This window comes from Corynebacterium felinum (genome assembly GCF_030408755.1).
Taxonomy (GTDB): Bacteria; Actinomycetota; Actinomycetes; order Mycobacteriales; family Mycobacteriaceae; genus Corynebacterium; species Corynebacterium felinum.
The window spans coordinates 1,960,289-2,017,959 of record NZ_CP047209.1 but is presented as its reverse complement, the minus strand read 5'-3'; the positions used below and the strand labels follow the sequence as shown (position 1 = coordinate 2,017,959).

Annotated in this window: 44 protein-coding genes (2 of these 44 running past the window's edge); 29 read left to right on the top strand and 15 right to left on the bottom strand. The window is 54.1% G+C overall.

The genetic code is table 11. The features are described from left to right. The 6 genes from lgt to CFELI_RS08550 form a co-directional block, all read left to right on the top strand. Positions 1-300, top strand: partial view of a prolipoprotein diacylglyceryl transferase gene (gene lgt / locus CFELI_RS08575; RefSeq protein ID WP_277103229.1) — the 3' portion only. It extends 654 nt beyond the left edge of the window; 300 of the gene's 954 nt are visible here — the last part of the coding sequence; its start codon lies beyond the left edge, outside the window; the stop codon is at positions 298-300. 200 nt (positions 301-500) lie between these two features. After that, positions 501-1,931 (top strand): pyruvate kinase, encoded by a 1,431-nt coding sequence (pyk, locus tag CFELI_RS08570; RefSeq protein ID WP_277103225.1) that lies wholly within the window; start codon positions 501-503, stop codon positions 1,929-1,931. A 604-nt stretch (positions 1,932-2,535) separates the two neighbouring features. Further along, positions 2,536-3,858: a group II intron reverse transcriptase/maturase gene (ltrA, locus tag CFELI_RS08565; RefSeq protein WP_290258968.1), complete on the top strand. Its 1,323-nt coding sequence runs from the start codon at positions 2,536-2,538 to the stop codon at positions 3,856-3,858. Between the two features lie 199 nt (positions 3,859-4,057). Continuing rightward, the gene (locus CFELI_RS08560) at positions 4,058-4,981 is read left to right on the top strand and encodes a hypothetical protein (RefSeq protein WP_277104488.1); all 924 of its coding nucleotides are present in this window, start codon (positions 4,058-4,060) and stop codon (positions 4,979-4,981) included. Between the two features lie 47 nt (positions 4,982-5,028). Further along, positions 5,029-5,427 (top strand): hypothetical protein, encoded by a 399-nt coding sequence (locus CFELI_RS08555; protein WP_277104489.1) that lies wholly within the window; start codon positions 5,029-5,031, stop codon positions 5,425-5,427. A 429-nt stretch (positions 5,428-5,856) separates the two neighbouring features. After that, the gene (locus CFELI_RS08550) at positions 5,857-7,734 is read left to right on the top strand and encodes a VWA domain-containing protein (RefSeq protein ID WP_277104490.1); all 1,878 of its coding nucleotides are present in this window, start codon (positions 5,857-5,859) and stop codon (positions 7,732-7,734) included. Positions 7,735-7,914: 180 nt separating this feature from the next. Here the strand turns inward: CFELI_RS08550 and CFELI_RS08545 are convergent, their stop codons facing one another. Further along, complete coding sequence (locus CFELI_RS08545) at positions 7,915-8,406, bottom strand: type II toxin-antitoxin system VapC family toxin (RefSeq protein WP_277104491.1); 492 nt, start codon at positions 8,404-8,406, stop codon at positions 7,915-7,917. Next, the gene (locus tag CFELI_RS08540; RefSeq protein WP_277104492.1) at positions 8,396-9,190 is read right to left on the bottom strand and encodes a hypothetical protein; all 795 of its coding nucleotides are present in this window, start codon (positions 9,188-9,190) and stop codon (positions 8,396-8,398) included. Before CFELI_RS08540 ends, CFELI_RS08545 begins: the two co-directional genes overlap by 11 nt. 166 nt (positions 9,191-9,356) lie before the next feature. Between CFELI_RS08540 and CFELI_RS08535 the strand changes: the two genes are divergently transcribed. Beyond that, positions 9,357-10,910, top strand: a complete 1,554-nt coding sequence (locus tag CFELI_RS08535; protein WP_290258967.1) for an IS1380 family transposase — start codon at positions 9,357-9,359, stop codon at positions 10,908-10,910. Positions 10,911-11,247: 337 nt separating this feature from the next. Beyond that, entirely contained in the window at positions 11,248-11,481 is a 234-nt protein-coding gene (locus tag CFELI_RS08530; RefSeq protein WP_277103483.1) for a hypothetical protein, read from the top strand. A gap of 78 nt (positions 11,482-11,559) precedes the next feature. Here the strand turns inward: CFELI_RS08530 and CFELI_RS08525 are convergent, their stop codons facing one another. Next, positions 11,560-13,947 (bottom strand): glycogen/starch/alpha-glucan phosphorylase, encoded by a 2,388-nt coding sequence (locus tag CFELI_RS08525; protein WP_277103484.1) that lies wholly within the window; start codon positions 13,945-13,947, stop codon positions 11,560-11,562. Between the two features lie 233 nt (positions 13,948-14,180). On the opposite strand from CFELI_RS08525, the gene CFELI_RS08520 reads away from it, so the two are divergent. After that, positions 14,181-14,546 carry a DCC1-like thiol-disulfide oxidoreductase family protein gene (locus tag CFELI_RS08520; RefSeq protein ID WP_277103485.1) on the top strand — a complete coding sequence of 122 codons (366 nt, stop codon included), beginning with the start codon at positions 14,181-14,183 and terminating at the stop codon, positions 14,544-14,546. Here the strand turns inward: CFELI_RS08520 and CFELI_RS08515 are convergent. The 3 genes from CFELI_RS08515 to CFELI_RS08505 all read right to left on the bottom strand — a co-directional run bounded on the left by CFELI_RS08515 (position 14,536) and on the right by CFELI_RS08505 (position 17,450). Continuing rightward, on the bottom strand, positions 14,536-15,759 hold the full coding sequence (locus tag CFELI_RS08515) for an amidohydrolase (protein WP_277103486.1): 1,224 nt from the start codon (positions 15,757-15,759) through the stop codon (positions 14,536-14,538). The two genes, CFELI_RS08520 and CFELI_RS08515, sit on opposite strands and share 11 nt — an antisense overlap. A 69-nt stretch (positions 15,760-15,828) precedes the next feature. Next, entirely contained in the window at positions 15,829-17,106 is a 1,278-nt protein-coding gene (locus CFELI_RS08510) for an amidohydrolase (protein WP_277103487.1), read from the bottom strand. A gap of 188 nt (positions 17,107-17,294) precedes the next feature. Further along, complete coding sequence (locus tag CFELI_RS08505) at positions 17,295-17,450, bottom strand: hypothetical protein (RefSeq protein ID WP_277103488.1); 156 nt, start codon at positions 17,448-17,450, stop codon at positions 17,295-17,297. 341 nt (positions 17,451-17,791) lie between these two features. On the opposite strand from CFELI_RS08505, the gene CFELI_RS08500 reads away from it, so the two are divergent. Then, positions 17,792-18,745 carry a hypothetical protein gene (locus CFELI_RS08500; RefSeq protein WP_277103489.1) on the top strand — a complete coding sequence of 318 codons (954 nt, stop codon included), beginning with the start codon at positions 17,792-17,794 and terminating at the stop codon, positions 18,743-18,745. Positions 18,746-19,390: 645 nt separating this feature from the next. Here CFELI_RS08500 and CFELI_RS08495 read toward each other — a convergent pair. Beyond that, positions 19,391-20,725 (bottom strand): DUF4921 family protein, encoded by a 1,335-nt coding sequence (locus CFELI_RS08495; RefSeq protein ID WP_277103490.1) that lies wholly within the window; start codon positions 20,723-20,725, stop codon positions 19,391-19,393. A gap of 181 nt (positions 20,726-20,906) precedes the next feature. Here CFELI_RS08495 and CFELI_RS08490 point away from each other — a divergent pair, with 181 nt between their 5' ends. Beyond that, positions 20,907-21,356, top strand: coding sequence for a hypothetical protein (locus tag CFELI_RS08490; protein ID WP_277103491.1), 450 nt, complete (start codon positions 20,907-20,909; stop codon positions 21,354-21,356). A gap of 35 nt (positions 21,357-21,391) precedes the next feature. On the opposite strand, the gene CFELI_RS08485 is transcribed toward CFELI_RS08490, so the two are convergent. Continuing rightward, positions 21,392-22,480 carry a glycerate kinase gene (locus tag CFELI_RS08485; protein ID WP_277103492.1) on the bottom strand — a complete coding sequence of 363 codons (1,089 nt, stop codon included), beginning with the start codon at positions 22,478-22,480 and terminating at the stop codon, positions 21,392-21,394. A gap of 581 nt (positions 22,481-23,061) precedes the next feature. Between CFELI_RS08485 and gdhA the strand changes: the two genes are divergently transcribed. The 9 genes from gdhA (at position 23,062) to CFELI_RS08440 (ending at position 37,673) form a co-directional block, all read left to right on the top strand. Continuing rightward, positions 23,062-24,408, top strand: a complete 1,347-nt coding sequence (gene gdhA / locus CFELI_RS08480) for an NADP-specific glutamate dehydrogenase (RefSeq protein WP_277103493.1) — start codon at positions 23,062-23,064, stop codon at positions 24,406-24,408. 491 nt (positions 24,409-24,899) lie between these two features. After that, a complete protein-coding gene (locus CFELI_RS08475) occupies positions 24,900-25,628 on the top strand; it encodes a DivIVA domain-containing protein (RefSeq protein WP_277103494.1) in 729 nt (242 codons plus the stop codon). Between the two features lie 193 nt (positions 25,629-25,821). Next, complete coding sequence (locus tag CFELI_RS08470; protein ID WP_277103615.1) at positions 25,822-26,343, top strand: YceD family protein; 522 nt, start codon at positions 25,822-25,824, stop codon at positions 26,341-26,343. Beyond that, entirely contained in the window at positions 26,340-27,119 is a 780-nt protein-coding gene (rnc, locus tag CFELI_RS08465; RefSeq protein ID WP_277103495.1) for a ribonuclease III, read from the top strand. Before CFELI_RS08470 ends, rnc begins: the two co-directional genes overlap by 4 nt. Further along, positions 27,098-27,994, top strand: a complete 897-nt coding sequence (gene mutM, locus CFELI_RS08460; RefSeq protein WP_277103496.1) for a bifunctional DNA-formamidopyrimidine glycosylase/DNA-(apurinic or apyrimidinic site) lyase — start codon at positions 27,098-27,100, stop codon at positions 27,992-27,994. Before rnc ends, mutM begins: the two co-directional genes overlap by 22 nt. A gap of 210 nt (positions 27,995-28,204) precedes the next feature. Further along, positions 28,205-29,665: an alanine/glycine:cation symporter family protein gene (locus CFELI_RS08455; protein WP_277103497.1), complete on the top strand. Its 1,461-nt coding sequence runs from the start codon at positions 28,205-28,207 to the stop codon at positions 29,663-29,665. A gap of 486 nt (positions 29,666-30,151) precedes the next feature. After that, positions 30,152-30,451 (top strand): acylphosphatase, encoded by a 300-nt coding sequence (locus tag CFELI_RS08450; RefSeq protein ID WP_277103498.1) that lies wholly within the window; start codon positions 30,152-30,154, stop codon positions 30,449-30,451. A gap of 25 nt (positions 30,452-30,476) precedes the next feature. After that, on the top strand, positions 30,477-33,992 hold the full coding sequence (gene smc, locus CFELI_RS08445) for a chromosome segregation protein SMC (RefSeq protein ID WP_277103499.1): 3,516 nt from the start codon (positions 30,477-30,479) through the stop codon (positions 33,990-33,992). Positions 33,993-34,217: 225 nt separating this feature from the next. Next, positions 34,218-37,673 (top strand): hypothetical protein, encoded by a 3,456-nt coding sequence (locus CFELI_RS08440; RefSeq protein WP_277103500.1) that lies wholly within the window; start codon positions 34,218-34,220, stop codon positions 37,671-37,673. Between the two features lie 154 nt (positions 37,674-37,827). Here the strand turns inward: CFELI_RS08440 and CFELI_RS08435 are convergent, their stop codons facing one another. Further along, positions 37,828-37,980, bottom strand: a complete 153-nt coding sequence (locus tag CFELI_RS08435; RefSeq protein WP_277103501.1) for a hypothetical protein — start codon at positions 37,978-37,980, stop codon at positions 37,828-37,830. Positions 37,981-38,497: 517 nt separating this feature from the next. Between CFELI_RS08435 and ftsY the strand changes: the two genes are divergently transcribed. The 4 genes from ftsY (at position 38,498) to ffh (ending at position 45,271) form a co-directional block, all read left to right on the top strand. Continuing rightward, positions 38,498-40,141 (top strand): signal recognition particle-docking protein FtsY, encoded by a 1,644-nt coding sequence (ftsY, locus tag CFELI_RS08430; RefSeq protein WP_277103502.1) that lies wholly within the window; start codon positions 38,498-38,500, stop codon positions 40,139-40,141. A gap of 942 nt (positions 40,142-41,083) precedes the next feature. Further along, positions 41,084-41,422, top strand: coding sequence for a P-II family nitrogen regulator (locus tag CFELI_RS08425; protein WP_277103503.1), 339 nt, complete (start codon positions 41,084-41,086; stop codon positions 41,420-41,422). 11 nt (positions 41,423-41,433) lie between these two features. Further along, the gene (locus CFELI_RS08420) at positions 41,434-43,536 is read left to right on the top strand and encodes a [protein-PII] uridylyltransferase (RefSeq protein WP_277103504.1); all 2,103 of its coding nucleotides are present in this window, start codon (positions 41,434-41,436) and stop codon (positions 43,534-43,536) included. Between the two features lie 145 nt (positions 43,537-43,681). Beyond that, a complete protein-coding gene (gene ffh / locus CFELI_RS08415; protein WP_277103505.1) occupies positions 43,682-45,271 on the top strand; it encodes a signal recognition particle protein in 1,590 nt (529 codons plus the stop codon). 56 nt (positions 45,272-45,327) lie between these two features. On the opposite strand, the gene CFELI_RS08410 is transcribed toward ffh, so the two are convergent. Together CFELI_RS08410 and CFELI_RS08405 are read right to left on the bottom strand one after the other, a co-directional pair. Then, positions 45,328-45,726, bottom strand: a complete 399-nt coding sequence (locus CFELI_RS08410; protein WP_277103506.1) for a VOC family protein — start codon at positions 45,724-45,726, stop codon at positions 45,328-45,330. Between the two features lie 297 nt (positions 45,727-46,023). Further along, positions 46,024-46,926, bottom strand: a complete 903-nt coding sequence (locus CFELI_RS08405) for an alpha/beta hydrolase (RefSeq protein ID WP_277103507.1) — start codon at positions 46,924-46,926, stop codon at positions 46,024-46,026. 244 nt (positions 46,927-47,170) lie between these two features. Between CFELI_RS08405 and rpsP the strand changes: the two genes are divergently transcribed. Continuing rightward, a complete protein-coding gene (rpsP, locus tag CFELI_RS08400; RefSeq protein WP_277103508.1) occupies positions 47,171-47,641 on the top strand; it encodes a 30S ribosomal protein S16 in 471 nt (156 codons plus the stop codon). 153 nt (positions 47,642-47,794) lie between these two features. Here rpsP and CFELI_RS08395 read toward each other — a convergent pair whose 3' ends face one another. Beyond that, on the bottom strand, positions 47,795-51,085 hold the full coding sequence (locus CFELI_RS08395) for a hypothetical protein (RefSeq protein ID WP_277103509.1): 3,291 nt from the start codon (positions 51,083-51,085) through the stop codon (positions 47,795-47,797). Between the two features lie 472 nt (positions 51,086-51,557). Here CFELI_RS08395 and CFELI_RS08390 point away from each other — a divergent pair, with 472 nt between their 5' ends. Beyond that, positions 51,558-53,237: a hypothetical protein gene (locus CFELI_RS08390; RefSeq protein WP_277103510.1), complete on the top strand. Its 1,680-nt coding sequence runs from the start codon at positions 51,558-51,560 to the stop codon at positions 53,235-53,237. Here the strand turns inward: CFELI_RS08390 and CFELI_RS08385 are convergent. After that, positions 53,234-53,608, bottom strand: a complete 375-nt coding sequence (locus CFELI_RS08385; RefSeq protein ID WP_277103511.1) for a cupin domain-containing protein — start codon at positions 53,606-53,608, stop codon at positions 53,234-53,236. The two genes, CFELI_RS08390 and CFELI_RS08385, sit on opposite strands and share 4 nt — an antisense overlap. An 83-nt stretch (positions 53,609-53,691) precedes the next feature. On the opposite strand from CFELI_RS08385, the gene rimM reads away from it, so the two are divergent. Genes rimM through CFELI_RS08370 form a run of 3 tightly spaced genes read left to right on the top strand, consistent with a single transcriptional unit; the run spans position 53,692 to position 55,435 of the window. Then, entirely contained in the window at positions 53,692-54,195 is a 504-nt protein-coding gene (gene rimM / locus CFELI_RS08380; protein ID WP_277103512.1) for a ribosome maturation factor RimM, read from the top strand. After that, complete coding sequence (gene trmD, locus CFELI_RS08375; protein WP_277103513.1) at positions 54,195-55,052, top strand: tRNA (guanosine(37)-N1)-methyltransferase TrmD; 858 nt, start codon at positions 54,195-54,197, stop codon at positions 55,050-55,052. Before rimM ends, trmD begins: the two co-directional genes overlap by 1 nt. Next, entirely contained in the window at positions 55,052-55,435 is a 384-nt protein-coding gene (locus tag CFELI_RS08370; protein WP_277103514.1) for a hypothetical protein, read from the top strand. The genes trmD and CFELI_RS08370 overlap by 1 nt, the downstream gene beginning before the upstream one ends. Here the strand turns inward: CFELI_RS08370 and CFELI_RS08365 are convergent. Next, entirely contained in the window at positions 55,427-56,557 is a 1,131-nt protein-coding gene (locus CFELI_RS08365; protein ID WP_277103515.1) for a Wadjet anti-phage system protein JetD domain-containing protein, read from the bottom strand. The two genes, CFELI_RS08370 and CFELI_RS08365, sit on opposite strands and share 9 nt — an antisense overlap. After that, a protein-coding gene (locus tag CFELI_RS08360) for an ATP-binding protein (protein ID WP_277103516.1) crosses the window boundary here: on the bottom strand, positions 56,545-57,671 show its 3' end. The gene runs 2,269 nt beyond the window's last position; 1,127 of the gene's 3,396 nt are visible here — the last part of the coding sequence; the start codon falls outside the window, past its right edge; it ends in the stop codon at positions 56,545-56,547. The genes CFELI_RS08365 and CFELI_RS08360 overlap by 13 nt, the downstream gene beginning before the upstream one ends.

The window sequence follows — 57,671 nt, the reverse complement described above, 5'->3', positions numbered from 1 at the left end:
GGCCATGGTCGAGTATTTGCACTTTATGTACTCAGCTACACGCTTGGGCGCTTCTTCATTGAGAATTTGCGCACTGATGAGGCGACCATGATCGGTGGCTTGAGGGTGAATGCGATTGTGGCGGTGGTGACGCTTATCGTGGCGGCAATTGTGTTCTTCAGTTTAAAGAAGGGGCGTGAAACTCCTGCGCAGGTTGCTGGTGGGAAGCTGGGGTCGGCAGTTGATGATGCTGCATCAGAGGTGATGGAAGGCGCGGCGCGGGCTGATGCGAAGGTGAAGGCAAGTGAAGAAGATTCTTAAAGGTCAACGGCTGTGAGGGCGTGTGGGGCTGGCGATAGAAAGTGATTTACCTCGCCTTTTGTGTCAGCCCATCCACTGCCGATTATGTGGAGTTAAGCCCGCTCATGTTTGCTTTGTTGTGATTTTGTGGGGTGAGTGAATGAGGGGTGCGCGAAGGGGTGCGTTAGCGCGAAACGCTTTCCGGGATTAGTGTTTAGGGCATGGAACGACGCACAAAGATTGTTTGTACTTTGGGTCCTGCTGTTGCAAGCAAGGACGCTATTTTACGCCTAGTTCAAGACGGCATGGATGTTGCCCGCATGAATTTCTCCCACGGGGAGCATGCCGATCATGAGCAAAACTACCGTTGGGTACGGGAAGCAACCGATGAAACCGGACGCGCTGTGGGCATTCTTGCCGATCTTCAGGGTCCAAAGATTCGCCTCGGTCGCTTTATCGACGGCGCAACGATGTGGGCTGATGGGGAAGAAGTCCGGATTACTGTTGAGGATGTGCAAGGCACCCACGATCGCGTGTCTACCACCTACAAGAATCTTGCGAAAGACGCCAAGCCTGGCGATCGCTTGCTTGTCGACGACGGCAAGGTCGCCCTAGTGTGCAAAGAGGTTGACGGTAACGATGTTGTGTGCGAAGTCGTTGAAGGCGGCCCAGTCTCCAACAACAAGGGTGTCTCCCTTCCGGGCATGGACATTTCTGTGCCAGCGCTGAGCGACAAAGACATCGAGGATCTCCGCTTCGCACTGAAGCTGGGTGTTGACTTCATCGCACTGTCCTTCGTTCGTTCCCCACAGGACGTTGAACTTGTTCACGCCATCATGGATGAAGAAGGCCGTCGCGTACCAGTAATTGCCAAGCTGGAAAAGCCCGAAGCTGTTGAGGCTTTGGAATCTATCGTGCTGGCATTCGACGGCATTATGGTTGCCCGTGGCGATCTTGGTGTGGAGTGCCCACTGGAGCAGGTTCCACTGGTTCAAAAGCGCGCTATCCAGATCGCTCGCGAGAATGCGAAGCCAGTGATCGTGGCTACCCAAATGCTCGATTCCATGATTGAGAATTCCCGCCCAACCCGCGCGGAAGCGTCCGACGTTGCGAACGCCGTGTTAGACGGTGCCGATGCAGTGATGCTGTCCGGTGAAACCTCCGTGGGCAAGGATCCACACAACGTGGTGCGTACCATGAGCCGTATTGTGGCAACGGCTGAGCACGATGGCCCTGTGCCTCCTTTGGCTCATATTCCACGCACCAAGCGTGGCGTGATTTCTTATTCTGCACGTGATATCGCTGAGCGCCTCAATGCGAAGGCACTGGTTGCCTTCACTTCTTCTGGTGACACTGCTAAGCGCGTTGCCCGCCTACGCAGCCAATTGCCACTGTTGGTATTCACCCCGTACCAGGCTGTTCGCAGCCAGCTGGCGCTGACGTGGGGTGCGCGCACCTTCTTGACTCCTCCGATGCACAACACTGACGAGATGCTGGAGCAGATCGATCAGCAGCTGTTGGCAATGGATGAGTACAACCGTGACGATATGATGGTGATGGTCGCTGGTACCCCTCCAGGAGTATCTGGTAACACCAATATGATTCACGTGCACCTGTTGGGCGAAGATACGTCGCTGCCACCTACGGTGTAATTTCCGATAATCTTTTGTGAGCTCCTGTGCACCCCCTTTGTTCAAAGGGGGTGCACAGGAGCTTTTTCGGTTCGCCCGACATGGGCATGTTCTTAAGGGTGTGAGTCCCTGATAGTGAAGGTGGTTTAACTATGTAGCTGATGGCAACTGCAGCATCGTGAGGTGTTGTGGGGAGGAAGCTTCAAGCGAAATCCTGCACCGAGGTATACGAATCACATATAAGGCGCGCTGATCTGGGTAAGGCTGCCGAAGAAGTCGAAGCCCGTTCCATCGAAGTGGTTAGTGTGTAGATGTGGCGGTTGTAGGAGGAAAGAGCATGTTCTTAATCGGGGAGGCCTGTCACAGACTGTGCCAAGTAGGTGTGGTAAGCCCTGTTGTGGGTTGGTGTGGTAGGAGTCAGCCGAGGTCATAGTACTCGTGGGAGACACCGCGGTCCGCGGTAGCCCTTATGGTGGGTGAGCGAGGAAGGACTGAACTTTACATTGTTGAGTATGGAACCTGGATTGTAGTTATGCATAACGGTGAAAGCTGCCAACCACGTGTGTGTGGGCATTATGGGGAGGATAGGGTGAATCCCGACGATAGCCATGGTGTGCCTAGTTGTGTGTCTGCCGATGTAGGGGAAGTGTCAACTGGTGCGGGTGCTGATCTGTGGAATCAAGTCTTTTCAGGTGGCAATCTCCGCACTGCATTAGAGCGGGTTAAGACGAATAAGGGTGCTGCTGGTGTGGACGGGGTAGGTGTTGAGGATATTGACGTTTATCTGCGCGAACACTGGAGTGGCATTCGTGAGCGTCTTGACGCGGGAACGTATAAGCCGTTGCCGGTTCGTGAGGTGATGATCCCAAAGCCTTCGGGTGGTTGGCGTATGCTTGGTGTTCCGACTGTTGTTGATCGTGTGATTTGTCAGGCGATCGCGCAGGTACTTACGCCTATCTTTGATGTGGGGTTTGTGCCTGTGTCTTTTGGTTTCAGGCCTCAACGTAGCGCACATATGGCGTTAAAGACCGCACGTGGGTTTCTTAACGAGGGGTATGTGTGGGTTGTTGAGGTTGATTTGTCGAAGTATTTCGACACGGTTAATCACGACATGTTGATGTCGAGGGTGGCTCGTAAGGTTGACGATAAGCGCGTGTTGAAGCTTATTCGGGCGTATTTAAACGCTGGGATTATGGCTGATGGTGTTGTTCGGTGTAGTGATGCAGGGACTCCGCAGGGGTCACCGTTATCGCCGTTGTTGAGCAATATCATGTTGGATGATTTTGATCATTATCTTGCATCTAAGGGCACGAAGTTTGTTCGTTATGCTGATGATATTCGGGTCTTTGTTCGTTCCAAGCGTGCTGCGCAGCGTGCGCTTGCCCAGTCTGGGAAGTTTCTGGAGGGGAAGTTAAAGCTGCGGGTTAATCAGGAGAAGTCCACTATTTGTCATGCGATTAAGGCGGAGCTTTTAGGCTATGGGTTCTATCTGGTTCGTGGTGATCAGTATCGGTTTCGACTTACTAAGGCCACGAAGGTGAGGGTTTTAGCCCGAGTGAAAGAGCTTACGGCAAGATCGTGGTCGGTGTCGATGGAGTATCGCATTGACCGGTTAAACAAATATTTGCGTGGATGGCTTGGTTATTTCGCGTTGGCGGATGCGAAGGTGTTTCTTAACCGGCTGGATGAGCATCTTCGTCGTCGACTGCGGATGTGCGTATGGAAGCAGTGGAAACGTATCCGAACGCGGATACGGAACCTCTGCCGCTTGGGTGTGGATAAACAAAAGGCCTATGAGTGGGCTAATACCAGTAAGTCCTACTGGCGTATCGCTGGCTCGTGGGTGCTTACAACCACGCTTACTAATGCGTATTGGAATGACCAGAACCTCGTATCAGCCGTGGCGTATTGGAACTATAAGCACAGTCAATACTCTGTATTGGTGTAAGGAACCGCCGTATGCGATGAACCGCACGTACGGTGGTGTGAGAGGGCTGCCGGGAAACCCGGCACCCTACTCGATTCGTCAGTATCCGTGAGTGAATTCGCCTGTGTTCACTCATGTGGCTTGTGTAACGCTTCGCGCATAAAAACCTATGGTTTTAATAGATAAGGTTTTTTCTACGTGTTTTCAGGAGGATAACATCATGAAATCCAAGATCTTTTCTGCTGTACTAGCCGGCGCGTTGGTATTGGGTGTGGCGCCAGCCGCGCAAGCTTTGGAAGAAGACTATTACAAGGTGCAGGTCACGAAGGCTGCCGATGGCACGTGTACGTTTGCCAAAGGAACTGTGGATGCTAGGCGCGACGCCGAATTAGCTGCGAAGGTGAAAGCTCAGGCTAGCCGCGCATTGGAGATTTTCGCGATCAATACGGGCTTGACCATTGAGGAACTGCGCTTGTTAGCTGCAGCTGATGATTTCGGAAATGCGCTGCGCGATAAGCTCATGGCGTTGGGATTCATGCGTACACAGGCAGTTAACGCCGCTTCGCGGGTGCGCCAAACCATCCGAGTGATTGATACCGATCCAACGAGTGACCAGTTCTTCCACCTGCCTCGCGTTGTTGCTATCGATCCCATTGATTTTTCAGGCTATGACGCCAAGGTTGCAGGGCTGAAGCGACACTTGTCGTTGATTGCGGCACTGGATCAGCGGGATACCCGCAGTACTCACCGCACGGCACGGCAACTCGAAGTTGTTGAGTATAACCGGTGGGCATTGAGTGCGAATCAGATGTTTGTCGCGATGACTGAGTGCGATGGGAAATCGCGCGAACGGTTGCCGTATCTGAATGTGGACAATGTTGGGGGCACGCTCCCTCAAGGGTTGCCAGCATACGAGGAAGAATATAAGGGTTCTTGGCTCTCGGCATTCTTGTGGAGTCTAGGATTCCCCGGTGCGGTGATGGACGAATCAGGAAATGTTGTGCTTGAAGACCCTATTCCTGGCGATGCATATTCTGAGTTCCATCACCGTGTAGCAGTGATGATTGTCAACGGTGTGAAGGGATTGTTCAAGATTTTGTCGGCCCTGTCGAGCCCACTTTCTTCGCTAGGGGCTAAAGCCTAATCTCCTCTCTTTTTCACTAGGCTGGGGGTTGGAAGGAGTGATGTATTATGCGAAGACTTCGATGGATTGATCCCCTCATTGCTGCGGTTGTGACGATTGTAGTTTTTGGAATAATGCTGGCAATTGTTTTTCTTGACCGCAGCCCTGGTGGAATCGGTGAGGCCACAATGTGGCTTACGGGATTTTTTATCGCCGCAATGATTCCTGTGTTTGTGCTTTCGTTGGTGCGCTCGGCGCTTAATGCTCGCCCACTGATGGTGTATCTCGTGGGTGGGGTAGTGCTTGCACTGGGCTTAGCAGCTTATTCTTTGAGTTTGGATGGTCAGCAGTTACATCCTGAGCCTGTTCAATTCATGGCAATCGCGGTGATTGTGGTTTCCATTTTGGTGGGAATTGCCGTTGAAATTGTTACTCGCCCACCGAAAAAGGAGGTAACGGGTAATTAAAACCACCCCTAGTTCATGAGGGATATTCGTGAATGACACACAAGGTGGCAAGGCAGATCTCACCATTGTGCGCATGGCACTGGCCGTACCTTTGAGTATGGCCAGTGCCTTTATGTAGTGAGGTGTACTCGCCAGAATATTTTGTGGTTAAGCCGTAAAACGGCTAACGCAGCTTTCGCGATGGTTGTCATGGCCTGAGGGCATTGTGTGACACTTCGAAAAAGCTTTGAAGTATTTTGAGCATGGTGTTTGCTCCTTCTACGGGTGCCCGCAGTGCTGCTACGGCTCTAGCCCGCGCTCTTGAAAACCTCATCGTACTATCTCTGTGTAATCGGGGGATAGGGCTTTATTTCCCCTTAAATAGAAGTAGTGTTCATGCTACCGTGAGGGGTATCGGTCGTGGTGGTGCGTGAAGGAGCCCGAGCTGTGGTGCGTAAAGTAATGCTTCTTATTGGCATGATGGCGTTCAGTGTTGCGGGCTGTGCAATACCTGACGGGCTGCAAAGCCCGCGAGAATCAGAAGATAAGGGTGTGAATATTCGCACTGTCGATGATCCTCAGCCCCCGACTAAATTGTTGGTCGATATCTCTTCCAGCATGAATGAATATGAAGGTGAGCGCACCCGTTTTGACATTGCGGCGCAGTCGGCCGAGGAGTTTTTAAGCAGTTTCCAAAATCCGAGCATGGTAGATATTGATGCGTTCGGTGGGGACTGCGCGTTATATGAGCTTGCTGGATTCGAGCATGAGCACGACATTGTCGAGTGGCTTAAAGCTGACTTCACACCACGTGGCCAGACCCCACTAGTGTCGGCGATTATGGAGGCAGCACGTAGTTTCCAACCCGAAGAGGAGGGCGTGATCGTTGTGCTTTCCGACGGCATGGATACGTGCGGCGGAGATCTTGGCGAGTTGGCGGATTTTCTGAAAAACACGTATCCGAAGGTGCGCCTTGATGCTGTGGTGTTCAAGGAAGATGCGAGTGAATTGGCATTTGTTGCCCAGTCCACTGGTGGCATTGCTGTGAGCGCGCATACTGATGCGCAGCTGACTCGCCGACTCCTGGCGCTTCGCGATGAGACTGCGAAACTGAATCTGTCCGAACAAGGCGTCGAGGGTATTGCGCTAGGCGATTCTCTCGACCAGTTGAAGTTGATTGCTGCGGAATTTGCTGAATGCTCTGGCGATTGCACAGTGGTATATCGCGACTGTGCTTTCGTGGTGGAGAACGGAAGTGTTGTCAAAATTATTTTAGGCCCGGGGAGTGAAACAATTGATGGCTTGCGGGTTGGTGCCTCGCTTGACGAGGTGGAAAAGCTTTTAGGTCAGCCAATTCGAGTCCAGAATTTGCCACGGGGTCAACGCGAGCACGATTTCGCTATTACTGAAACTGACCTCTGGCGGGTGACAACTGTGGAAAACACAGTGGAAGATATCACCTTGTGTCGTTGTAATACGATCAATGCGGACCGGCAATTCCATAACGAGCAATCTATGGGATCAGTTCGGGTAGGGGATCGACTGGGGCAGCATCGGGAGAAGCTTTTTATACTGAACAATCTTGCAGGTGCTGATGGCTTTTACCGTGTGGGTAACTACATTGTTATGCACCATCTGGAGAAATTTGTGGTGTATGCCGAAGTGGGGGATGACGATCCCTTTAATGCACGCATCAAGTATTTACTTCCGTATAACAGGTTCGATGGCCTCCGCTTTGCCAGCCAAGCAGAAGCTGACCTGTATTTCAAAGGTGCTCCTAGTCGGAATGGTGTGTCGAGCAATAGTAGCTTTGCGTACTATCCGATTCTAGGAACGAGGGATTTCTTCCTGGTTCAGTGGCTCGTTGGTTTTGACGCGGGCTATAACAATGAGCTCACTCCCGTGCACGGCGTTGAGGATTTTGCTGATGGGCAGGCGTTGACCGCGATGGGGCGGATGGCTTTCGGTTTTGGTTTGGCTGGACCGTTTGGAATGAAATCGAAACCAACCAGCCCGAATTCTTATGAAAAAGCTGGGTGTCAATTCCACGATTTTGGTGATTTCGCTGCTGTGTATCACGGAAAAGATTTGGTGGGTTTTTCCTCTGTGGAAGGTACACCGAACCCAGCCATTACAGCGCGTGCGCTGTCGGTTGGTGACAAAACAGGTGCTATTGATTCCGTTTATTCCGATGTGGATCGCGTCGGCGATGTGCTTCAGTTGGGTGAGCACTACTTAGGTTTGAGTAGCGAGAATGGGCGAATTAGTGGAATCCGCACGGGTACTTATGAGTTTGTGGCAAACCGGATTTGTGTGTTGGATGAGTGATACATCAAGGTTTGTCACGAAAATTATTGAAGTATTCAGCCGAAATGGTTTGCTGGAAACCCCGCCCACTCCACGCCTTTTGACCAGTACGGATCACCGTTTGAAGTATTCTCAGGCAACAAAGCTCTCGTAGTGGCAATCACCCAACGATTGGAGCAGATTAATAAGGTAGCAGGCTGATTAGTGTGGTATTGGGAACAGAGATCCTTGACCCTCAACTACAGGTTTTGTCACCTTAATTTCTTGTAGGCTCTGTGCGCTAGTGATGAGCTTGTCGTCTTTGGTAAAAAGATATTTGCAGCCAGCTTCGATGGCACAGGCAACAACACACGCATCGGCAGGCCTAATCATAAATTCTGTTGCCAGCTTCTGTGCCCGTTTCATCGCGCGGACATCAAGCTCAATCCAGAAAGCGCCACAGCCATCAAGAAACTTTTTGGCCAACCCAATTTTCTCATTAGAAATCGGAGGGGTTTGGGCACCAAGGCGCATACTGGGAGTGCCTATGGTTTCCACACCAACAAGAGTCGGAATATAGACCTGAAACCGGCTATCTTCAAAAAGTTGTTCTGTGCTTTCAGAAAGTTCCGGGTCTTCATCAAAAAACAAACCAATAATCAAACAAGTATCAATTGCTACAGAAATTGGTTGAGAAGATGATTTAGCATTCACGAGCGCGGGGAACCTCCGATGCACCATTATGATTACTGGAATCGCGCATCCTACGCACCAGTTCAACTGCACTAATTCCATCAGGGGCACAATCGCGCCAAATGCCCCGACCACTGAGGTAATTAGGTGTATCGGGGGCTTGTTCGATACGACGAACCCGAACATAGGAAATCTGATTGGATTCAGGGTGCCTTTGAATTAAGCCGTACACATCAACATTCTTGCGCAATAGTGATCTCACTTGTGGGTCGAGGTCTTCATCAAATTCGATTCGAACTACTCCATGTCGGGCTTCTGAACGCAACTTAGCCACAAATGTAGGGCTCGAAGCAGAATAGCTATAGAGTTCGCCACGTACCGAACCTAACGAATATGGAAGCTCTTTCAGTGCTTTTTCAACAGCATTGATTAAAGAATTATCGAGGACATTTAAAACACGGTTCTCGTGATCTACTAGAGCAACAGATTCCACACCCGAACGCTGCGAAAGCTTCGCAAGATCATGCACATTCTTGACTTGTTTCAAAGACCAGTCGGAAGGGATTTCTCGATCTTCGAGGATTTGATAAATGCCCTTAGTTAAGCGCTGCTCAATCTCTTCATCGACATGAACCCCGAGAATGGCACTTCCTTCTTCAAGCTTTGCCATCGTGACCTTTGTAGATGAAGGCAAGAAATCCTGCACTAACTTCGTTAACAGTTCAAGCGCGGTAATAACGGTCTTCGCCTCAATTTCGTCAAGTTCACCGTTCAACTTAATTGAAACTGCACGGTCTGGTTGCATTATTCTTCTCACCTCCATGTTCCTCGTGTCGAAAGTTTAGTCTAACCCGGATTTTTCATGGGTGTGGGGTGAAAAGGTGAGCAAAAAGTAAAGAAAGTGCTTCTTGACCTGCTAGAATAGAGATGTTTTGAAGTCAATAATCTAGGCAGAAAGAAACACTTTCAAGGTGAAGACTACCACATACATTCCACGGGTTGCTAGCTGTTCTCATCTTGTATCCGGTGCGGGGGTGTTACCGTTTGCTCACGTAGCCGAATTGGTGGGAATAAGTGACTGCCTTGATTCCGCTTTGCCGCGTTCTGGGCTCACGCACACGTTAGGGGATGTGTGGGTGAATCTGGCTTTATCGTTGATTGCTGGTGGGGATGATGTCCACGACATCACCTTGCTTTCTTCTGTTTCAACCGCGTTAGCATCAAAATCGTTACCGTCAGTGACAACCGCATGGCGGCGGATCACAGAATATGCAGATACCAGCGAGCATGTGCGAGAAGGGTTTATCCACGCAGCGAAACAAGCTCGCACTAGGGTGTGGGATTTGTTAGGTGATCACGCTCCGCATCGGGTGGCAACAGTTGAACAACCACTGGTTATCGATATTGATGCCACGTTGATTACCGCACATTCCGATAAGGAAAACGCGACGCCTACCTATAAGAAAGGCTTTGGTTTCCACCCGTTATGTGCCTTTATTGATTACACCAGCATCGGTCTGCCTGGTGGGGAGTTTCTTAACTGCCTGCTTCGACCAGGAAATGCCGGGGCAAACACAATTCGTGATCACTGCCAGCTTGTTGACGAGATTCTTGCCACCCTGCCTGATCACAGTGATGGTCAACCCTGGGGCAAACGATTAGTCATCCGTGCTGACAGTGCTGGTGGGACAAAGAAATTCATCAGTTTCCTCAACGATCACAACCTTGGGTATGTTCTGGGTTATTCCGCCCCGCCGACAGCGCGCATCACCCTTGACCATCACCTTCAATCCCAACAAACAACCAACGCTGATACACAACACTTGGGAACCAGTGCTCACACAGGCAAAGACTGTGATCGGTGGGATACTCGGGTGCCGATTGTGCGTGCTTCAGGGGATCTGGTTTGTGATGAGAACCATTTCCTTGAAGACATCACCGGACTACTGCGCACCGCAAATATAGATGAGCACCAACCTTTGGTGAATCTTCTAGCTGACTACCCCGAGGATATGCGTGTTATCGCACGAATCGAACCACCCCACCCAGGGTGCCAACACAGTCTTTTCAACCAACATGGTGTTCGCGCCCAACTGTGCGTAACGAACCTTATTGGGAATATTCAACACATTGACTACTGCTACCGTAATCGGTCTTTATGTGAACAACACATCAAAGACACCAAAGACCAAGGCCTTAGTAAACTGCCGTTTAAACAATTCGGGGCGAACCAAATCTGGTGTTTGATCGTTGCACTATCCCACCAACTTCTTACCTGGACGAAACTCATCGACGCCTGCCACCACAAGGATCATTCACACCAAGAAACAAGCAAGCCTTGGTGGACATGGGTGCCGAAGACTATCCGTGTAAGGTTTGTTGCGGTTGCATCAAAAATCACCACAAGCAGCAGACGCATCATCCTCCAGCTTGACCAGCACAACCCCCACACCCACACACTGGTCACGCTTATTGGCTACACCCAGAGCCTTCTACAGCCACGCTGGAAGAAACGAAAACCCTAACACCCCTAGGCCCACACACGCGATCTGGCAGCCACACTGCAGGCACACCCCAACCCCCAAACCCCACACAACTTTATGGACGCACACCTTGCCCTAAAAACCACGAATCAAAGGGCGAAGGTGAACCAACCAACCCCACAAACACACCACCCCAACCCACCACCACCAAACCCACCCCATGAAAAATCTGGGCTAACGCTAAACACAGGGGCAGTACAGGGGAACAGGCAAAGTTTCCGAAGACGTGTCTAGATACACGTGTAAGCGTGCTTCCAGTGTCATGGTCGTCGAGCTCCACAACAGACCTTACTGAAAATCCTTTGCTACTATGGCGGGCATGGATAAAAACGATGAAACAAAGAATTGCTCGCTCATGAGTATTCCGGATTCTGACGCGGTGCCAAGCCAAACTCAAGCTAAAAAGAAGGGCATCAGCTACTTCTTAGCGTTAACATTGGGTTCTTCATTCGGCCTAATTCTCGGCACCATCATCGATGACATTCCCCTGGGAATCATCATTGGCACCAGCACAGGAATTTTCCTCGGACTCATCTTCGGCTTCAAGGATTAACGCCCTGATATTCACAACAAATGCTCCCCACCATCGCAGAGTTGATGGTGGGGAGCAGTGTTGTACAAGGGGAGTGGGCTAAATCTTGGTAGGCTCCAGCTTCCACACCTCACGGGCATAATCGCCAATGGTGCGGTCGGAAGAGAAGCGACCAGATTCGCAAATGTTTACCCAGCACATGCGAGCCCAGTGCAGGCGATCAGCGTAGAAGTCCTTAGCCATCTTGTCGCGGGTCTCACGATATGCGGCGAAATCGCCCAGCACATAGTACACATCCGGGGTTTCCCAGCCCCCGCCGTCGAGAAGCGACGAACGCAGGTCATGGAACATACCCGAATAGTTATCGTGCAAGCGCCCATCCACCAGCGCATCCAGCACACGCTTGAGACCAGGAACAGTCTCATACTGGTGGTGTGGATTGTAATGCGCACGCAGGGCAGGAAGTTCCTCCACCTTCGCACCGAAAATGTAGGCATTTTCCTCGCCCACAGAGTCGAGGATCTCCACATTCGCACCGTCGAGCGTGCCCAAAGTGAGCGCGCCATTCATCATGAACTTCATGTTCGACGTGCCCGATGCTTCCTTACCTGCAGTAGAAATCTGCTCCGACACATCAGCGGCCGGAATAATGTTCTCAGCAGGGGAAACATTGTAGTTTTCCACGAACACTACGGTGAGAATCTTCGACACAACCGGATCATTGTTGACCAAGTTTGCGATCTCGTTGATCAGCTTAATGATCGCCTTGGCGCGCACGTAGCCAGGGGCAGCCTTCGCGCCGAAAATGAAGGTGCGCTTCGGAATGTTGTGCTCACCATCTTCCTTAATGCGGAAGTATAGATCGAGCACATACAGTGCGTTCATCAGCTGACGCTTGTACTCGTGCAGACGCTTAATCTGCACATCGTAGATGGAGGTCGGGTCGATCTCAAGGCCTTGGCGGTCCTTAATCCACGCTGCGAAATCAGCTTTGTTGGCATCCTTGATATCCAAAAGCTCCTGCATTACAGTCTCATCTTCGGCGAAGTGGCGCAGCTTCTTCAGCTCATCAAGGTCGGTCACCCACGCATCAGAGCCGGACAGGCGGGTCAAAAGATCGGACAAACGAGGGTTGCACATCTTCAGCCAGCGGCGAGGGGTGACACCATTGGTCTTGTTGTTGAACTTCTCAGGCCAGATGCCATGCCACTGCTTCAAGGTTTCAGCCTTGATGATCTCGGTGTGCAAGGCAGCTACACCGTTGATGGAATACGCAGCGTAGCAGGCAATCCAGGCCATGTGAACCATGCCGTCGTGAACAGGGGACATGTACTCAATCTGTCCCTCATCCACACCACGCTCACGCATTTCCTCACGGAAACGGCGATCGATCTCCACCACAATTTCAAAGATACGGTGGAATAGCTGCTGGAAGATCGAGCAAGACCACTGCTCCAACGCTTCTGCTAGGACAGTGTGGTTGGTGTAAGCGAAAGTTTCATTGACGATCTTCCAAGCTTCTTCCCAGCCAAGCTTGTGCTCATCCATGAGCAGGCGCATCAGCTCTGGGATGGCGAGCACTGGGTGGGTGTCGTTGAGCTGGATGGAATTGTACTTACCAAAATCGCTGAGATCCTTACCATGGTGCGCAATATAATTGTCGATCATGGCCTGCAGGGAAGCGGAGCAGAAGAAGTACTGTTGGCGAACGCGCAGAACCTTGCCGGCGTAGGTGGTGTCGTTCGGGTACAGCACGCGGCACAGGTCCATGACCTGCTCGCGCTCGACGATGGCGTCGGTAAAGCGCTGGGAGTTAAATGCGTCGTAGTCGAACTCTTCCATGGGCTCGGCCTTCCACAACCGCAGGGTGCCCACGTTGTCGGTGCCGTAGCCGGTAATCGGCATGTCATATGGGGTAGCGCGGACTGTCATATCGTCGAAGGTGACAATGCGCTGCTGGTTTTCGCGGCGTACCACGAAGGGGTAGCCGTCTTCCTTCCACGCATCGGGCTCTTCGGTTTGGAAGCCTTCGCTGAAGATCTGCTTGAACAATCCGTAGCGGTACAAAATACCGTAGCCGGTGACAGGATAATCCTGGGTGACAGCGGAGTCGAGGAAGCACGCTGCCAAGCGGCCCAAGCCGCCGTTGCCCAAAGCAGCATCGTTTTCAGCTTCAAGAACATCCGAGAGTTCGTGGCCGAGCGCCTTGGTTGCGCTTTGTGCTTGTTCTAGGAGGTTGAGGTTGGTGAGGTTGTTCAGCAGCGCGCGGCCCATGAGGAATTCCGCGGAGAAGTAGTGCTGCTGGCGGGTGGCGTTGTACGCCTGGGTGGTTTTCTCCCAACGATCGGCGAGCTGTTCCATGACAGACGCGGAGAGGCCGAACCAGAATTTGCGGGCGGTTGCATGCTTCGGGGAGGTGCCGGAGGCGGCACGAACGTGGCCTGCAACGGTGTGATCCAGCGCTGGAAGCTGCTCAGATGCGTTCATAGTGGGAAGTTTTCTCCTTCAAAGTATTAAAAAAGGGTTCTTTCCTCTCGAAGTGCCAGTGTGTGCTTGTGAGGGCACGTGGTTGTGTATTTCAGTTGCGCACCACGGTGTGCGCAGTGAAACGGTGGCCTTCGTCGTTGCTTAGTGTAGTCCGGGTGGAAATAAAAACTACTATCGACAGTGTTGAGCGCACCCTTCTGCGCCCCGCTGGGGCGATAGATAGAATGGGGCGCATGTGTGAGTTTTACTACGATGCTGATTGTGGTTTTTGTGACGCAAGTGCCCGAGTGCTGCAGCGACTGTGCCCTAGCATTGTTGTGATCCCTGCGTGGAGTGAGGGAGATTTCTCACAGTGCGTAAGAGAGCACATTTCCACTGAGGCTGTGGCGATCGTCGATCATGAACCATATTTCGGGCATGAGGCAATTGGGGCGACGCTGCGTGCAGCGGGGCGGTTATCCTTCATCCGGCTAGCAGGCAACGTGCTGTGTGCGGGGGTACTGCGGCCGCTGTGGCGCCGGGTATATCGCAGCATTGCTTTGCGACGTCATCAGCTCGGCCCCCTTATTGGTGCGGATGCTTGCCGGATCAGTCCTTAGTTCCCAAGTAGCCCTCCAGTGCAGCAAGCGTGGCGTGTACGCAGCCGTCAAGGGTGTTGCGGAAATCTGGCAGGAATGTGCTCATGTGGTTGACCGGCACAAGCTCGTGGACGCGGTCTTCTGAAACTGCCTTATCCCACAGTTCGTGTGGGGTGGAACCAACGAACCAGAACATGTAGGGGATATTCTTTGCCCTGGGGATATAGGAGAAGTCTTCGGAGGCAGTCCACGGGGTAGCGTCTAAAGAGTGGGAGCAGAAGTGGGCGTCGAAAAGCGGACGCACTATGTTAAACACTTCGTGCGAATTATCGGTGACAGGGCCTTGCCCAAAATAACGAAACGTCGGCGGAGTAGTGAAATTGGAGGCGGCGCACTCGGCGCGAACGACACGCTCAATCGCTTCGTACAGGTGCGCGCGAACCTTTTCATCATAAGTGCGCAGGTTAAGCACAATGCGGGCCTGGCCAGGGATAGTGTTGTGGGAATTCCCAGCCTCAAAAGTACCCACACTGATGACAGCAAAATCACTCGGGGCAACCTCGCGACCCACAATACCTTGAAGCCGAAGCACAATTGCCGCCGCAGCATACGTCGGGTCGAGGGAATTGTGGGGCATGGAGCCGTGCGCTGCCTTACCAGTAATGATGATCTCAATCGCATCACAGGCTGCCATGATGGGCCCAGGCATGCTCATAATCGACCCAGCGCGACCAGGAAGGATATGCTGCCCGAAGCAGACATCCGGTGTAGGAATGTGGGCAAAAAGGTTGTCATTAACCATCGCGAGTGCGCCTTGGCCGTTTTCTTCGCTGGGCTGGAATAACGCAATGAACGTGCCGCGCCACAGGTGTCGATTGTTATCAAGGTGATGAATAACAGCGATCAGCGAAGTAGTGTGCATATCGTGGCCACAGGCATGCATTTTCCCAGGAACAGTAGATGCGAAGGACACCCCTGTTTTTTCCTCAACAGGCAGCGCATCGAAATCAGCACGCATAAGGGCAGTTTTCCCCTCACCATTGTTCAACACAACCACGATGCCGTACCCACCAATAGAGCTATGAATGGTGGCATCAATGCTGCGCAGCTCAGCGAGGATTTTCTCAGCAGTCGTATGCTCTTGCCCAGAAAGCTCGGGGTGGGCGTGGAGATCCTCGTAGATTCTCCTCAGCTGCGGGTAGTTGAGTTGGTGTGCAGTATCCAGAAGGCTCATAGGACTGTAGTGTAGGTTTCGCCACGTGTACGGCGATAACCGCATGGGGGTGAAGTGGGTGTGAGAAGTTTAAACGCTGGCGGAAAGGTAGTGGCCAACGGCCAGCGCGCTGGCTCGCAGCCCAGAGTAAAGCGTAGGGAAAAAATCAGGCAAGAACGTCGACATGTGATTGACGGGAATCGTGCTGGCGACTGTGCCGGTGGATTGTGCATGATCCCACAGGTGGGCAGGGGTCGCGCCGATAAACCAATAAAAATAGGGGGAGTTGAAAGCAGTGGGGATCAGGGAGAAATCTTCGGACGCTGTTTCGCCGGAGCTAGTACGAGAGCGCGGACCGAAATGGGCGTCGAAAAGCGGGCGGATAGTGTTAAAGACTTCATGCGCATTCTCCGTGACCGGAGCATGGTTGAAATAACGAATCGACGGCGGGGAAGTAAGCCCAGAAGCAGCAGCTTCAGCATTAACAACACGCTCGATAGCGCTGCGCAGAAGCTCACGATTTTTCTCACTGTACACGCGCAGATTCGCAACAATGCGAGCCTGGCCAGGGATAGTGTTGTGGGAATGACCTGCTTCAACCATACCCACGCTGATCACCCCGAAATCGCCGGGCGCAAGCTCACGCCCAACGATGCCTTGAAAGCGCTGGATGATAGCCGCAGCAGCAAACGTAGGATCCTGGGCAGTGTGGGGCATAGAGCCGTGGGCGGACTTGCCGTACACGATAATCTCCACGGAGTCCGTGCCGGTGAGAGTCGCCCCAGCCGTGCTGATAACATCACCGGCGCGACCGGCAACAATATGCTGAGCAAAGCACACATCGGGCGTAGGGATCAGCTTCGCCAAACCATCCTCAACCATGGAGCGCGCCCCCTGAAGAGTTTCTTCAGCGGGCTGGAACAACGCGATAAACGTGCCACGCCACAAATGCCGGTTGCGATCAAAGATTCTGCACAACCCCACAAGCATGGTGGTGTGCATATCATGCCCGCACGCATGCATCTTCCCCGGAACAGTGGACGTGAAGGCCACGCCTGTTTCTTCTTCAACGGGAAGTGCATCGAAATCAGCACGCATAAGTGCGGTAGTTCCTTCCCCATTGCGGAAGACCGCAACAATGCCATGTCCACCAATACCTGTATGGATGGTGGCATCAAGGGTGCGCAATTCAGCGAGGATTTTCTCAGCGGTCATCTGTTCTTCCCCAGAAAGCTCAGGGTGGGTGTGAAGATCCTGGTAGAACGCCTCAAGCTTGGGATAATCGGCGCACGAAAGCACCTGCTCGTCGAGGAATGAGGTAGCTTTAAAGTCCGCTGGGGAGGGTTTGTTGGAAGAAGTGAGGTTCATCTACACAACTGTAGCAGCGCTGATACTTAAACCATGATGGGGGCTAGAGAATTTTATTAGGAGAGTTCAACAGGGGGATAGCTTAGGTCCTCTCCGCCTATTGTCTGTGCATCTTTGCTGTCTAAGCTGCGTTCGTGTGGTGCCTCTCTACGTAGCTACTCGACTTTTAGTGATTTCGTTGAGGAGTTTTAGGCCCCGCCAGCCTGAAAGGTCGAGTTGGAGGAGTGGTGGGGTGAAAAAAACTCAAGGCGGGCGGAGGATTCAGGGCTTGGACTCGACTTATTCTGCGCACCGCCTAGTTTTTTTACCTTCAGGCGGGCAATGAGTCGAGTTCGTTCAAGCACGCAGGTGTTGCGACCTTCGTTCAAGGTGACAATGTGATTCAACTCGACTAATCCAGTTGAGTTCTTGGGTTTGAGTGCGGGGAGGAAAGGAAAGGTCGAGCGAGTGTGGTTTTCCGTGCTTGCAATTCCTGATTGAGGGCTTCTGGGGCTTCAAAGCTTCTGCGCAGCGCGCTCGTTATGTGTGTGGTGTCACAATTGTGGGGCGAGAGGGCAAAGTTATCCACAGGTTGTGCACAATTTGTGATCGGCATCACAGTGTGTTGGTGTGGTTATCCACAGGTTTTGGGTGGTTTTGCAATCTCAACAAGACAAGCCTGTACCGCTGTGTAAACATCACAAGTATGAGCAAAGAAACGTCGTACCTGAAAGCTGGTTATTTCTACCGAAACATGCGTGGGTTAGTTGAACATGCTGCTTTGCTGCAGAAGCTGGTGTACCTTCGCAACGTGGAACCTCATCGGCGCTGTGTACGCTTTTGCCCAACGTGGGGTCTTTACAGTTCTGATTATGCTTCTTTGCTGCCGAGCGTTCGAAACGTCCTGCGTTGTTTTGCGATTGCTCTTTCGCGTAAAAGTGCAGTACTGAGTGGGGAAGCTGCGGCGTGCGTGTTGGGGATACCTTTCCTCGAAAACAATAAACTAATGAAAACCGTAACTGTGACTCTTCCTGGCAGAATGAAACCCCCAGCGCGCAACCAGCGTGGTGAGCATGTGACCTACTCGTCGCGGCTGTTACCTCCGGAGGATATCGTGATAGAAAACGGCATTCGTGTGACGAGCATTTCTCGCACGTTCCTCGATTTTGTAGCCTCGGGGTCAAAAGAGAATGCACTGTCGTTTATCGAGGCGGCTTTTTATCAAAAGCGCACGTCGAAAGCGAGGGTTGCCCGGGATTTAAAGAACATGCCTAAGTTGGCGGGCAAGCCTGATGCCTTGGCTTTATTGTCGATGGCGCGGGAAAATAGTGAGAGTTTATATGAGACTAAAGCGCGTTACATGATTGAAGTTGCTGAAATTTTTGGTGTGGAATCTATTGAAACTCAGGCTGTGGTTGCGTTCACGGATACTACCTACCGCATTGATATTTTGATCAATGGTTTCTTGGGTATTGAGATTGATGGGCGCAGCAAGACGAAGAATAATCCCGAAGCTCTGATTGAGGAGCGTATTCGTGAAAAGCGCATCCAAAATAGAGGGTATGTGATGATCCGCTATCACCCCGATGAGCTCACGAGCGGTTTTATCAGTGATATTTTCAATCTCCTCCACAACCACCAAAAGCTTAAAGCTGCCTAAATTTAGTGATAGGGCGCGTTGTTGTGTGCCTGTGTGCACAGGCGTTTTGGGGGATCGCTTGCGCTTAAAACTGAGACTTTGCCTGAACTTTATTTGCATAAGTCCAGTACAAAGATGGATTAGGGGAGGGGCGTGTGTGCAATCTTTGACTGCAATCTTTAGCCCGGCGTCGTAAAGAGCGTGAAGCGCAAGGGCGCGGTGGTGTTGACCTAGGAAACTCGTGATTGCGCGGTGTAAATTCCGAGGAGAACAGGGTAGGGCAGCGCTGCGATTGTGCTTTTCGACGCCCTCATACCCCAGAGCCTTCAAACTACAGCTTTGCTCCACGCTGCGATTTTGGCGTACTTCCCCTAGGAAACTCGACTTTTCGCTTGAAGTTATGGGCTTTTCTAGCGTCGGTGGCCTAAAAGTCGAGCAGGAAGAGAGTAAGCGGGAGTAGGGGAGCGTAAGAGCGTGGGGTACGCACCCACTACCAACTATGAACTCGACTTTTAAGAGCGACACCCGAGGAAATTTGGGGTAGTGTTCATGAAAAGTCGAGTTGCCTCACGAGCCCCATGCGCGTTTCTCTATGAAACGCTGCGTAGGGCAGGCGGGGTGGAGAAGGGATGGTGCGCACGCATGCCTTCTGCAGTCGTGGGTGGTTTAGCGGGTGAGCAGGGGATTGTATTTGAGGCTGTTGCGTTCCACGGCGCATTCGGTGGCGATTCGAATCGTTGGTGCGATGGTGTTGGAATCGCGTAGGCGGTAGAGGGCATCAACAACTCGGTCGCGCAATTGCCAGGGGCTGATGGTGTTCAGGTACACCTTGGTTACCCCTTCGAAACCTGCGAGGGTGGAGATGCGCCATTTGATCATTACGCGCCATGGCATGGGGATATCGAGGTCAATGGGTTGGTGGTGCCATTCTTCGTTGCATGGTACTTCGGGGCCTGCGGCGGCGTGGCAGGCGTGGAGTAGGTCGCTCATGGCGTCGACTTCTTCTTTGCTCATCAGCCATGGTTGGGTGGTGGCTGATGTGGAGAATACCTCTAGGGTGGGGTAGCGGTGGCCGAATCCTGCGAAGCATACGGCGTGATCGTTTTCGGCGATGATGAGGTTGCGTTTGGCTGCGTAGTCGACTGCCCACTCGTTGTACATGTTGGGGTTTTGTCGCAGCTTGGCTATTTCGTGTTCGGCGGAATAGCCGCGTTCGTCTATCGCGACGAGTTGTTTGTGCAAGTGGTCGAAGGATGCACCGGCAGGTTTGAGCCAGTTTTGAAAGACCGCTACATAGCAGGCGTACCTGTTGCGTTGGTAGAGATCGTCCATGGCGGCGATGGTGAAGTGGATAAGCCCGCGGTGTTCTTCCACGCTTAAGGTGCCGCAGGAGGCGAGTTGGGAACGGTTGGTTGCGTGGTCGCTGAAGTGTCGCCTAGCGATGATGACGTCGTGCCCACCGGCGAAGAATGCTTCGGCGAATGTCAGTAATTCTTCTTCGCTCGCGTTTTCTGCCTCATTTTTTCGACCCGCGGCGATGAGTTTTGTTTTCACAATGCTCAGGGCGTGGGCGCGCCCAGCGGGATCATTGAGGTAGTTGTTCATCCAGCATCGGGTGTGTTCATCCATTTCGTACTGGTAGTTGGCCTGCCAGTAGTCGTAGGTGACGATTTCGAACAGGTTGGGTACGCGGCGAAATTCGTAAGGTGCGCGTTGCTGTTGCTCGATGCTTAATCCTGAGTGAAGGGTGAAGGAATCGTCGACGGCAATCAGGCGGGATTTCTCTGGTGGGGTTTCGCTGATGCGGTCGTGACAAAAAGCACAAAAACTGTGGCGGTCTTGCTGCTGGAGTGGGGAGCAATCGTGGGCTGGGGTGGTAATGGGGCGGTTGCCTCGTCCGGGAACTGTCCACACCTCGGTGCCGGAGAATGGGTTGATCTGTTTGACCGTGCCATCAGCCATGACCTGAATTGGGTTGATGCGTGCAGCAAGGAAGCTCATAACTTTTCACTCTAGGAGCAACTGGGCAGCGGGCAAAAATCCCACCCATATCGGCGCGAAAACGCACGAATTTTTCACTCCTGTACGTGTGTGCGCCAGCTGACAGTCCAATGTGAATGAAAGGGTGAGGGTGGTTGTGCCGGCATCGCGTGGGGGTGGGTTTTAGCTAAGCTGGGAAACCATGCCACATATCGTTTTCGAATGTCTCGTCCCACCCCATATTGCGGAGCCTGTGAACCAGCGGTTTAAACAGCTTGGCGATTTACTTGTACGCGATGGGAAAGTTGAGCAGGCTACCCTGCGCGTTGAAAGCCCCGCACAGTTCGATCAGTTTGTTCTTGACCAGCTTCAACACGCCTACGTGACTGAGCACAAGGAAGAGTTTGAGCTCGCCGAAGACGTTCCGGGCAAACTCGAAGAGTGTGGGCTTGTCGACGTCGAAACTCTCATCCCCACCCGCCTGAGCGTCGCCGTTACTGGCGTGCATACCAGCATGAACCAGCTGGCCATGCACTATTCAAGGATTCTGACCCCGCCGGCACAACTGCCTTGTGATGCGGTTGAGCTCATGAAGGAAGAACAGTTTGAAGTTCCTGCGCTGTGCCCGTGGTCGGTGGCAATCTACCCCTAAACCGCTCCGAGAACAGCGGGTGGACACCGCGCCAGTTATACGATCAACGCTGCGATTTGTGCAGCCGCATCAGAAAGCTGGGCGGTGATGTCGGCGTCGATAAGCTCAATGGCGTGTGCGCTGGGAACATCGGCAGAAAAAGCTCCAGCAACCACGAAACACTGCGGGGTGGACGCCGCCGCACACACCTTCAGCACCTCACCGACAACCTTGCCCGACAGCGACTGCGCATCAAAACAGCCCTCGCCCGTAATCACCACATCAGCCTGCGCAACAGCTTCAGCCAACCCCACCGAATCAGCCACCACTGTCGCGCCGGGGACAAGGTGTACGTGATCCGCATTGCCGTGCAGCAAGGTAGATAGCCACACAATGCTCACGGGGATGGCACCGGCAGCGCCCAGGCCAGCGATGGTGGGGTCCACATTGCACACCTCACACAGCTTGGCAATGCCTGCTTCAAGTGCGGTGACGTCTTGCGCGCTGGCGCCTTTTTGCGGGCCAAAAGTGTGTGCAGCACCGGATTCGCCGGTTGCGGGGTTGGTCACATCGGCGAGCAGTACCCATTCGACGGCGGCGGCGGGGATGTTGAGTTGTGCGGTGTCGATGCTGTCGAGATCCACGAGTGCGGCGCCGCCTTGGCGTAGCGGATGCCCGGCAGCATTCAGCGGGGTTGCGCCTAGTGCTACTAAGATGCCGGTGCCACCGTCGATGGTGGCGCTTCCGCCCAAACCGAGGGTGATTCGGGTTGCGCCGCGGGTTTGTGCGTCGGCGATGAGCACGCCTGTTCCGAATGTGTCGGCTGTGCGCGGTTGGAGCTGGTCTTGTACTGCGGGTAGTCCGGATGCGGCGGCGACGTCGATGTAGGCGGTGGCGGTGTCGGGGTCGAAGGTGTAGCTTGCTTCGGTGAGTCGCCCGTTTGCATCGACGGTGGGTAGGGTGATGCGCTGGCCGTGGAAGATGGTGGAGGTGCCTTCGCCGCCGTCTGCCATGGGGCAGGTGGTGATGTCGGCGTTGATGCCGCGGTGGGCGAGCTCGGTGGCAAGGGCGGTGCTGAGCATGTGGGCTGCTTCGGGGGCGGTTGCGGTGCCTTTAAAGGAGTCGGGGGCGATGAGGATGCGCATGGGTGTGTGCTTTCTGTGGGTGGTGTTTCTTTCGGGTCACACCCTAGCAAGCAGGTGGGTAAAAAAGTAGTTGCAGCCTGCGTGTCGCTCGCTTGTCGACGCCTCCACCTAGTCGCAGTGTTGCGTGCGGTGGTGCTGGGGCTTTTGTGGTGGGGTGGAGGGTGTTTCACGGGTGTGTGAAACATCTGATGTGTTGGCGCGGTCGTGCTGAAAAACCGCGTAATTCTAGTGTTCTATAGAAATTGTTGAGGGGTGAATAAAAGTATTGTGAGGTGTGGTTCTATGGGTTCGGGGGCGGGTATTTCTGTCGTTGAGTAGGTAATAATTTCTATAGCTGTGTAGAATTGCAAACCGTACTGAGAACGAAAACGTACTTCAGTCCAAATTTAGCCCAACTAGGCCCCCATTTCGCTTCATGGCTACCCTCATGGCTGCATGGAGCACATAGAGCTCGTGCCTCACTTCCATCGCAACGCGCGTGGGGGAGAGCTGTGCGCGCACTGTGTGAAAGAAAAGAAATGGTGGGCGGGCGCTCGATTGGGATCTAAGTACTCAAGGCACAAAAGGGAAGGACACCTACTATGTCTGACATTCAGGAAACGGTTGCCGGTTACTACGAGCTGCTCCTGCAGCGCAATGCGGGCGAGCCGGAATTCCACCAGGCTGTTGCTGAAGTGATGGAATCGCTCAAAATCGTCCTCGAAAAGGATCCTCACTACGCTGACTACGGCTTGATCCAGCGCCTGTGCGAACCAGAACGTCAGATCATCTTCCGTGTGCCTTGGGTTGATGACAACGGCACCGTCCAGGTCAACCGCGGCTTCCGTGTGCAGTTCAACTCCGCGCTCGGCCCCTACAAGGGCGGCCTGCGTTTCCACCCATCGGTGAACTTGGGCATCATTAAGTTCTTGGGCTTCGAGCAGATCTTCAAAAACTCCCTCACCGGCCTGCCTATCGGTGGCGGCAAGGGTGGCTCCGACTTCGATCCAAAGGGCCGCTCGGACGCTGAAATCATGCGTTTTTGCCAGTCCTTCATGACCGAACTGCACCGCCACATCGGTGAATACCGCGACGTGCCAGCAGGCGACATCGGTGTTGGAGGCCGCGAAATCGGCTACCTCTTCGGCCAGTACCGCCGTATGGCTAACCAGCACGAATCCGGTGTCCTCACCGGCAAGGGCCTTAGCTGGGGTGGTTCCTTGGTTCGTACCGAAGCAACTGGCTACGGCTGTGTTTACTTCACCCACGAAATGCTCAAGGCGCATGGCGCAACCTTCGAGGGCTCGAAGGTTATTGTTTCCGGTTCCGGCAACGTGGCAATCTACGCTATTGAAAAGGCGCAGGAACTCGGCGCAACCGTCATTGGTTTCTCCGACTCCTCCGGCTGGGTTCACACCCCGAACGGTGTCGATGTGGCCAAGCTGAAGGAAATCAAGGAAGTTCGCCGCGAGCGCGTCTCCGTCTATGTCGACGAAGTTGAAGGCGCTACCTATCACACCACCGGTTCCATCTGGGACCTTCCTTGCGACGTCGCACTGCCGTGCGCAACCCAGAATGAGCTCAACGGCGACCACGCACGCACCCTTGCAGCGAACGGCTGTAAGTTCATTGCTGAAGGCGCCAACATGCCATCGACCGCTGAGGCTATCGAGGTGTACCGCGAGAAGGGAATCCACTTCGGCCCAGGTAAGGCTGCAAACGCTGGCGGTGTCGCTACCTCCGCACTGGAGATGCAGCAGAACGCTTCCCGCGATTCCTGGTCCTTCGAGTACACCGATGAGCGTTTGCATAGCATCATGCGCAACATTTTCAAGACCTGCGCTGAGACCGCCCGCGAGTACGGTCATGAAGGTGACTACGTTGTCGGCGCAAACATTGCAGGATTCAAGAAGGTTGCTGACGCAATGCTTGCTCAAGGCATCATCTAAAACCTTCGTCAACACCTCCTCGCAGCGCTAACTGCATCTGTGCATCACCTCCCATACAATTCGTTACCCTCCGTTTCACCTGTGTGGTGAACTCTGGGCTCGGGTTGGCTGGGAGGTGTATCTATTTTTCATCCTTAATGGTCACGAACATGCTGGCTGGACTACTCGGTGGGCTTTGTTCAGGTCAGCTAACTCGACTTATTCGCATTTGCGCTCTAGCAACAACACTCTAGGGAAGGAATAAGTCGAGTTGGTTTTTTCTACGCACTCCCGAAAACGTAGCTGGTCTGCTATTCATGGCAACTCGACCTTTGTGTTGCACACGCCTAGGGCGAGGGCTTGTGGCGAGGAAAAGGTCGAGTTTTACTCGATTTCCACAAGGAGAGTAGGGCTGAGGGGTAGGTGCCGAGGGGAGAGTGCGTGCGAATATCAACTGGGTTTTTCCATGTCCTATCTCCAGCGATGTGGTTTTGTCAGTTATGCTTGAACCCATGTATCGCGTTTTCGAGTGCTTGGATGAATTGGTTCGCAACATTGAGCAGGCCTACGGCGTACCCATGACGTCGAACTGCATGGTTCCACGGAATGAAATGTTGGCTATCTTGGATGATTTGCGCAACGCGTTGCCGGTCGAAATTGATGACGCACAAGACGTGCTCGACCAGCGCGACGACATCATTGATCAGGCGCAACAACGCGCCGATCAGCTTGTTGCTGACGCCGAAGCCGAAGCAACATCGACTGTCACCCGCGCCCGCGAAGAGGCCGACACGATGCTTGCCGACGCCGAAAATCGCGCCCACGCCACCGTTGCGAAGGCACAAGACGACGCTGATCACATTATGACCAGTGCTCGACGTGACGCCGACAACACTGTGAATCGTGCGCAAACTGAGGCAAAGCGCCTGATTGACTCCGGTAATGAACAATACCAGCGCAGCATTGACGAGGGCCTTGCTGAGCAGCACCGACTGGTCTCTGAAGCCGAAGTGGTTCGCCGTGCCAACGAGGAGGCACACCGCATCGTGGATGCCGCTCATGCTGATTCGAATCGCCTGCGCACTGAATGCGACCAGTTTGTGGACAACAAGCTCGCTGAATTTGAAGACGCACTCTCTGCTACCTTGCGAACCATTGCACGCGATCGCAGTGCGCTGCGTGGTGGTGCAGGCGTAGCCGGTACTAACCAGACTGCAACGCCACGTAGCTACGAGCGCTAGGTTTTTAACCAAACGCGCACGAGATCTTAAAAGCCGGTGGGCTTAAGTGAGGTCTTTTTGGATCCTTCACTACTGTTGTGGTGGGGGATTCTTGCGTTTAGAGAGGTGTTTTGTGGTGTGGGTTGGGGTGAGGGTGTGCTGCATGTTCAAGGTTGGGCGGAAAAGGGAGTAGGATTCTAAAGCGATGAACACGATGAATGCTGCGAACTCTCCTTTCGTATTCGACGTCGCTACGCTGCTGCGTAGTGGCATGACTGATTTTGTCAGCCAACAAGGCCCAAGCCCCACTCGCATTGGCCCTGCCATGATCGCTATTCCCGAAGGTGCGGAGGTGAAGGTGGACGCCACCTTGACTCCACTGGGTGAAGGCGTGATGGTGGATGCTGACATTTCCGCAACCTTAAGCGGTGAGTGCGTGCGCTGCCTCGCCCCGCTGCACCCAATAGCGACGCTGCATGTTAACCAGGTTTTTGCCGCCAGTGATGATTTCATCACCGGCGACGACGCTGGCGAGGATGAAGATGAGATCCCACAGGTGGAAGGGGATCGGATTGATTTGCTGCAGACCGTATTAGATGAGGCAGGTTTGAATCTGCCATTTAATCCACAGTGTGAAGGCGGCTGCTCAGAAACCGATGTGCCCGCCCCAGATGGTGTGTCCGGTGAGGAAGAAAAAGTTGACCCACGCTGGGCTGGTTTGGAGAAGTTTCTGTGAATAGACGACGTCCACGCCTCACCGGCGAAGCAGCCCTCAACGCGAGGTTTGGCAAGGTAGATCACGCACCGTTGCTGGCATCTTTGGGTGTGGAAATCCCTGAAGATTTATTAAAGCTGGCGTTATCGCACCGTTCTTTTGCCAACGAGAATGGAAATTTGCCCAACAATGAACGCCTTGAGTTCTTAGGCGACGCCGTTTTGGGTCTTTCCATTGCCGGCAAACTGTATGAGTATTACCCCACTCGCCCAGAAAGCGATATCTCTAAGATGCGCGCAAGCATTGTGTCGCGCTACGGCCTGGCTGATATTGCCCGCGAAATTGGGCTTGGTGAATTTGTGATGCTCGGCAAAGGTGAGCTTTTGACCGATGGGTCTAATAAGGATTCCATCCTGGCCGACACCACCGAAGCGCTGCTCGGCGCAATCTATTTGGCGCACGGTTTTGAGGTGGCACGCGATGTCGTGCTGCGCCTGTTTGATGAGAAGGTGCGCACCGCCTCTGCTGTCGGCCTGCACCATGACTGGAAGACTGCTTTGCAGGAGCGCTTGGCGGAATATAAGTTGTCTATGCCGGTGTACGCAGCCACCAGTGAGGGCCCAGAGCATGAGAAGCTTTTTACTGCCACCGTTAGCGTGAATGGTACGTTCATCGGAACTGGTCAAGGGCAGTCGAAGAAGGTAGCGGAGCAGCAAGCTGCCCGCGAATCCTTGCAGCTGCTCAATGACCCTGAGATCAGAAATCAGCTGATCTTATGCCAGAACTCCCAGAAGTAGAAGTTGTTCGCCGCGGCCTGGACACTCATGTGCGTGGCCGTCGCTTCGCATCCGTCGACTGCCTGCACCCGCGGGCAATCCGGGGGTTGGAAGGTGGTGAGGATCAGCTCAAGGTGCTTCTTGTCGGCCAAGAGGTTATCAGTCTGCAGCGCCGCGGGAAGTTTTTGTGGCTGGTGCTGGGCAAGGGGGATTCGGCGTCGCAAAGCGAAGTGCTCGGTGATGGGGAATGTTTGCTCGTGCATTTGGGGATGAGTGGGCAAATGCTGATCAAAGATGCCGCGGCTGATGCGGATGACCCGAATTTTCGGCATCTGCGCATGAGGGCTCGGCTCGATGATGGGCAGCAGCTGTGGTTCGTTGATCAGCGCACGTTCGGCTACTGGTTGCCCTGTGAGCTTGTGCAAATCGCAACCGGCGTGGTGCCGCGCACGGTGACACATATCGCCCGCGATCTGCTGGATCCACAACTGTGCTTATCGACGCTCGCACGAGGTATCAAAGCTCAGCGCGGTGAGATTAAAAAAGTGTTGCTCAATCAGGAAATCGTGGCCGGTATCGGCAATATTTATGCCGATGAAATGCTTTTTGCCGCCACGCTGCACCCACGCCAGCCAGCACACAGGATCAGTGAAAAACGCCTCGTTGAACTGCTTCGCCACGGCCAGGATGTGATGCTGCGCGCGCTGGAACAAGGCGGTACCAGCTTCGATGAGCTTTATGTGAATGTCAACGGGCAGTCCGGATATTTTGATCTGTCCTTGCATGCCTACGGCCAGCACGGGCGCGGTTGCGATCGCTGCGGTGAGATTCTAGTGCGGGAAAAGTTTGGGAATCGTTCCAGCCATTTCTGTCCTGCATGCCAGCGCCTGTACTAACACAGCCTCACGAAAGTAAGGTGTCTAGAATGCGCTGTGCACCAGCGTGTACCCTCAGCACGAGCTTGAGCTGACAGGAAAAAGTGTGAGCTTTGTAAGGCACAGCTTGGATGGGTGAGTGTTGTTGGGGCTGCGAGCTGAGAGTTTTCTTCTGTGCTTCTTTTTGCCGTGAGATGGGTAATCCTTTGGTGAGACTGTAATATCCCTAACATGGAAAAACTTGAAGAGTTCGTGACTTCAACAATCAACGATAATATTTGGTCAGTTATTCCCTATCTTTTGATCGCGGCTGGCCTCTACTTCGGAATCACCACCCTGCTTGTGCAACTGCGCATGATTCCGGAAATGTTCCGTTCCGTTGTTGATCGTGGCGGCGAAACAAAAGCTGATGCTGAAGGCATCTCCTCCTTCAAAGCCTTCACCATTTCTGCCGCCTCCCGTGTGGGCACCGGTAACGTCGCCGGTGTGGCTGTGGCTATTACCCTCGGTGGGCCGGGTGCTGTGTTTTGGATGTGGATGATCGCCCTTTTAGGTGGCGCTACCGCTTTTGTGGAATCCACCTTGGCACAGTTGTGGAAAGCCCGCGAAGAAGACGGCACCTACCGTGGTGGCCCTGCTTACTATCTCACCCGTGGTCTCAATGCCCGCTGGTTAGCTATTGTTTTTGCGGTAGCCATCACACTGACCTTCGGCTTTGTGTATAACTCCATTCAGTCGAACTCGATTGCCGAAGCACTGTCGACTTCTGTAGGTACCGAATCGATGACGTTCAAAGCCGTCATTGGTGTCATTCTTGCAATAATTACTGGCCTGATTATTTTCGGCGGCGTGAAGCGTATTGCCAATTTCACCCAAGTTATCGTGCCCGTGATGGCACTACTGTACCTAGCCGTGGGCATTATCGTGGTGCTGTTGAACATCACCGAAGTCCCCGGCATGATCACTGAAATCATCAGCCACGCTTTGGGCTTTAAAGAAATTGCCGGTGCCACCATCGGTGCTGCTTTCATGAACGGTATGCGCCGTGGTTTGTTCTCCAATGAGGCCGGCCAGGGTTCCGCACCGAACGCTGCCGCTACCGCGACTGTATCTCACCCTGTGAAGCAGGGCTTGGTGCAAACCTTGGGCGTATATTTCGACACACTCCTTGTGTGCACAATTACCGCTTTCGTGATTTTGCTGGGCAACCCTAAAGTTGGTGAAGAAGTGAAGGGAGCTGCGCTGACCCAGGCTTCTTTGGCAAGTGAGGTCGGCGATTGGGGTATTCACTTTGTTACCTTGATTTTGTTCTTCCTTGCCTTCTCCTCCGTGATTGGTAACTACTACCTCGCCCAGGCCAACCTGGAATTTTTCACCCAGTCGAAGACTGCCATGACAGTATTCCGTGTGGCTGTGATGCTGTGCGTATTCGGTGGTGCCGTTGGTTCGGTCCCACTGGTGTGGGCGCTGGGCGATACTTTTGCCGCAATTATGGTGTTTATCAACCTGATCGCGATTATTCCACTAGGTGGGGTTGCGGTGAAGCTTTTGAAGAACTACAACCAGCAAAAAGCCAAAGGTCTGGATCCGATTTTCCACCGCGATATGCTTCCTGAATTGAAGAATATTGAGTGCTGGGATGGCGCAGACGCCTGCACTCGACGCGGCGGACAGATCGTTCGTGAAGTATAAAAACCTCATTCACCCATAAGCCCTGCGCTGGGTTAAAAAAACAGCGCCTGTGTACACAATGCCCCCATCGTGTACACAGGCGCTTTTCTGTGCCAGAAAATGGGCTCAACAAATAGGGCTACTCGACTCTTAGGTTGGTGGGGTGCAGGTTGTGGGACTGTGGGAGTTAAAGAGTCGAGTTCAGGCTGTGGGGTGGCGGGTGTGTGGGTGGGGCAACTCGACTGTTAGGCGAAAATGGATGAGTTTTGCCCGTGCTGGAGAGTGAATGGTCGAGTGTGGGGTGGGGAAGTGGAAAGGAATTGTTGAGGCTACTCGACTCTTAGGTTGGTGGGGTGCAGGTTGTGGGCCTGTGGGAGGAAAGAGTCGAGTTCAGGCTGTGGGGAGGCGTCGAAAAGCAGAACGAAAAAATAGCAGTGATCCCAATCAGGGTGCGAAAACAAAGCACTACAATAGCCACAAAACCCCACGCTGACATGAAAGGTACACATGGAAAAGCACAGCATAACCTCGCACCACGATAACGTGCGTCTCACAGCATTCGTCCACGGAACAGTACAAGGGGTGGGCTTTCGCTGGTGGACACTATCCCAAGCCAAAGAACTCGCACTCACCGGATCGGCTAAAAACCTCACCGATGGGCGTGTCTGCGTGGTCGCCGAAGGGCCAAAACACGCCTGCGAGGAACTGCTCGCACGCCTTCATCACGGCCCAGCCTCAGCCCATGTGACAACCGTTATCGACTTATGGCAAACGCCACGCGGAATAACCGGCTTCGAAATAGGATAAGCCCCACAGTGCTAAAATCCTCGGAGTGTATTTAAAGTCGCTGACCCTCAAAGGATTCAAGTCTTTTGCCTCCGCGACGACCCTCAAATTCGAACCCGGAATTTGCGCGGTCGTAGGGCCCAACGGCTCCGGAAAATCAAACGTCGTCGACGCCCTAGCCTGGGTCATGGGCGAACAAGGAGTGAAAACACTCCGCGGCGGAAAAATGGAAGACGTCATCTTCGCCGGCGCAGGGGACCGCAAACCCCTCGGCCGCGCCGAAGTCACCCTCACCATCGACAATTCCGACGGTGCGCTCGATATCGACTACACCGAAGTCTCCGTCACCAGACGCATGTTCCGCGATGGCGCCAGCGAATACGAAATCAACGGGGCCAAAGCGCGCCTGATGGATATCCAAGAACTCCTCTCCGATTCCGGCATTGGCCGTGAAATGCACGTCATCGTCGGCCAAGGACGCCTCGCCCAAATCTTGGAATCACGCCCCGAAGAACGCCGCGCCTTCATCGAAGAAGCCGCAGGCGTGCTCAAACACAAAAGGCGCAAAGAAAAAGCCCAGCGCAAACTCGTCGGAATGCAAGCCAACCTCGACCGGCTCACCGACCTGACCCGCGAACTGTCCAACCAACTCAAACCACTGGCACGCCAAGCCGAAGCAGCCAAACGCGCCGCCACCGTCCAAGCAGAACTACGCGACCTGCGCCTCAAACTCGCAGGCTACCAGCTGAAAAAACTCAAAGACACCTACGCAAGCCAGAAAAAACACGAAGAAATCCTCACCGAACAAGTCGAAGAACTACGCACCCAACTCGAAGAACACACCAGCACCCAACTGCAACTCGAAGAAGAACTCGGCCACATCGCCCCCGAAGCTGACCAAGCACAACACAACTGGTTCCAGCTGTCTAGCCTCGCCGAACAAATCGCAGCGACCACCCGCATCGCCACCGAACGCACCATCAACGTTCAACCACAGCCCTACACCGGGGCTGACCCAGTACAGCTGGAATCCAAAGCACAAGCTGCCGAAGCCGAACACGCCCACGCCTGCGAGGCGGTGGAAATTGCCACCGGCATGGTAGAAACCATCCAGCAGGAAGTAGAAGAGCAAGAACAGCGCGCCCGCGAAGCCGACCGCGAACACATGGCACAAATCCGCGCCATCGCCGACCGGCGCGAAGGCGTCGTGCGCTTGCTTGCCCAAGAAGAATCCCAACAAACACAACTGCGTTCCCTCGACGAGGAAATCGAACGCATCGAACACCTCGTTGAACGCGAGCACGAACGAGTCAGCCAGGCTGAAGTTTTGCTACGCACCGGCGTCGATAAGCAACACAGCTTAAGCCTCGAACACCAACCACTCGACGACGCCTGCAAACGCAGCGCTGAAGAAGCACAAGCCGCAGAAACACGACTCGAAGAACTCCGCAGCACCCAACGTGACCTGGAAAAACACAGCTCGCGGCTGCAATCACGAATCGACACACTCCGCGCCACCCTGCCTGTAAACGGCACCGAACTGCCAGCAAGCCTCAGCTTAACGCTGGCACCCCTTGCTAACATTCTCACCTGCACCGCAGGGATTGAAACCGCACTTTCTGCAGCATTAGGCGAACACGCCCACGCCCTTGCCACCGAATGCCCCCTCACCGCAGAGCAGCTCGCACACCTCGGCGCAGACACCCGTGCTGAACTCAACCGCAGCACCATCATCTCCCGCGACCACTTACAGCAGCAAACATGGCGACTCGACACCCACCTGCCCGACGGTGCAACCTGGCTTCTTGACCACCTCAGCATTGCCGACAACTATCGCAGCGCACTCAACCAGCTGCTTGCCGACGTCGTGCTCCTTCACCCCGACACCACCCCGGATGCAGAGGGTGCCGCGCAGATCTTCAACCGTGCACTATCAATCATTGAAACAGACCCTAGGCTGCGCATCGTCACACACGACGGCACCATGATCGGGCACGGTTGGATCACCATCGGTCGTGCCCGCGCCCAATCCAGCCTCGAAATACACGCCGCAATCAGTCACACCGAAACCGAACTTTTAGCAGTTGAAAGCCAACTCAACGAGATTTCCGGCACCCTTCAAGGCGCGCGCAGTGCCGCCGAAGAAGCACGCATCCACGCAGCAAGCAGCACCGCACGACTGCGCGAACTAGCCCGCGAACTTTCCGCAGTTGAAAAAGAAATCAGCCGTGCACAAGCGCAAGTCGAAGCGAACAAGAAAGAGCAAGAAAAAGCGCTCGACCAGCTCATTCGTGCCCAGCAACGCCGCGCCGAATGTGAAGAAGCGCTCGCCGAAACACGCGACAGGCTCGCCCGCGTCGACAACCACCAGCACGCAGAAGAACCCTCCACTGAATCCCGCGACCACGCCCACGCCGCACTTGCCCAAGTCAAAGCAATGGAGATGGAAGCGAAGCTGAAGCTGCGCAGCGCGGAAGATCGCGCACACCAGCTCGCAGGCAAAGCGGAAGCGCTACGCCGCCAAGCAGCCTACGAACGCCAAGCGAAAGCCAGCCACGAGCAGGCACAAGAGCACAAGCGCAAGCAGGTACATCTAGCTGCGACTGTTGCGGAGCTCTCCCGCGACCTTCACACACGCGCCCTTACAGCCACTACCCACGCAACTGAGCAACGCGACCAGCTCATGGCCAAGCGCACTGAACTGCAGCATGCCCTCAACCGCATGCGGGAGAAAGTCAATGCCACGCGCACGCACTTTTCCCGCATCAACGACCAAGCGCACGCCCAGCAGCTCGCCCAAAGCCAGGCACAGGTGCGCCTTGAAGAAGCGGAAAAGAAACTCAGCGAACAGCTGGGTATTGCCGCAAGCGATATCGTGCGTGACTACAGCCCTGACGCACATTTTAATGTCACCGAGCACAAACAACGCCTCGCCCAAGCTGAACGCGACCTCAACTCGCTGGGCAAGGTTAACCCGCTGGCGTTGGAGGAGTTCAAAGCACTAGAGGAGCGCTACGAGTTCCTCTCCACGCAGCTTGCCGACGTCGAAAAAGCCCGCGCCGACTTAAGCGATGTAATCGCGGACGTGGATGCAAAAATCCTGCAACTATTCACCGACGCGTGGAAAGACGTGGAAAAAGAATTCCCCAAAGTCTTCTCCACACTCTTCCCCGGTGGCGACGGCCGCCTGCTTCTGACCGACCCCGACGATATGCTCAGCACCGGAATCGAAGTGGAAGCCAGGCCGCCTGGAAAGAAAGTGAAGCGCTTATCACTGTTATCAGGTGGTGAGAAATCACTCACAGCACTAGCCATGCTCGTGGCAATTTTCCGGGCACGCCCTTCGCCGTTTTATGTCATGGACGAGGTGGAAGCAGCGCTCGACGATGTGAACCTGCGCAGGCTTATTGCCCTGTTTGAAGAGCTGCGCACCGATTCTCAATTGATCGTGATCACCCACCAAAAACCCACCATGGACGTGGCTAATGTGCTCTATGGTGTGACCATGCGCGGCGACGGAGTGACCAAAGTAATTTCTCAGCGTATGAGTCCACAGCTCTAAGCTGGTAATAATGGTAGGAAGACACCTGTTTCGCACCACTGCCACACCCCCTTTTTCCACACTGTACTGCACTAATGCTGACTTAGTGCGAAGCAGTGTTGGGAAGGTGCGCGTTGGTGGCGGTAGCTGCACCAAGCACAGGGCTTAAGGTATTCTAAATTCTTTCCAAGCAATTGTGGATAGTTGTTTCGGGACAGAACTTTTTGGGAAAGGAAGACAATTTATATGAGCGGCTCCGTTCACCCCATTGCAGACCCAACGGATTCTCTTCTGGGGTGGGCCTCCCAGTACGATCTGGGACTTCAACAAAAACTGGAACCGCTGACTATTGTCGCCCAGCTCGACATCAGCACCGACGAGATGGAAAAAGTAGAAAAGTTCTACGGCATCTTCCTCGCCAGGCAAATCAAGGCAGGCTCCACCCTCGCCGCACTCCTGTCGATCAGCCCCGCCATGGCACTTGTGACCTTGGTGCACCGTGCCAAAAAACTCGTCGAAGCACACAACTTTGCTGCCGAATACATTGGTGGGCTTGGGCTTGATAGCAACAGTGAACTCGTCGAAGAGCTCGAAGAAATCCTCGACGATGAACTCTTAACCATGCTCGGCAACCAAGGGTTGCTCACCTTCGACACCGACCCCGTTCACGCACTGTGCTGGCACGCAGGTGTGATCAACAACGAAGTCCCCGCCCTACTCGAAGCACTCGACAGCGCCGAAGACCCAACCCAAGCTGTACTGCCAACCTACTTCGCAGGGCTCAGCGCAGCTGCACCTGAGCGCGCCGGCGAAATCTTCGACGCCGTACTTGCACTGCGCACCTTCGCCTTGAGCCACCCCAATTCCTGGTCAGACCGCAGCCGCAAGCAGGTTCTTCCAGCGCTCAGCCCACATATTGACGAGTCTTTCGTCGCAGAGTTGCGTGAACGCCCAGTGGGCACCCCAGACCGTGAGGCTGCGGTGGGTGTTGCGCACCGCGAAATGCGTCCGCGTATTGTGATCGATCCCCGCCGTCGCAAAGTGTGTTTGCGCCTGCCTGAGCAGCGTGTTCCCGCCCGCGGTGAGATTACGTGGCGTGTGAGTGTTGAAGGTTCCACCACTGTGTACCGCACGGGGCGGGCGTTTGGTGATGTCACTGGTTTTTCTGAACCGTTGGATATCACGTTGGCGCACCCTGTGCGTGAGGTCACGGTTGAAGATCTCGCAAACGGTATCACGTGGGATGTTCCGGTGGTGAATGCGGACGATCCGTTGTTGCTGTTTAACAAGCGTGGCGGTTCTGTGACCACGAAGCGTTCCTTGCATCACCAGCGTCTGCGCGCGCTGATGCCGAGCGAAAACAAGCTTGTCGACGTCGTTAGCGGCGCCGATATTCACCCAAGCTCCTCCTTCGCTATCGATGGGTGGGCTGGGTGGATCTGCCACAATGTTGAGCTTGCAGGCGTGGATTCTGTGGATGCGGTTGCCCCTGGCGAGCACCCTGATATTCAGCGCGCGCGTTCGGTTGATCCGCGTCAGCGCGTCATGTTCTGCACCCCTGGTGCGCCGATTGCCGATGTGACCACCATGACTGGTTTGGCTGTGCACGCCGAATCGTTGCAGGCCGAGTTCCCGCCAACCGCATCAGGGCGGACTGAGATGTGGCATTTGAGCATTTCTTCTTTCGGTGGTGCAGGTACAGCTGGTGAGGAAATTACGCAGCCGGAGCCACTGGAGGTTCCGGCTGAGGGTGGCGTGTTTGAGGTCTTCGACCCTGAGCTTTACGACGCCCCCTGGGTCGGCGAGTACCTCGTGCGTTTGCGTGGCCCGAGGAACGAGTCGTTCCGCCACGAGTTCGCCATTGTGGAAGGCATGCGTGCGGTGACCACGTTTGTCGGCATGTGCGGTTCCTTCCGTATCCCTGCCGGTGGTGGCCTGTCGGAGTCGACCTTGATTGTGAAGCCAAGCGCAAAGCCGTTTGATGTGGAACCAAAGAACCCACAGGTTTTCGCACTCGACGCAGGTGCCGATTTCGTGGTGTCCACCGAAGAGGGCGACGCATTGCCACTGCGTTTTACGCCGAAGCGACTCAATTTTGAGCTCCCACTCAACACCGAGCCAGCCATGTGGCGTGCCTCGCGCATGACGATCCATCCGCGCCATGTGGATATGGACGGCCAGATTCGTGTGCGCGGCGCTGGTGTGATGGGTGATCCGAAGATTTCGGTGATCAACCACCACGGCCAGCCGGTGAAAACTACCACGCTGGTCAGCCCCGACCAGGGCTTGACCTATGTGGCGCCCATGTCGAAGATTGTGTCCACCACAAACACCCTGCCCAAGGGTCGGGTGAATCTGGAGTGGACGGACCCTGCAACCGATAAGCGCATTTCGGTGGTTCTTGCCGATGTGGAAACCACTGAGCCTGCCACCGTGGAGCTAGTTGACTACAACATTGTGGTTGGATCTGATGATCCGCACCTTGGTGTGTGGATCTGGCCCGCAACTGCACCGTGGGAACCAGCGGATACTTTTGTTGTGGTTCCTGACTCTGAAGGTGCTGGGATCGGTCGCGTTACGTTGCCGGAGGAATTCCGCGATGCCGGCAACCTGATTGTTCAGGTGCATACCCGTGATCGTTTCACCGCTGTGCATACTCCTGTGGCCCCAGGGCCTGAGGCGACTGTGGTGCAGCAGCCAGGCTTCTTCGGTGAGGCCGATGGTGCTTTAGGCACGTTGAGTGCATTCATGTCCGGTATCAGCGATGAAGTTCCCACTGATGCTTCTGTGATGCCGGTGTTGTGGGACATGCTGGCCGCTGGCGGGCGTCGTGAGGAAGCACGTGCGGCAGTGCGTGCGGTGTTTAACGCGAATCCAAATCAGGCGCTTCGTGGCCTGTCTAATTCCTTGGTCAAGGCTGAGCAGCAACCAGGGCGTTTCATTGAGACAGGGCTGGTGCGCTGCCTGTTCGATGCTGCTGTGGATGAGGACGAGTCGTACCACCGCGCAGCATGGATCGGCACCTTGGAACTGATGGGTGCGCTGAATCTCCTGTACGGTCAGGAGGGAATTTCGGCTGCGGATCGCCCAGCGGCGAAGGAGATTTATCAGGCGTTGAAGAATTTGGCGGGTGAAAATGTGTTGGCTTCGCTGAAGTCGGCGCGTGACCATACGTTGGACTCTGCCTGCATTGACCGTTCCACGGTGATGATTGCGGGCTTGGACCCTGCACAGCAAAAGGCCATTTTGAACACGCTGTTTGCTGAGGCTCAGATCGTGCCGGGCGCGGTGATGGATGATGGCAGCCGTTTGTTAGCGGTGTTTGAGACCTTTAAGAAGCGCAAGAAGCTCAACGAAATGTTGGCCAAGGAGCAGTTGATTGCGTCGGCAGTGACTTTGCTGCGTACGCTGCGCAGTACCAATAAAGCACTGTATGCGTTGGCGCGTATTCGTTTTGACAAGCTTGATGGGGTGGATACCAATGCGAAGGATAATATGTGGGCGCTTGCCCCTGTGGTGTCCTTGGTTTTGGCTTTGGCTGCCCGCATGTCGGCTCATGGTTTGATCAGCTCGAATAAGACTTTGGATCAGGCGACAACTGGTTGGGCGAAGTTGGCTGATATTGTCCCAGATTTGGTGACCTCTGACTTGGTTGCGGCTGAGGCAATTGTGTTGGCGATTGCAAAGCCTGGCATCGCTTAGAAAACGTCCCTAAACAATTACCCCCTCACCCTGCCTGCACAGTTAAGCTGTTGTGAGCAGGGCGAGGGGGGTTCTTCCATTGGGGAATTTAGCCCACGCGACAATGAGTTATTGATGAATATCAAGAAGAATTGTTGTGGGCTGGGGGTGCTCGTTAGGAATCTCTTTTATGAAGTTCCTGTTTGATGTGCTCAACATCTTTTTGAAGTTTCAGCAATATCTGCCCCGCCTTGAAGGCAAGGAAGATGAGAAGAACAGGGATGAAGAGAATAGCTCCAATTGCGAACAGTTCCACTGGACCAATCATTGTTTTCCTCACATAGTTTTATGGGGCGATTAAGACACCTGTGCTGTAATCCCAAAGCAGTGGTGCTGGCGTGGCCTTGGGAAGGTGGCGAGTGCGTATACAACGAAGGCAGTCATTGCAGTCGATGCGATCGACGATAACTATCGAGTGTACTTGGCTTTCGAAATTAATTGCTACCGTGCAGTTTCAGTTCGGGCTAGTAGGGGGTAGGTTGACTTTGTCAATTGAATATCCGGACAAAAAAACCAGGGGTCCTTTCGGCTCGGAGAATTGTGGGTGTTGAGGGCTGCAAGGGTAATGGGGGGTGGAAACATCTTGATTTCGCCAGTCCTTGTTCGAGGAAGTCCAAGGTGTGTTTGACGAGCACTCAACTTGGGGCGGCGTGTACGTGTGGATCTCAACTTTTAGAAATTCCCGCACAAGGATTTGTGGGTTTGTGCTTGTAGAGGCGGGCAAGGGGTGCGCATTTTTGGTGTGGAAGGTGTAAATAGTGCGAAAGTTTGCCAAGATATAAACCATGCTGAACACTACGATTTTATTCGTCGCCCTTGTTGTCCTCATTCTTATCGTCGCCCTCGTTGTCATTGGCCTTGCCCGCAAAAAGAGCAAGACTGTCAGCTTCGAGCAGAAGAAAGCTGATGAAACCAAGGAACTCACCCAGCAGGAAAAATCAGGCAATTATCAGGCTCAGGGTGGATTCGCATTTGCGCCCGCGAAAAAAGTGGAAGAACCAGTAGAGCTTAAAACGCCCACTCCGCCTGTCGCCCCAGTAGTTCAGCCAGCGGTCGAGCCAAAACCACAGCCAGAAGAAGCAGCAGCCCCAGCAGTGCAGGAGGATGTTGCTGAAGAAACTGTCGAAGAAGCAAGTGTTGAACCAGCTAAGCCCGCTGAAGCAATTGAACCTGCGGCGGAAATCGTCGAAGAATCTGTTGACGATGAAGTAGCGCAGGAAGAAGCTGTCGAAGGTGGCGTTGAGGTTGTTAGCGACGAGAAGATCGAAGAAAACTTCGGCAAGCTAGACGAATTCCACGAAATCGTTGCGGAAGAAACCGAGGAACCAGCACACACTACTGGGCAGGCTGACAGCGACGTCGTTGCTGATGCCCCGTCGGCTGTGGTGGAAACCCCAGCCCCAGTTGTTGAAGAGCAGCCAGATATTGTCGATGCCCCAGTAGAAGAAGACGTTGTTGTCGCGCCTGTAAGTGCTGAAGAAAAAGTACGCCAGGCCCGCGAAGACATTGACCCCGCTGCGGGGCGCATTGGTCGTCTGCGCGGTCGGCTTGCACGCTCCCAAAACATCTTCGGCCAATCTGTGCTCGGCATGCTTTCTGCCGGTGATTTGGATGAAGATGCATGGGAAGACATTGAAGCTCAGCTCATCCAAGCAGACCTTGGCGTGGCAATCACCATGAAAGTTGTGGAACAGCTGCGCGAAAAAATCGCCGCCCGTGGTGTTTCCTCGGAAGATGAGGCACGCATGATGCTGCGCGAATGCCTTATCGACGCCTGCAAACCAGAGCTTGATCGCTCCATTAAGGCGATGCCTTATGAAGGAAAACCAGCAGTTGTGCTGATGGTGGGCGTTAACGGCACTGGTAAAACGACCACCACCGGTAAGCTTGCCCGCGTGCTGGTGTCCATGGGGCATAAGGTTCTTCTGGGTGCCGCCGATACATTCCGTGCGGCAGCTGCCGACCAGCTTGAAGCGTGGGGGCGTCGTGTGGGTGCAGAGGTTGTTCGTGGACCAGAGGCCGCCGACCCCGCTTCCGTTGCATTCGATGCGGTAGCTCAAGGTGTGGACAACGGTGCTGACGTTGTTGTGATTGATACCGCCGGCCGCCTGCACAATTCGGCTAACCTGATGGATCAGCTTGGCAAGGTGAAGCGCGTGGTGGAGAAAAAGGCGGCAGTTGACGAGGTGCTTCTCGTGCTTGACGCCACCACTGGCCAAAATGGCTTGAACCAGGCAAAGGTCTTTGGCGAAGTCGTTAATATCACTGGCGTGGTGCTGACCAAACTCGACGGCACCGCCAAGGGTGGCATCGTATTCCAAGTTCAAGAAGACCTTGGTGTGCCAGTCAAACTTGTTGGCCTTGGCGAAGGCGCAGATGATTTGGCCCCATTTGAGGTTGAAGGATTTGTTGACGCCCTGCTGGGCTAATCAAACGCGAACTCACCCCCTGCTGTTTTTCTCACCCGCGTGAGCAAAGCCAGCAGGGGGTGATTTTTTCATGCCCACCTTCCATGTGGTGGGTTTACTCGACTTTTTGGTTTCTTGGGCTGTGAAATCACGCATGTATTTGGGGAAAAGTCGAGTTTCTTTGTGGTGCGTAGAGTGCGTACTCGACTTTTCCGTGTGTGGGGCGACGAAACGGGGCGCTTGTTTGTGAATAGGTCGAGTAGGGCAACAGGGGAGAGCATTACTGGTTGGCTGTGGTGTGGGTGGTGCTCAGGGGTTCAGGCAGGATCTTGGGTGTTGGCCGTGCGGGCTGAGTTTTCGTGCTCACTTTCTGGGTGGTGGGTTTACTCGACTTTTTGGTTTCTTGGGCTGTGCAATCACGCATATATTTGTGGAAAGGTCGAGTTTCCTTGTGGTGCTGCGAGTGCGTACTCGACTTTTCCGTGTGTAGGGCGACGAAACGGGGCGCTTGTTTGTGAATAGGTCGAGTAGGGCATCAGGGGAGAGCATTACTGGTTGTGGTGGGTCAGTGTTGTGGTGTGGGTGGTGCTCAGGGGTTCAGGCAGGATCTTGGGTGTTGTTCGTGCGGGCTGATTTTTCATGCTCACCTTCTGGGTGGTGGGTTACTCGACTTTTTGGTTTCTTGGGCTGTGCAATCACGCATGTCTTTGGGAAAAGGTCGAGTTTCCTTGTGGTGCTGCGAGTGCGTACTCGACTTTTCCGTGTGTAGGGCGACGAAACGGGGCGCTTGCCCGCGAATAAGTCGAGTTGAGCGAAGGGAAAGGAGCGCCTATGGCTGAGAAATTTGTGTGGAAGGGTTGTTTGCTAGAGTTTGCATGAGGCATAGATTCATCCCCGCAAAAACCGTGCGTGGGCTGTGGGTCGGATATGCGAAACTTTTTTGATTGAAGGACAGTGAAGATCATGAAGCTTGTGACCGCCATCGTGAAGCCCTTTACCCTCATGGATATTAAAGATGCGCTGGAGCAAGTAGGCGTGCACGCCATGACTGTCACTGAAGCGCAAGGCTATGGCCAGCAAAAAGGGCATAACGAAGTGTATCGTGGCGCGGAATATGCCATCGATTTCGTGCCCAAAGTCAAAATTGAGGTTGTGATCGACGACAACATGGTTGAGGATGTTATTACTGCTATCGTCGACGCGGCGCACACCGGCAAAATCGGTGACGGCAAAGTGTGGGTCACCGAAATCGTCGATATCGTGCGAGTGCGCACCGGCGAACGTGGCCCAGACGCTATCTAATTTCCCACACCATGCATCGTATTCGGGCACAGGCTTATGCCAACGCGCGTGCACTTATTGAAACTCTCCCGCTTCCTCCGGGCTGTGCGCTGGCGGCAACGGGTTCTTTTGCCCGCCGCGAGTTGTTGCCCACTTCGGATCTGGATTTGGTGTTGATTCATCCGCCACAGATGGATATGGATGATCCTGCGATGCGTGAGCTGGTTGATGCACTGTGGTACCCGTTGTGGGATCACACAATGAGGCTCGATCATGCGGTGCGTACCCCGCAGCAGTGTGCTGATTTGGTTGAATCTGATCCTGTTTCGGCGCTTGCCATGTTGGAGTTGCGGCATGTGCGTGGGGTTGAGGAATTAACTGCCCAGGCGCGGGATGCGGTGTTGCGTCGTTGGCGTGTGCATTTGAGCAAGAATTTCAATGATGTAGTGGATGTGGCCATTGCGCGGTGGCGACGTTCAGGTTCGGTGGTGGCGATGACGCGCCCAGATCTCAAGCATGGTCGTGGGGGGTTGCGGGATCATGAGTTTTTGCGTGCGCTTGCCTTGGGCAATCTTGTGGATATCCCTGGTTTGAGCCAGCAGCGCAACCTGCTTATCGACGCGCGCACCCTGTTGCATCATTATGCGGGTCGTCCCCGCGAGGTGCTCGACCCTGAATTCGCTATTGATGTTGCCGAACAGCTCGGGTTTAGCGACCGCTATGAATTAGCGCGGACGGTGGCTAAGGCGTCGAGAAGCATCGATGAGGCGTTGACACACGCACTTAATCAGTGCCGAAATGTGCTGCCGCGACCCAGCGGGTTAAAACACATGCACCGGCGACCCCTTGACGTTGATGTGGTGGATGGCGGCGGGGAAATCACACTGTCGCGCAACCCGGATCTCAGCGACCCTGGACTTGTGCTGCGTGTGGCCGCCGCAAGCGCCCGCACTGGGCTGCCCATTCGCCCAAGCGTGTGGACACAACTAGCCCAGGTCCCGCCTTTGCCCGCCACCCGCTGGAGCACCAGCGCAGCCAGTGATTTTTTCGCACTGCTTTCCTCCCCAGAGCACACTGCGCGAGTCATCATTGAGCTCGACGAACACGGACTTTTCGTGCCCATGGTGCCCGTATGGGAGCATATTCGCGGACTTATGCCCCGCGAACCCGTCCATATCCGCACCATCGACCGCCACAACCTTGCGGTAGTCGAACTGTGTGCGCGAGACAGCGTGCGCGTCGAACGCCCCGACCTGCTTCTGCTGGCGGCACTGTTTCATGACATGGGCAAAGGCTACAGCCGACCCCACGAAGAAGTCGGCGCCGAAATGGTTGCAGAAATGGCCACCAAACTCCGGCTCAGCGCCCAAGATACAACAGTGGTGGAAGCACTGGTGCGCCATCACACCCTCATCCCACGCTTGGTGAAACACCGTGATATCGAAGATGATCAAAGCGTGGTCACAGAGCTTCTCGACGCCCTAGGCTACAACCTGCTCACCCTCAACCTCATGGAAGCACTCATACCTGCCGACGCCCAAGCAACGGGCCCGGGAGTGTGGACACCCCAACTCAAATCAGGTTTGGGATATCTCTGCGCGCGTGCACGCACAATGCTCACCCACAACACCCCCCAAGCACCCCATGTACGTTTCGGCGGTGAACTCGCATTGTATCCCACCATCGGGGCACATGCCACGGTGTTTTGGGCAGGCAGCTACATGCGCGAAAGCGTACGCGTGCTTGCCCTGATCGCCGCCAAAGGCTGGAACATTACCTCTGCCGCTTTTGTCTACCGCGACGGAATCGTCTCCGCCGAACTGAAGGTGTACAACACCCTAGGTACCGCTTTTAACGAAAGCGAATTCATTCAAGGCTACAAATCAGGGGTCTATAGTGCGCTGCCAACGATCGAACTAGGTGCGTGCGCCACGTTTTGGTTTGGGGATGTGTTGGAAGTACGCACCACCGATCGCAAGGCTGCACTAGGAACCCTCATTGGTGTGTTACCTGAGTTGGAATGGCTCAAGATCCACACCCCAGGGGCAACAATGATCGCTCAATGCAAGCTTGCTGCAGGCTATGATCGGGCTAAAGTTGAACGTGACGTGACCCGAGTGCTTACAACCGGCTAGTATGTAAAGGTTACCGACCACCACACGATTTTCACCACGCTACTTTTTCTCCGAGAAGAGAATGTGAGGAACCTGGTGACTAGTACTTTTTCATGTGTGGGGTCGACGGTGAGCAACGCAGTTAATACAAGGAGTGATTAGACCCGTGTTCGAATCTCTATCAGACCGCCTAGGCCAAGCCCTTTCGGGGCTTCGTTCAAAGGGCAAGGTCACAGAGGCTGATATCAATGCAGTCTCCCGTGAGATCCGTCTTGCACTGCTGGAAGCTGACGTTTCCCTCCCCGTTGTGCGCGGCTTCATCGCACGGATTAAAGAACGCGCCTTGGGCGTGGAAGTCTCTAAGGCACTGAATCCGGCCGAGCAGATCATCAAGATCGTCGACCAAGAGCTGACCGGCATTCTGGGCGGGGAAACCCGCCGCCTAAACTTGGCTAAGACCCCACCAACCGTGATCATGCTGGCCGGTTTGCAGGGTGCCGGTAAGACCACCTTGGCCGGTAAACTTGCCCGCCACTTAAAAGAGCAGGGCCACACCCCAATGCTGGTGGCCTGTGACTTGCAGCGCCCTGGTGCTGTGCAGCAGCTGCAGATTGTCGGTGAGCGCGCCGGTGTTCCGACCTTCGCTCCTGATCCTGGCACCTCCATTGACACCCTCGATCACGAGATGGGCACCTCCCACGGCGATCCTGTGGATGTTGCTCGCCGTGGTATTGAGGAAGCGACAACGAAGAAACACGATATTGTGATCGTGGATACCGCAGGCCGTTTGGGTATTGATGAAACCTTGATGACCCAGGCCCGCAATATTCGCGATGCGATTAACCCTGACGAAGTGCTGTTCGTCATCGACGCCATGATCGGCCAAGATGCGGTCCAAACCGCTGAAGCATTCCGTGACGGCGTTGATTTCACCGGCGTGGTGCTGACCAAGCTTGATGGTGACGCCCGCGGCGGTGCAGCCCTGTCGATCCGTGAGGTCACCGGCAAACCCATCATGTTTGCCTCCACCGGTGAGAAACTGGAAGATTTCGACGTCTTCCACCCTGACCGCATGGCCAGCCGTATCTTGGGCATGGGCGATGTTCTCTCCCTGATCGAGCAGGCTGAGAAGGCCATGGATCAGGAGCAGGCTTTGGAAACCGCCCAAAAGATGAGCTCCGGCGAGCTCACTTTGGAGGATTTCCTCGCTCAGATGCAGATGATCCGCAAGATGGGCCCAATTGGCAACTTGCTGAAGATGCTGCCTGGCGGTTCCCAGATGTCCAAGATGGCGGACATGGTGGATGAAAAGCAGCTCGACCGTATCGAGGCAATCATTCGCGGTATGACCCCACAGGAACGACAAGACCCGAAGATCCTGAATGCTTCCCGCCGTAAGCGTATTGCTAACGGTTCGGGTGTGTCAGTTACCGAGGTCAATCAGCTCATCGAGCGCTTCTTTGAAGCAAAGAAGATGATGGGCAAGATGGCCGGCCAGCTGGGCATGGGTGGTTTTGGTGGACGTAGTGCCACCAAGAAGAAGCCGAAGGGCCGCAAAGGCAAGAACGGCAAGCGCAAGCCAATCAAGAATAAGGGCGGCATGCCAGGTATGGGCGGTATGCCGGGGATGCCTAACCTCGCTGAGCTGCAAAAGATGCAGGAACAGATGAGTGGCATGCCAGGGATGCCGAAGCTCCCGAAGGGCTTGGAGAATATTGACCTGAACAACTTGGACTTTGGTAAAGGTCGCCCATAACTTTTCACGCACTCCCCACGAACTGGACTCCTTACAATCCAATTCGTGGGGAGTTTCTAGTTCATCGCAACGATTTCAAATTCAAAGCCTTGCGAGTTTTCGAGATAACACGCATAGTGACAATCGCCACCTGCATGAGGAAAGTCCTGAGCGAAAAGCTCTCGGAATCCATGCGCGGGAGCGTTGTCGCGAATGGAGTCGACCAGTCCCTGCGAGTCGGCACACAGTGCCAGGTGATTAAGCCCAGCTCGCATCCGATCGTAGTCGCCACCTATGGCGGGGGATTGTTCTAAAACCAGATAGGTTCCATCTGGTGCTGTCCAGATTTTTCCTTCATCCCAGCCCTCTATTACCTTTGGTTCCCACCCAAGGCTGCACAATAACCAGTTAAAACTCGGGAAAGCTCCGTGGAGATCTGTTGTCCACAATTCGATGTGGTGGAGGAAACGACTCATGCGAAAATCTTAAAACATTCACCAGTTACAACATCACGCGCAGTGGTGTTCAAGAAATCGGTGAGGGTGCAAAGGATATCGGTCATGGGCAGGAATCTTTCAACGAAAAACATAAAAGATAAAACAATTCGTTAACAGTGTAAATGAGCACGACTTGCTAGGTGCGCATCATCCATCCCATAGTTTTAAGCTTATCGACGCCGAAAACAAGTCTGCCCCTACTACTAGGTCAACACCCCAGATCGCCCACAGTGATGATCGGTAGAAAGAAGGGGGCGGCGTCGACAAGCACACTAGCTAGTGCCCGGACTCACCACAGGCATCCGCGATGGTGCGTATAAAAACACTCAAGCCTGGTTCCTCGATGGGGAAGTGCCCACAATTTTCCAGTTCACGATAAAACACGCGACTGCGCAACTGAGCCATCACCCCGGCGCTCAGCGATAGTGGCGTCCACCTATCCGCGCCGGGATGGGTGACTGTGACCGGGATGCTGGAAGTGCGCGCATCCTCATGTTTGTAGCGCAGAAGAGACGCTAGAAAATTCAACGGCACCCGCACGCGACCAGACCGTACATCACGAGCACACGCCTTTGATAATGCTTGGGACGAACTCATGCGTGAAAAACGGGCAAGTAGCCACATCGGAATCCGCAGACCCCCAATCCCGCACCGAGAAAGGGGAAGCAACAGGGGTGCACAAACCCCCATAACCCCAGCTGTGCTAATGTGTGCCAGGCTACTAATTGCTCCTGCCTCCGCCACACACGTGGCAACCACATGCTTAACTTGGGCACAACCCGCACCAGCCTCCACTGCCGCAAGCCCGCCCAAACTAAAACCGACAAGCACTACAGGGCGATTGAGCATGTCGACGAAATTTCTGATGCTCTCAATCCAGTCACCATAAGTCACCCGCGCAGGATCAGTGCAGGACGAATGGCCGAACAAAGGTAAATCCAGCGCCGCCACTGATATTCCCTGGGATGCAATAAGTGAGCCATAGGGCCACAGTGCCTCCCCGTGCCCACCTAAACCATGAATAAGTACTGCGATCGTGTCCGATTCTTGTTCACTGACTAAATAGCGCAACCTATGCGTTAGACCGCGGGAGTTTTCCCACGTGAAAAACCGCGATTCAGGTTCGATAGTCAACTGCTTACGCAGGTGTTCCGGAAAGAAACGGGAATAGTTAGCCATGCCTAACATTCTAGGGTGGGGGCGGGCTGGGGAGTGTAATAATCGCCAATTGACCTTCCAGGGGTGGGTGTATTAGGGTTTATGAGGTTGTCTCATAACCTATGGGGCAGCTCCTGCCGATTACACCGCCACCCGGCCACGGCCGAACGGTATGTCACATCGCAGGTTAAAGACGAAAGGGCCGCAACCGGCCACACGGAAAAGTGTGGTGACTGAACGGTCCAGTGACTGAAAGGAAGCCAGAATGGCTGTCAAGATTAAGCTGCAGCGCATGGGTAAGATCCGCAACCCACAGTACCGCGTTGTTATCGCCGACGCACGCACCCGCCGCGACGGCAAGGTTATCGAGAACATTGGCATCTACCAGCCAAAGAACGATCCTTCCATCATCCAGATCGACTCCGAGCGCGCACAGTACTGGCTGGGCGTTGGTGCACAGCCAACCGAGCCTGTTCTCGCACTGCTGAAGGTCACCGGTGACTGGCAGAAGTTCAAGGGTCTGCCTGGTGCAGAGGGCACCTTGAAGGTTGCAGAGCCTAAGCCATCCAAGCTGGAGCTGTTCAACAAGGCTCTTGCTGAGGCTAACGAAGGCCCAACCGCTGAGGCTATCACTGAGAAGAAGCGTAAGGCTAAGGCTGACGCTGCTGCTAAGGCTGAGGCTGAGGCTGAAGAGGCTGCTGCTGAAGAGGCACCAGCTGAGGAAGCTGCAGAGTAAATCTGCCGTTTCGCACTGAACGTATTTAATCTCCCGAGCCCCAAAAATGGTGGCGCGGGAGATTTTTCGTATTCCGATTTTTACTTTTCACCAGCAGCGCAGCTAATGCGGGTTTAAATGTGGGTGCTTCCCTTCATTGACGCTGCTTTAAAGTTAGCTGCTTTCGTAGGAGTCGAAGAGTTCAGCCAAACGCTGGGCCTTGGTTTTTGCGGCGCACTTTTTCTTGATGGCGGCAAGTGCGTGGAGGCTGTCCCATTCCGTTGCGGGTATATAACCCCGACGAGTGGCTTCGGCGAGTATGCCGGCATGCTCGATGGCGAAGTCGAGTACACGAGAGGTCCATGTTGGTGGGGTAGCACAGCTTGCGGCATAGCTGAGGGGTACAGTGACAGCAGGCCACAACCAGGGGAAAGTTTCAGGTACTTCCGCCATCATGTTCACGCAACGGTGGGGTGCGAAATCAGCATTCTGCACGAGTTGTTCCATGAAGTTATGTACGGAGGCCGATCCGCAGAACCGGTTTTTCCTAATCATCGTGCGAACACTCTTGCGGGCAACGTGCATGGAGTATTCGTCGGAAAGGGACGCGATCACCACGAGGGAGAGGAAATTGGGGAACTCGTCGGGTTGTACTCCCCGCAAAGGCGAGTCCGTTTGTTTGTTGCGGTTGCGCCACGGGCTGAAATAGAACGTATTCCCTTCTTTGTAAAGGTAGCCGTCTTCTTCGCCCTTCAAGCACCCGACCTGGGCTTCTTCTTCGATATCGTAAAACCATCCGTGCTTGCGCACCACGATTGGGTCCGAAAAACCTGGAACGGAAAGGGTTATTTCGGCCCTCTTTTTGTTTGTGTGGGAGGCAACGAGCGCGAAATTGGTTACTGTCACCCCATCATCCACGTGGGGAGTGCAGCCTGCTTGTTCAGGCCAGAGATGTTCAAAATTTTCTGGTGCTTGCAGTTTTTGCTCTTCGACGCCAGCACCTGCAGTCGCTTCTTGTGCGGGGAGTTTTTCCACAGCTTCTTTCGCGGTGATCACCGCTTGGGATTTTCCTTTACGCTGCGCAAGCAGTCGAAGACCTGGAACCTGGAGGTTTTTGTCACTGGCCTCCCCAGTTTTCACAGCGTGGACAACTGAAGGGGCAAGGTCGTCCATGAGTGCTGCAATCTCAGCAGTGCCAGCAAATAGCCGCTGCTTTTGAGCAGAAGCTAAAACAATCCCATCGAGCACAGGCCAGATAATGCTCAGAAATCCTTCTTCGGCACACTCGCGCATGGCATGTGCGAAGGCAGCGATGTTTTGTGGAAAATAGTCGTAGTCAAGATCTGTGCCCTTTAAATGATCCGGCTGCATAAGGCCACGATCGAAGGCAGTATGAAGTGCTTGGCGGCACTGGCTTAAAATTTTGGGGTCTTTTGTACGCTGGGCACCCAGCAGATTAACACTTACTTCTGGGGCCAGAGGTGCGCGTGAGCAAGCAGCTTGAAGGGCAATAGGGCCTAAAAAGGCGAAACTGTCTTCAAACCAGCGCACCAGATTGAATACGTCTTTGTCACTGTGTGGGAACAGATCGTAGGAGCAGCTGAGATACGTTTTGGGTGGAAACAGATTCGCAATGGTGCGCAACGAGTCGCACAGTATCTCACAAGAACACTTCTCATCGCCCGATGGGGTGAGTGTGACTTGAGATTCCTGTGCATGAAGCGAGTCCTGGGAGGCAATGAAGCTGATAATCTCACCGACGGTATGAGCAACGGGTTGCCCATCAACACCCACAATGGGCACGGTTGAGTTCTTGGTATGTTTCAGCGCCGGGGCGATGTCGTCTAAGCGAAAGACGGCAAGGAGCAAATCGGGGGAGTAGACAGCTAATCCTGCCTTATCGTATTCCTCCAAGCGCGAGCAGAAATCTTCAGTGCTAATGGAATAGTCCACCCATGTGGGAAGGCTCAACACCGTGGGAATCGACAAGGCATGACTAAGCACGCACAGGGTTCGCATCATAGGTAGCGAAACCGCCCATGAGGGTTCCTTCCACTCAACAGATTCGGTATCAGCGAGATTGCCTACAGGAAAATTCTGCAGACGTGATATTTCGCGAGAGTAGGAATCAGGGGCCGAACGCCGAAGCTCGTGTGCGATAGAAAGGAACTCTTCGTCGCGGAGATCACCCGTGTGAATGCCAAAGGTGTTGATCGCAGCCACCCGTAAGGCAAGCTCGTGGGCAGTGCACTCGGGTAAAGAAAAACGCTCGATACTCCATAGTGGTGGGATTGGCCGCCATGGTACAACAGTCGGTTCGTTTAAATTAGTGGAATCGTCGGAGTGTGAGGCAATATCGGGGGAGAAGTGAAGATTCTCAAGGAGCGAAGAGGCAGCCTTTTTCACCTGGGCATTACGTTGCTGCGCCAATTGTTCAACGCGCGAGCCAATCAGCATCGCAATTTCAACCGTATGCGTGTGCGATAAGTTTTGGATACGTGCGTGAAGTGCAGCTAAGACTGCGACTAGAGCCTTATTGGTTTTGGTAAACAGACACACCACAGCGATGTCACCAAGTTTATCTGCAGGCACGAGTCGAATGAGAGGCACACCGATTGTCTCAACAACTGGGGCTTCGCCCGTCGACAAAACACCGGCAAAAACCTCCACATGGGAGCACAATTCCTCGTCTGTAATGGCAAGTGTAGTGCTCAGAATCTCAACCCACTTTTTCCGATCACCCGGACGCTGCGCACACTCCAAAGCCACTAGGCAGATTCCAAAAGCTTGGTCGCGGCTAATCCAGCCCCGCTGCACACCAGCAGGAATCAAAGCACCAAAAGGCCCAGTGGCGGGAACGCTAAGTTGAGCACCAAGCTGCAGATGCTCAAGAAAACGTGCACGGTAATCATCTTCTTTGGGCAGCTGTTTTTTGCCGAAAGTCTGGCATGGAAAATCGCTGATTCTATCCGCACAACCACAGGCCCAATCGCGGATATAATCCGCATGAGCGGGGATGATGAAATCGGGCAATGTGGACAGCCATAAGGCAGTTACTGCATGAGTGGAGAATGCATGCTCAAAGGTGCGAAAATCGGGGCGGCAAGTTCTGCGGATAAAATCCTCAACGAATTTTTGCCCCCTGCTGGCAATGCATTTCGCATGCGCAAGCCCCCATTCATGAGTAGCAAGTTGAGCGGTGCGTTGCGCATCAACTCCCACGCGGATTGCGAAACAGGAAAGGAGAGCTGGGTCGACGTCGATAAGCGAATCGGTACGCAGGTAGCGATCATTCTCGTCGTAGATATGCTTACTCCACGCACCCTTCTTTAGCCCCGCGCGGGCGCGCTGTTGTTGTTCTGCCGTGCCGAGGGGAAGCGACATAACATCGCTCAGTCTGGCCTCATTCCAGCCGAGTTCGGTGAAGATTTCACAGGCGTGGGTCAATGCTGCAGGGGAGTTCATAGCTACTTAACCTAACAAAGCGAGGCGAATGTATGTGCTGTAAAGACATGAAACTTTGCTATGAATACAGCTGAGTTCACACAGTGTTTACTTTCATGTGTTTCGCCGCGAAACAGTGTAAAAATCTACTCAAGACGAACTGTGCCTGCAACGATCAGTGCTGATGGGAATCTTCACTTTGCGTGGGCAGTAGTGGCAGTACGCGGAATATCGTGTGTGCCTATCCACGCCGTCGACACGCACGTCGGGGAGGTAGGGGCACGACATAGCACTGCGTGACAGTACCACTATGCAGCAGAGTGCGTTCTCGTTGGGGCGCGGTCAGTCTAGGCACTTGTCCGCACCACGGTGTAGCCTATATGGATACACTAACCCCCAGCCAGCATGAACCCACCTTTCACTATGATTAATTCCTGGGGTGGGAACAAGTGCAGCGCATGAACACAGGAAGCGAGGACGGTGATCGCACAGCATGCTTGATCCAGTTGAAGATTGCCTACGCCTTGCCGCAAGCGGGCGGGAAGAAGACATTGAAGATGCAATCAGTCAACTTTACGACCTCCTCGACACTGTAGACACAGTGCAACAGGGGCGCATCCACGTATTCTTGTGCGAAATGCACGCCGAATTTGCCCGCTGGGACAACGTGCGTGAACATGCCGAAGCCGCAATGAAACTGCCCTTCGTCAGCCCTGGCGGCTGGTGTTGGTTGGAATATGTGAAACTTCAAACCATCCCCGACTATTTCACCCCAGTTGTTGACGTGCTGCGCAAGCTGGAAGAAATTGGACAGTACCAAGCGCACGAATTCTCCGGCCTGCAACTGTTAACCATGCTGGAAAACACGTGGCAGGGGCGCAAGTTCTTGAAAGTAGCGTTGCCGTGGATTGAAGCGCGACACGAAACGTTACTCGAACTGATCCCCGATACGGTGATTGCCATGCTTGAGCGCAATCTCGCAATTTTGGAGGGGCAGCATCGTTACGAATCCTATGCCAGGGTCGTGCAGTGGCCGGGGCTTCAAGGTTTTCCGATTATTCTTGATTTCTACTGTGAGCTCATTGAGTATTGCGAAAGTTTCACGCCTGAAGGCCCCTTGATGCCAGTGGAATTGCACCAGCACGCAGCGAAATTAGCGGATCTGGCGTTTATGCATGATGCGTGCGACCTGGAGCGCTTTGCGCGACGCAAAGTGTCAGAAGCGTTGATGTATGCCGGGAAATTCCCAGAGGCAATTGTCGAAATTGATCGGCTGCTGTCTGATACTGCGAAAGACGATGAACTGCGCGCACAGGTGCTTTCCGTGGGAACCATCGTTGATGAAATCACTGATAGTGCCGAAAGTTTTACTCAGGCTTCTGAGTCGGCGCAGCTTCTGTTTCGTGCGGATGTGGATGAGCTCAAAGCGCTTCGTTTGCGCTGTGTAGCTGCATTGAACCCGAAGCAGGCGATCGATGAGGGAGTGGATAAACTCCACGCCATCAGTGATACCGCATCAGTGCATGATTTCAGTGAGGCTATGGATCTTGTACTCGATACGTGTCGGCTTCACACCGATGAGTGGGAGCGGGGTGCTGATATTCTAGGTTCCTTCATCGCGGAATTTAGTGATGCCACCGTGCACACAACGCTGCGTGGCCGATCCTTGCTTGCCTATTGTTTAGCCAGGCGAACTCAATGGCTATACCAAATGGGCAATGTGGAGGAGGCGCTTGTGAATATCCGTCGTGCGCTCGACATTGCTGAGGTTGAAGGCGCGGTGAAAGCTTTGTGCTACAACGTGTGGGAAATGCTCGAATTAGATCGTTTTGGGCTCGACATGGTCTCTAGTGTGTCCGAGGGTATCCAGTATCTTCTTGAGCGTGGCCAGCACTGTAGCGCGATGGGGGATTGGGGCAGCGCCATCCACTATCTTGACCAGTGCATGGCTATTGCCCAGCATTCCCCAGTGACCAAGCACCGTATTTCGTTTATTCAGGCGACTGTGGAACTTGGGGTGGTTCGTGAGGCGATGCACGATAAGGATCTCGCCCAGATCTGTTACCGCAGTGTCTTAGCTCTTGTGTCTGCAGATGCGGATGAGCCGGAGCTGTTAAATTGTCGCAGCTTTGCGGAGTCAAAGCTGGCAACCTTGGAATCTGACCTGCTCTAGCTGTGCTTTTCACCGGTGAGCATGGTCAGAAGCAGGACGTTTTTTCCTGGTGCTTCATCGGGGCAGTCCACGCGGTGTTCAATTCGGCTATCCAGGTGAATAATGACGCCTGGGTGGAGGCGGACGGTTTCGTTTTCGCAGACGAAGTCTAAAACACCGTCGATGCATTGAATGGTAATGGGGTGGGCTGCCATGTGTTCGGCCAGTACTTGGCCTGGGGCGAAGCTGAACAGGATAAGGTTTGCCCCATCGCCGCGGAGTACGCGTTGTGCTTTGGGTTTGAGTTCGTCGAGCGCAGGTGCCAAGTCGAGCAGGTTGAGGATGTTCATCGCTACTCCAATCGGTGAATGGTTGCAGTCATGACCGAGCATAATCAACAACTGGTTTAGTGGGATGCGGTATCCGCAATGTACGCTGAATTTTGGTGGTGGGGGCAGGTGCTATGCTCAATCGCATGGAATTGATGATTGGACGCGTGGTCAAGTCCCACGGAATCAAGGGTGAAGTTGCAGTTGAGATCACCACTGACGAGCCCGAAATTCGCTTCGCTGTGGGTGAGGTGCTCAAGGGTAAGCAGGGGAAGAAGGAGCATTCTTTAACTATTGCTGCAGCGCGAGTCCATCAGGGTCGGTTGTTGATTAAATTTGAGGAAGTCCCCGATCGCACAACTGCTGATACGTTGCGGGGTACGCAGTTTTGGGCGCCACCGTTGGAGCTTGAGGATGAAGAAGAGGGTTTCTACGATCACGAGCTTGAAGGTTTGAAGGTGCTGCGTGACGGTGAGGTTATTGGTGAGGTGACTGGTGTGATGCACGGTCCCGCCGGTGAGATTCTTGAGGTTGAGCTTAAAGGGGGGAAAGAGGTGCTGATTCCTTTCGTGCACGATATTGTTCCCGAGGTGGATCTTGAGCAGGGTACGTGCACGATTACTCCGCCGGAAGGGTTGTTAGAGCTCTAATGCGTCTCGACGTCATCACAATCTTTCCGGAATATCTCGAACCCCTTCGCCATGCGTTGTTGGGTAAGGCGATTGAGCAGAATATTTTAAGCGTCGGTGTGCACGATTTGCGCCAGTGGGCCACGGATGTGCATAAGTCGGTTGACGATTCCCCTTATGGTGGCGGCCCTGGCATGGTGATGAAACCTGCTGTGTGGGGTCCAGCACTTGACGATGTTGCCCAAGGCTGTGGTCTGGCTGCGCTGACCAAAGAGTTGAGTTCGTCGTTGCCGCATAAGGATAAGGCCCGCCATGATGATGTGGAGGGTGTAGATCCGCAGCGTTATCAGGATATTTCTGTGCGCGAGGGGGAGGACCCTTCACTACCGTTGCTGATTGTTCCCACCCCTGCGGGCAAGCCTTTTACACAGGCTGATGCCCGCGCGTGGTCGAATGAGGAGCATATTGTTTTCGCCTGTGGACGCTATGAGGGTATTGATCAGCGTGTGATCGATGATGCGCATAATCGTTACCGTGTGCGCGAGGTGTCGATCGGTGATTATGTGCTCATTGGTGGTGAGGTGGCTGTGCTGGTGATTGCCGAGGCTGTGGTTCGCCTGATCCCTGGTGTGTTGGGTAATAGGCGCAGCCATGAGGAAGATAGTTTCTCAGATGGTTTGTTGGAGGGACCAAGCTACACGAAGCCGCGCGAGTGGCGTGGTTTGGAGGTTCCTGAGGTGCTGTTTTCTGGTAATCATGCGAAGGTGGAGCGGTGGCGGCGGGACCAGGCGTTGTTGCGCACGCAGCAGGTGCGGCCTGAGCTTCTCGACGGCGTTAAGCTGGATCACCACGATAAAAAGGTTTTGGGGTTGCAGTGATGGAAGAGGTGAAGATGCGCGAGTGCACTACTGATCTTCATCTCTTGCTTACTCCTCAGCAGTGGGTGGCTGTGCATGAGGCTTTGAGCGCCAATACGTGTGCTGGTGTGGAGATTTCTGCCGTGTATGCCCAGGAACTGAGTTTTGCCTGTGAGCCGGATAATATGCTGGTCACGCATTTTGAGCAGCAGGAAGGTCGTGTTCCGCTTGCTGAGGTGTTGCATCGTGTGGTGGTGCTCAGCAAAACTTCGCGGGAGTTGAAGGATCTTACCGTAGCGATCGTTGAGGTTATTGCCACGACGGTAGATTCGCACCTGTATTGGTATGGGACTTCTTCACTCGGCCATAGCGATCCTTATTCGGCTTCTGCATGCTCATTGTGATTGGTGGTTGTGCAGTAGTGCCTGAAGGTGTGTGAGAACGTGGTCGAAGCTGATGCGTTCTTGTTCTAGCCTGAGGTTTGCTGCAAGCAGCGCATCGAGTGTGCGGCTTTCTTCTTGTGTCAGGTGCTGGTAGCTGCGTGGCTGGTAGTTGCGGTCTTCGATGGCAAATTCGCGAAATAAGTCGAGTGTGGCAGAATCCATGGCGAAGCTGGTCACGTTAGGGTGCATACGCCGTATATTGCTGAGTATGGCGAATCCGTCATGGTCAAGATCCCCGAAGTACAAGACCGGAAGACTCTGTATTTCTGGGATCTGGACGAGTTTTTCAGCGCGGTAGCCTTCACCCCATACCGCTACGGCACCTGTGGCTGGGTAGTCGGGGAGTGCTTGGAAGGTGAGTTTGTTTTCCACCATGATGATCACGCGGGCGTGATCGAGCGCGGGGGATATTTCGGCTGGGTCAAGTCCCATTGAGCAGATGAGGGGATGAAGTCGAATTGTTGGGTCCAGAACCCGAAGATGGATGGTGGTTTGTGGGTGGGCAAGTCCGGTATCGTCTATGCCTGTTAAGGCGCGAATGAGTGGGAGGTTGTGTTCTAACCATTTGGTGTCCATTCCGCGAATGGGAACTGCGCGCGGAAGTAGCCCAGAGTTCGGGTTGTGTTCTAACCAGTCACGGAGCGCAAGTCCGCGATGGATATCGTCAATTGTGAGTTTTTCCCATGCTTTTACTGTTTCCCGGGCGCGTTGATGCCCTATGGCGTTTGCGACGATTTCTAGTTTTGTGCCCAGATCGTTGAGATGCGCAACGGTTTGTTGTGTGAGGGCGTGGTAGAGCTGTTGTTTGGAGGAAATTGTGGCACGCACAGGTACGGTTTGGGTTCCTAGACCTGCTTGGCGCCAGTTTTTGGTTGCGTAGTCGATCTCAGCCCAGCTGACTTTTTGCCATTGATTGATCCAGGTTGCAGTGTGTTCCTTGTGGGCAAAAGCTTCTGCCGCGGTGGGTGGGTGCAATGGGTAGGAGCGATAGAAGCTGTCCGCACTGAGAATGTCGAGGTAGTGTTTGCGGGTGTAGCGTTCCAGCTGTGCTTGGATATCGTGGGGAAGGATCATTCGGGGCATGACAGTTCAATCTTTGAAATGGTCGATTGTCCACGGACTATTCCTTTGTCGTTGGGTGTTTCTTGGTAGGAGACGACCGAGGTGCCACCAACGAAGGGGGAGAGGGTGGAAATGAGTTTGAGTGGGGTTGCCAAGATCATGTGGAAACCGAAGGCGGCGAAGACGTTCATGGCGCGCCTGGTGTAGGTGGGGTCGGCGCGGTCGAATGCTTCGTCTAAGATCACGGTGGCGTAGTCGGGGTAGTGCGCATCGGTGCGGGCGAGTTGGTAGCGTAATGCGGCTGCGAGGCAGAAGAATACGAGTTTTTGTGCTTGGCCGCCAGAAAGCGCGGAGGAATCGACGTAGGTGTTGACTACTTCGCCGCTTTCTGTGATTTCGCAGCCGATGAAGCTCACGTGTCGGCGGGTGTCTAATACGGTGCGTTGCCAGCGGATATCCCCGGATTCTTTTGATCCTAGTTTGGTGATCAGGGAATTGATTTTGTGGTAGCGTTCTTCAGCTTGTGCTTCGCTTTGTTCGCTCAGGCCCCCACTGATGGCGTCGTCGAGCATGCGTTGGAATTCTTGGACGGTCTCGCCGCGGTTGTCGCGTACGTCGATGCGTAAGAAGCGTCCTTCGGAGAATTCTGAGGTTGCCAGGGAGTGGTTGACAGGGGTGATGCGTTCGATGATTTCTGCGCGGGCTCGGCGCAGTAGATTGCTGATGTGGGTCAGGGAGTGGGTGGACATGTCGTTGATCAGATCGCGGAATTTGTGGCTAAATTCTGCAAGCCTGTCGCTTGTGAGTGTGTTGAGCTTGTTTAAGGCATCGGGGACGTAGTCTTCGCTGGCTTCTAGCTCGGCTTTTTCGCTTGGCCACCGTTCGATGTAGCGGCCAATGATGGTGCTCATCTGGTTGTTGAGGGTGTGTTGGCGTGTGCGTAAGGTATCGCGTTCTTCGTTGTAGTGGTGCAGGAGTGTGCGGCTGATGTCGCCGATGTTGCGGCTGGTGATGCGCCTGGTGTGCGCGTTGAATTCTTCGCGTAGGCGTTTGTCGATCTGCTCGGGTACGTCTTCGCAGGTACGCTGGTTGAGTTCTTCGAGTGTGGTGGTGAGTTCAGCGACAATGCTGGAGT

Excerpts from the sequence above, each read along its gene's own strand:
- CFELI_RS08555 (WP_277104489.1), top strand. The coding sequence starts at position 5,029 with ATGCGAAGACTTCGATGGATTGATCCCCTCATTGCTGCGGTTGTGACG.
- trmD (WP_277103513.1), top strand. The coding sequence starts at position 54,195 with ATGCGTCTCGACGTCATCACAATCTTTCCGGAATATCTCGAACCCCTT.
- CFELI_RS08500 (WP_277103489.1), top strand. The coding sequence starts at position 17,792 with ATGAGCAAAGAAACGTCGTACCTGAAAGCTGGTTATTTCTACCGAAAC.
- CFELI_RS08435 (WP_277103501.1), bottom strand. The coding sequence starts at position 37,980 with ATGATTGGTCCAGTGGAACTGTTCGCAATTGGAGCTATTCTCTTCATC.
- rpsP (WP_277103508.1), top strand. The coding sequence starts at position 47,171 with ATGGCTGTCAAGATTAAGCTGCAGCGCATGGGTAAGATCCGCAACCCA.
- CFELI_RS08450 (WP_277103498.1), top strand. The coding sequence starts at position 30,152 with ATGGAAAAGCACAGCATAACCTCGCACCACGATAACGTGCGTCTCACA.
- ftsY (WP_277103502.1), top strand. The coding sequence starts at position 38,498 with ATGCTGAACACTACGATTTTATTCGTCGCCCTTGTTGTCCTCATTCTT.
- CFELI_RS08530 (WP_277103483.1), top strand. The coding sequence starts at position 11,248 with ATGGATAAAAACGATGAAACAAAGAATTGCTCGCTCATGAGTATTCCG.
- CFELI_RS08365 (WP_277103515.1), bottom strand. The coding sequence starts at position 56,557 with ATGCCCCGAATGATCCTTCCCCACGATATCCAAGCACAGCTGGAACGC.
- CFELI_RS08420 (WP_277103504.1), top strand. The coding sequence starts at position 41,434 with ATGCATCGTATTCGGGCACAGGCTTATGCCAACGCGCGTGCACTTATT.
- CFELI_RS08540 (WP_277104492.1), bottom strand. The coding sequence starts at position 9,190 with ATGCAACCAGACCGTGCAGTTTCAATTAAGTTGAACGGTGAACTTGAC.
- gdhA (WP_277103493.1), top strand. The coding sequence starts at position 23,062 with ATGTCTGACATTCAGGAAACGGTTGCCGGTTACTACGAGCTGCTCCTG.
- CFELI_RS08475 (WP_277103494.1), top strand. The coding sequence starts at position 24,900 with ATGTATCGCGTTTTCGAGTGCTTGGATGAATTGGTTCGCAACATTGAG.
- CFELI_RS08495 (WP_277103490.1), bottom strand. The coding sequence starts at position 20,725 with ATGAGCTTCCTTGCTGCACGCATCAACCCAATTCAGGTCATGGCTGAT.
- CFELI_RS08410 (WP_277103506.1), bottom strand. The coding sequence starts at position 45,726 with ATGAGTCGTTTCCTCCACCACATCGAATTGTGGACAACAGATCTCCAC.
- CFELI_RS08405 (WP_277103507.1), bottom strand. The coding sequence starts at position 46,926 with ATGGCTAACTATTCCCGTTTCTTTCCGGAACACCTGCGTAAGCAGTTG.
- CFELI_RS08440 (WP_277103500.1), top strand. The coding sequence starts at position 34,218 with ATGAGCGGCTCCGTTCACCCCATTGCAGACCCAACGGATTCTCTTCTG.
- pyk (WP_277103225.1), top strand. The coding sequence starts at position 501 with ATGGAACGACGCACAAAGATTGTTTGTACTTTGGGTCCTGCTGTTGCA.
- CFELI_RS08370 (WP_277103514.1), top strand. The coding sequence starts at position 55,052 with ATGGAAGAGGTGAAGATGCGCGAGTGCACTACTGATCTTCATCTCTTG.
- mutM (WP_277103496.1), top strand. The coding sequence starts at position 27,098 with ATGCCAGAACTCCCAGAAGTAGAAGTTGTTCGCCGCGGCCTGGACACT.
- CFELI_RS08470 (WP_277103615.1), top strand. The coding sequence starts at position 25,822 with ATGAATGCTGCGAACTCTCCTTTCGTATTCGACGTCGCTACGCTGCTG.
- CFELI_RS08490 (WP_277103491.1), top strand. The coding sequence starts at position 20,907 with ATGCCACATATCGTTTTCGAATGTCTCGTCCCACCCCATATTGCGGAG.
- CFELI_RS08515 (WP_277103486.1), bottom strand. The coding sequence starts at position 15,759 with ATGAGCCTTCTGGATACTGCACACCAACTCAACTACCCGCAGCTGAGG.
- rimM (WP_277103512.1), top strand. The coding sequence starts at position 53,692 with ATGGAATTGATGATTGGACGCGTGGTCAAGTCCCACGGAATCAAGGGT.
- CFELI_RS08510 (WP_277103487.1), bottom strand. The coding sequence starts at position 17,106 with ATGAACCTCACTTCTTCCAACAAACCCTCCCCAGCGGACTTTAAAGCT.
- CFELI_RS08520 (WP_277103485.1), top strand. The coding sequence starts at position 14,181 with ATGTGTGAGTTTTACTACGATGCTGATTGTGGTTTTTGTGACGCAAGT.
- CFELI_RS08395 (WP_277103509.1), bottom strand. The coding sequence starts at position 51,085 with ATGAACTCCCCTGCAGCATTGACCCACGCCTGTGAAATCTTCACCGAA.
- CFELI_RS08385 (WP_277103511.1), bottom strand. The coding sequence starts at position 53,608 with ATGCTCGGTCATGACTGCAACCATTCACCGATTGGAGTAGCGATGAAC.
- CFELI_RS08485 (WP_277103492.1), bottom strand. The coding sequence starts at position 22,480 with ATGCGCATCCTCATCGCCCCCGACTCCTTTAAAGGCACCGCAACCGCC.
- CFELI_RS08455 (WP_277103497.1), top strand. The coding sequence starts at position 28,205 with ATGGAAAAACTTGAAGAGTTCGTGACTTCAACAATCAACGATAATATT.
- CFELI_RS08425 (WP_277103503.1), top strand. The coding sequence starts at position 41,084 with ATGAAGCTTGTGACCGCCATCGTGAAGCCCTTTACCCTCATGGATATT.
- CFELI_RS08525 (WP_277103484.1), bottom strand. The coding sequence starts at position 13,947 with ATGAACGCATCTGAGCAGCTTCCAGCGCTGGATCACACCGTTGCAGGC.
- CFELI_RS08560 (WP_277104488.1), top strand. The coding sequence starts at position 4,058 with ATGAAATCCAAGATCTTTTCTGCTGTACTAGCCGGCGCGTTGGTATTG.
- CFELI_RS08390 (WP_277103510.1), top strand. The coding sequence starts at position 51,558 with ATGCTTGATCCAGTTGAAGATTGCCTACGCCTTGCCGCAAGCGGGCGG.